This window comes from Klebsiella sp. 64, assembly GCF_018223915.1.
GTDB lineage: Bacteria > Pseudomonadota > Gammaproteobacteria > Enterobacterales > Enterobacteriaceae > Klebsiella > Klebsiella pneumoniae.
In genome coordinates this window covers 55658-111979 of sequence record NZ_JAGRQZ010000027.1, presented here as the reverse complement: position 1 = coordinate 111979, position 56322 = coordinate 55658, and the positions used below count along the sequence as shown (strand labels likewise).

The window sequence follows — 56322 nt, the reverse complement described above, 5'->3', positions numbered from 1 at the left end:
TGAAATACGCTTTCGCCATGGGTAACGCTGCCGACAGCATCAAGGCCATCGCCGGCTACGCTACCGACGATAATAACCATGACGGCGCGCTGAACGTTATCCAGGCCGTCCTCGATAACACCCCGCCCTTCAACGCCTGACCCTTCGCCGGGGCATCGCGCCCCGGTTTTCCATTTTGTGCGCCGCAGCAAGATTTTAAACTTGCATTAACTCCATTTTAACTTAAATTAACGTGTGTAAGATTTGATACTTTCGAATGAAAGATACAGCGAGGTTATTATGGCTGCTCTCCCGACCCACGAAACACTTCCCGCCGATCACAAAGCGGCGATTCGCCAGATGAAACAGGCCCTGCGGGCGCAAATTGGCGACGTCCAGGCGGTGTTCGATAAGCTCTCGGCGCGCATCAGCGAGCGGCTGCAGGAGATTGAGACACTGAAAGCCGCAGGCCAGGAGGTTTGGCCAACCGTTCCGTTCCGCGATATCGCCGAAGGAACAGTGAGCGATGAGCAGCGCGCGGCCATTAAGCGCCGGGGCTGCGCGGTGATTAAAGGCCACTTCCCACGCGAACAGGCGCTGGCGTGGGATACCGCGATGCTGGAATATCTGGATCGCAATCATTTCGATGATGTTTACAAAGGGCCTGGCGACAGCTTCTTCGGTTCGCTGGAGGCTTCGCGCCCGGAGATCTACCCGATCTACTGGTCGCCCTCGCAAATGCAGGCGCGGCAGAGCGATGAAATGGCGGCAGTGCAATCTTTCCTCAACCGCCTGTGGCGTTTTGAACAGAATGGCAAACGCTGGTTCGATCCGGACGTCAGCGTGATCTATCCCGACCGCATCCGCCGCCGCCCGCCGGGAACCACTTCGAAGGGGCTGGGGGCGCATACCGATTCCGGCGCGCTGGAGCGCTGGCTGCTTCCCGCCTATCAGCAGGTTTTCGCCAACGTTTTTAATGGCAATATCGACGCCTACGACCCGTGGGACGCCGCGCACCGTACCGAAGTGGAAGAGTATACCGTCGACAACACCACCAAATGCTCGGTGTTCCGCACCTTCCAGGGCTGGACCGCGCTGTCGGACATGATCCCGGGTCAGGGGCTGCTGCACGTGGTGCCAATCCCGGAGGCGATGGCTTATGTGCTACTGCGCCCCCTGCTCGACGATGTGCCGGAAGATGAGCTGTGCGGCGTCGCGCCGGGCAGAGTGCTGCCGATCTCTGAGCAGTGGCACCCGCTCTTGATTAAAGCGTTAAGCTCGATTCCAGCGCTGAATGCCGGGGACTCCGTCTGGTGGCACTGCGACATCATTCACTCGGTGGCGCCGGTGGAAAATCAGCAGGGCTGGGGAAATGTGATGTACATTCCGGCCGCGCCGATGTGCGAGAAGAACCTCGCCTACGCGCAGAAAGTGAAAATCGCCCTGGAAAAAGGCGCCTCGCCGGGGGATTTCCCGCGCGAGGACTATGAAGCCAGCTGGCAGGGGCGCTTCACCCTGGAGGATCTGAATATCCACGGCAAACGGGCGCTGGGTATGCCGGTCTAATCGTCATACAGCCCCTGCGGCTCGACGGCGGTATGGCCTTTGCCCGGCCGGATCCGCCGTACCGAATCGCGTACCACCAGCGTGCCATGCAGCAGTAGCGAGCCGTGCGGCGCCTCCGGGCGCAGCAGGCGCTGCTGCAGGAGATGCACCGCCTCGCTGCCCAGCTCATCCCGCGGCACATGCACCGCGGTTAGCGGCACCTCCTGAATCGCCGCCAGATTAAATCCGTCAATGCTCATCACCGAGACATCCTGCGGCACCCGCAGGCCACGCTTTTGCAATGCGCTGACGGTGCCGGCGGCCATAAAATCGCCGCCCACCAGGAAGGCGGTGGGCAACGGCCTGCCCTGTAAGCCGTCAAGCCAGGCGCCCACCTGCTCTTCCGTCTCTCTGGCGCTAAAGTTGGCGACGCTGATAAGATCCCGGCTGGCGGTAAAGCGCAGATTACGCGCGCGCCACGCCTCCTGAATCCCCCCCAGCCGCAGCTCCATGGTATAGCGGCGCAGGCACATCACGTTCATCACCGCCCGATGCCCCATATCAAACAGATAGCGGGCCGCGCACTGGCCGATCAGCCGATGATCGGGAGCGATGGACGGCAGCCGCATCCCTTCATCCCGACAGTTGATCAATACGCAGGGTTTGCCCAGATCCGCCGCCAGGCCATGAATATGCGGATCGTCGATCCCCAGCAGCACCGCGGCCTGGGTCTCAGGTTCATTCATGCGGGCAAGAAACAGGTTGGCGTCGCTGTCGTTCTCATCCAGCGCGCAGTAGCGCAGGCGCACTTCATGCGCCGCCAGCGCGTTATTGATACTCTGGATCACCCGGTAGTAGAAGATATCCGAACGCTCATCGAATGCGCGCTGCGGGGCAAACACCAGCAGATGATTGAGCAGCAGACGCCCGGCGGCCAACCCCTGCATGACACCCAGCTCGCGGGCGCAGTCCAGCACCGCCCGGCGCGCCTTGTCGCTGGTATTCGCTTTCCCGGCCAGGACGCGTGAAACGGTGCTGGGCGATAGCCCGGTGCGGGCGGCAATTTCGGCGACGCGCAGCTTTTTATCCATTTTGTGATCCAGCTCCGATTGAAAAATGAAAGAATTTTCATAATCGCCAAAGCACACGTTACAAGCAAATTCCGCTGTCAAATATGCGATCTCGCTCATTTCATGAAAAAACTTGCATAAATAGCGCTTTGCCAGACGATTTTTCTGCCCTAGCCTGAATTGGTCCAACATCTCCCATACTAGTTATACCAATGATGTTGAGATAAAAAATAGACTATTCAAATAGTTAATAAATCTACGTGACCACTCAGGGAGTGAGACCGTCACTTTCCCCTACAAACGTCTTGTGGAGTGTGCTATGAGTCAAGGCCTCAACAATGATATCGCCGTCAGCAAAACACGCCGGGTAGTGAAAAACCTGCGCTGGTGGGTGCTGGTCCTGTTTTTACTTGGCGTTACCGTCAACTACATCACACGCAACTCGCTGGGAATTATCGCGCCGGAACTGAAAGCGACCCTCGGCATTACTACCGAACAATACTCGTGGATCGTCGGCGCGTTTCAGCTGGCTTACACGATTTTCCAGCCGCTGTGCGGCTGGCTTATCGACGTCATCGGCCTGAAGCTCGGGTTTATGATTTGCGCCACCCTTTGGGCGCTGGCCTGTATCGCCCACGCCGGGGCCGGTAGCTGGCTGCACCTGGCTATGTTGCGCTTCTTTATGGGTGGGGCCGAGGCGGCCGCTACTCCGGCCAACGCCAAAACCATCGGCGAATGGTTTCCGAAATCTGAACGCCCGATTGCCGCCGGCTGGGCTGGCGTTGGGTTCTCCATCGGCGCGATGCTGGCCCCGCCGATCATCTACTTCGCCCACGCCTCCTTCGGCTGGCAAGGGGCGTTTATGTTTACCGGCGCGCTGGCGCTACTGTGGGTAGTACTATGGTGGGCCTTCTATCAGACCCCGGAAAAGCACCCCAATCTCAGCAAAAGCGAGCTGGAGTACATCAAACAGGATAACGAAGCCCCGCCGGTAAAACAGCCCTTCTTTACCGCGCTCAAAACCGTCTCGAAAAATAAACGTTTCTACGGGATCGCCATTCCCGCCTTTATGGCCGAGCCCGCCTGGGCGGTGCTGAGTTTCTGGGTGCCGCTGTACCTGGCGAAAGAGCACGGCATGGATTTGAAGCAGATCGCCATGTTCGCCTGGCTGCCGTTTCTCGCCGCCGATCTCGGCAGCGTGGTCAGCGGCTACCTCACCCGCCTGTATGTTCGCTGGTTCGGCTGTACGCGAGTGAACTCGGTGATCGCCAGCTCGGTAACCGGCGCGTTCCTGATGCTCTCCCTGGCCCTCGTCGCCATCACCCGCGATCCCTATATCACCATCATCCTGATCTCCATTGGCGGCTTCGGCCATCAGATCATCTCCTGCATGCTCAGCGCGCTGGTGGTGGAGTCTTTCGACAAAGGACAAATGGCGACGGTCAACGGTATGCGCGGCTCCGCAGCGTGGATCGCCAGCTTCTTGTTCTCGTTATTAATCGGGGTGACCGCCGACAAAATCGGCTTCAACCCGCTGTTTATCGCCATGGGTTTCTTTGACCTGATTGGCGCCGTTTTCCTGGTGGCATTTATTGCTGAACGTCGCGCCAAGCGCGCCTGAGAGTGGATGTAAGATATGAAGACGCTGAAACACTGGAGTTTGCATCAACAGCTGAAGCATCACGTTGAACTGACGGTCGATGGCCAGCACACCCTGTGCCTGTACGTACTGGAAGAGAATTTGTTCCGCGTCCTGCTAAAACGCCAGGGCCAGCTGGCGCTGGATCGCACCTGGAGCATCGCTCCGCAGCAGGATGTGCCGTGGGAAGGCCGCGCCCGGGATGACCTCAGCGGTTTTAGTCTCCCGGCCTGGCAGCTGACCCGGGAGGGCGATACGCTGACTATCGCCACACGCCAGCTGCGCGTCACCGTTCACCAGCCGCTGTGGCTGGAGTGGAGCTATCGCGACGAGGCCGGCGAATGGCAGCCGCTTGCCAATGACCGTCCGACCAGCGCCTACCTGGCGAATGCCCACGGCGACGGCGTCGCCCATTATCTGAGCCGCCGCAAAGACGAGCGTTTTTACGGCCTGGGCGAAAAGGCCGGCGACCTGCAGCGCACCGGTAAACGCTATGAGATGCGTAACCTCGATGCCATGGGCTACAACGCCGTCAGCACTGACCCGCTGTATAAACATATTCCGTTCACCATCACCCAGCGCAGCGATATCAGCTACGGCCTGTTCTATGACAACCTGAGCAGCTGCTGGCTGGATCTGGGGAACGAGATCGACAACTACCACACCGCCTATCGCCGCTGGCAGGCGGAAGCCGGCGACATCGATTATTACCTGTTTACCGGTAAGCAGGTGCTGGATGTGACCAAAGCCTTCGTTCGCCTGACCGGTAAAACGCTGTTTGGACCCAAATGGAGCCTCGGCTACAGCGGCTCCACCATGCACTATACCGACGCGCCGGATGCGCAAAATCAGCTGATGAACTTTATCCGCCTGTGCGAGCAGCACGCGATCCCCTGCGATTCGTTCCAGCTCTCTTCCGGCTATACCTCAATCAACGGCAAGCGCTACGTCTTTAACTGGAACTACGACAAGGTGCCGCAGCCCAAAGTGATGAGCCAGTCGTTTCACGATGCCGGGCTGAAGCTGGCCGCCAATATCAAACCGTGCCTGCTGCAGGATCACCCGCGTTACGGCGAGGTGGCGGAGCGCGGTCTCTTCATTCGCGATTCGCAAACTGACGCTCCGGAGCGTTCCAGCTTCTGGGATGATGAAGGGTCGCATCTCGATTTCACCAATCCGCAAACCGTGGCCTGGTGGCAGGAAGGCGTGACCACCCAGCTACTGGAGATGGGCATCGATTCGACCTGGAACGATAATAACGAATACGAAGTATGGGACGGCGAAGCCCGCTGCTACGGCTTTGGCCGCGAAATCGCCATCAAACATATTCGCCCGGTGATGCCGCTGTTGATGATGCGCGCCTCGCTGGAAGCCCAGCAGCGCTTTGCGCCGCAAAAGCGCCCATATCTGATCTCCCGCTCCGGCTGCGCCGGGATGCAGCGCTACGTCCAGACCTGGAGCGGCGACAACCGCACCAACTGGGATACGCTGCGCTATAACATCCGCATGGGCCTGGGGATGAGCCTTTCCGGGCTGTTTAATGTCGGCCACGACGTCGGCGGTTTCTCCGGCGATAAACCCGAGCCGGAACTGTTTGTGCGCTGGGTACAAAATGGCGTCATGCATCCGCGCTTTACTATTCACTCGTGGAATGACGACCAGACGGTAAACGAAGCATGGATGTATCCGGCCATCACTCCGGCGATCCGCTCAGCCATTGAGCTGCGCTACCGCCTGCTGCCCTATCTGTACACTCTGCTATGGCAGGCGCATGCTGATGATGAGCCGATGCTCCGCCCGACCTTCCTCGATCACCAGCACGATGCGCAGACCTTCGCCGAATGCGATGACTTCCTGCTGGGCCGCGACCTGCTGGTGGCCAGCGTGGTCGAGCCGGGCACCCGCCAGCGTGAAGTATGGCTGCCGGATAATCAGGCCGGTTGGTACGATTTCTACAGCCATCAGTGGTTCGCCGGCGGCCAGTGGGTGACGCTGGACGCGCCGCTGGAAAAACTACCGCTGTTGGTCCGCGCCGGCGCTGGTCTGCCGCTTAGTGAACGTATCAGCCATGTCGATGCGCAAAAAGACGATAGTCGCGAACTGCAGCTGTTCCCGCTGAAAGGTACCGGCTCAACCCGCGGTCTGCTGTTTGAAGACGACGGCGAAAGCTGGGGCTATAAACAGGGGGATGCGCTATGGCTGGAGTGGGAAATGACCTGCAGCGCCAGCAGCATAAACCTGGATATCAACGCCCGCGGCAACTATCGCCCGGCGTGGAAAGCGCTGAAGCTGTCATTACCGGTAGGAGAAAAGCGTAAGCTGCTGGTGAATGGCGTTGAAGGAACGGAGTGGAGGTTCTGACCATAGGCCGGTAGTTTCAGCCAGCGCGGTGAAGACATTAAAGGCAGGTCGCAAGAACCGTAGGTCGGGTAAGGCGTTAGCCGCCACCCGACAAAAAAACGGCACCGCGTGTCGCCCGGGTAAGGCGTAGCCGCTACCCGGGTAACGGACAGGGATTACTCGATACCTTTGCTGCGCAGGTAGTCTTCGTAGTTGCCGCTGAAGTCGATCACGCGGTCCGGAGTGATCTCCAGGACGCGGGTCGCCAGCGAGCTGACAAACTCACGGTCGTGGGAGACAAAGATCAGGGTGCCCTGATACATCTCCAGCGCCATGTTCAGCGATTCAATCGACTCCATATCCAGGTGGTTGGTCGGTTCGTCCATCACCAGGATGTTTGGCTTCTGCATCATCAGCTTACCGAACAGCATGCGCCCTTTCTCGCCACCGGAAAGCACCTTCGCCGGCTTTTTGATATCGTCCTGGCTAAACAGCAGACGGCCGAGGATGCTGCGTACTGCCTGCTCGTCGTCGCCTTCCTGCTTCCACTGGCTCATCCATTCGAAGACCGTCAGGTCGTTTTCGAACTCGTACTCATGGTCCTGCGCGTAGTAGCCGATTTGCGCGTTTTCAGACCATTTCACGCTGCCGTTGTCCGGCTGCAGTTCGCCTACCAGGGTTTTCAGCATGGTGGATTTACCCACGCCGTTGGCGCCCAGAATGGCGATCTTTTCGCCCACTTCCAGCAGCAGGTTGACGTTTTTGAACAGCGGACCTTCATCAAAGCCTTTGGTAAGGGCTTCCACTTCCAGCGCGTTACGGAACAGTTTCTTATCCTGCTCGAAGCGGATAAATGGGTTCTGACGGCTGGAGGCTTTAACCTCTTCCAGCTTGATTTTGTCAATCTGGCGCGCGCGCGAGGTGGCCTGACGCGATTTAGAGGCGTTGGCGCTGAAGCGGCTAACGAACGACTGCAGGTCCGCAATCTGCGCTTTTTTCTTGGCGTTGTCCGCCAGCAGACGTTCACGCGCCTGGGTGGCCGCGGTCATGTATTCGTCGTAGTTGCCCGGATACACGCGCAGCTCGCCGTAGTCGAGATCCGCCATGTGGGTGCAGACCATGTTCAGGAAGTGACGGTCGTGCGAAATGATAATCATGGTGCTGTCGCGATCGTTCAGCGTCTGCTCCAGCCAGCGAATGGTGTCGATGTCCAGGTTGTTGGTCGGTTCATCGAGCAGCAGGATATCCGGATTGGAAAACAGCGCCTGCGCCAGCAGGACGCGCAGCTTCCAGCCCGGCGCGACTTCGCTCATCGGGCCATAATGCTGTTCAACCGGAATGCCGACGCCGAGCAGCAGCTCGCCGGCGCGCGCTTCCGCCGAGTAGCCGTCCATTTCGCCATATTTGACTTCCAGGTCGGCCACTTTGTAGCCATCTTCTTCGCTCATCTCAGCGAGGGCGTAGATACGATCGCGCTCCTGCTTCACTTCCCACAGCTCGCCGTGGCCCATGATGACCGTATCCAGCACGGTGAACGCTTCAAAGGCGAACTGATCCTGACGCAGCTTACCGATGCGCTCGTTCGGGTCGAGAGAAACGTTGCCCAGCGTCGGTTCGAGATCGCCGCCGAGGATCTTCATAAAGGTCGATTTACCGCTGCCGTTGGCGCCGATCAGACCATAACGGTTGCCGCCGCCAAATTTAACGGAGATATTTTCGAACAGCGGCTTACTGCCAAACTGCATGGTAACGTTGCTGGATACTAGCACGGGGATATCCTGAAAAAAGAGTATGAGGGGTGTGATACAGCAGACATTATGCCAGCAAATGACACACTTTTCACGGCCTGCGGTAAATTCCACCGCGGCGCTTGTGCTAAGGTCTTTGTCAGATGAGCCGGAAACCCGCGCTCAAACGGTTATTCTGTACGTATTTATAAGGAGTCCCATGACCAGCAGCCTATCGCGACACCCGGCTTTTTTATCCCTGCAGGGCGGCATCAATTTTCGCGACCTGGGCGGCCAGCTTGCCGCCGACGGACGCCGCGTCCGCAGCGGCAAGCTATTGCGATCCGGCGCGCTAAACCGGTTAACGGCGGAGGATCTCAACCACCTCGATACTTTTCCGCTCAGCCGGGTGCTCGACTATCGCGACCCCGGAGAGGTAGCCCGTACTCCGGACAAGCTTAGCCCGCTTACCCATTATCTTAACGCGCCGGCCAATCCGCCGGTGAGCGAGGTAAATGCGAAGGTCACCGAGCTGAATGCCGCCACCCTTAACGCGCTGAACGGCGAGCAGTTTATGCTGCAACTCTACCGCCAGCTGCCGTTTAACAACCCGGCCTATCGCCAGCTCGCCGCCTGGCTGACCACGCCTTTTGAAGGCGCTTTACTGCAACACTGCGCGGTCGGCAAAGATCGCACCGGCGTCGGCTGCGCGTTAACGCTGTTCGCCGTCGGCTGCGACAGCGAAACGGTGATGGAGGAGTATCTCCTTACCCACGGCATGCTGACGCAGGTGGAGGCCTGGATGTTGGAGCTGCTCGGCAACGACCTCACTGCCCAGGGGCGCCAAAGCCTGGCGGATATTCTGACGGTAAAAGAGTCCTATCTCGCCGCCGCGCTGTCGGCTATTCACCAGCGCTATGGCACCGTCGACGCCTGGCTGGCGGCAGAGTACCAGCTTACGGCGCCGGTTCGCGCCGCGCTGCAGGCCCGGCTGCTGGAAGAGTAACCGCCCGTTACCCGCGCGGCGAGCGATGCTTCGGCCGCCTGCCGGACCGCGGCAGCCGAGGCGACAGGGAAAAAAATGTGATTTCGTACACATCTGATTTACCTGTTCAGCGGAATGCACATATAATGCGCTCCCATCTACTGTCTCAATCATTAACAAAGGCCTGTGTGGCGTTGATTTCGCACACGACATTAAAGACTATGAAATTATCTACACTCTTAGCGGCAGCCTTCGCCATCGTAGGCTTTTGCAATACAGCGTCTGCTGTCACCTATCCTTTGCCAACCGATGGCAGCCGTTTGGTTGGTCAGAATCAGGTCATTACCATTCCGGATGATAACAAACAGCCGCTGGAATACTTCGCGGCGAAATATCAGATGGGGCTTTCCAACATGCTGGAAGCCAACCCGGGGGTGGATACTTACCTGCCGAAGGGCGGTAGCGTCCTGAACATCCCTCAGCAGCTGATTCTGCCGGATACCGTGCATGAAGGGATCATTATCAACAGCGCGGAAATGCGTCTGTATTACTACCCGAAAGGCACCAATACCGTGATCGTTCTGCCGATCGGCATCGGCCAGTTAGGTAAAGATACGCCGATCAACTGGACCACCAAAGTCGAACGCAAGAAGGCCGGCCCGACCTGGACACCGACCGCCAAAATGCATGCTGAATACGCCGCCGCCGGCAACCCGCTGCCCGCCGTCGTACCGGCCGGTCCGGATAACCCGATGGGGCTGTACGCGCTGTATATCGGCCGTCTGTACGCCATCCACGGCACCAACGCTAACTTCGGTATCGGCCTGCGCGTGAGCCACGGCTGCGTGCGTCTGCGTAACGATGACATCAAATTCCTGTTTGAGAACGTGCCGGTCGGCACCCGCGTACAGTTTATCGATGAGCCGGTAAAAGCGACCACCGAGCCGGACGGCAGCCGTTACATCGAGGTGCACAACCCGCTGTCGACCACCGAAGCGCAGTTCCAGGGCGGCGAGATCGTGCCGATCACCCTGACTCAGCCGGTACAGGCAGTTACCAGCCAGTCTGATGTCGATCAGAACGTGGTTGAGCAGGCTATCCAGAACCGCTCCGGTATGCCGGTGCGTCTGAACTAAATTGTGCATGACAAGTAAAACGGCGGGCCTGATGCCCGCCGTTTTTTTATCGGCATTTTCCCTCGAGGCGGCTAACGCTCGCCCGGGCTACCAAACCCTACCACGCCGTAACCCCGCTATGCGCAGCCGCCAGCAGGAGCCCCGGCCTAGCCGTTATTCACCAGAATAATCCCGCCGTGATCGTAGCGATAATGGCAGTGGGCGTACTCCAGCGGCGTGCCATCCTCCAGATAGATAACCTGCTCCACCTCCAGCACCGGATCGGTCGGTTCGCAGTGAAGATGCTGTTTATCCAGTTCCCCGGGCTTCATCGCCCGCACCACGCGGTAAGATCCCATCAGCTTCAGCCCCAGCGTCTCCTGCACATAGCGAAACACGGAACCTTCCAGATGGCTTTTGGTTAACCCCGGCACCAGCCCCACCGGCATGACCGTCAGATCCAGCGATACCGGCTCGCCGTTGAGCAGCCGCAGGCGAACAAAGTCATACACCGGGGCATCGGCGTCGATAAGCAGCGAACTTTGCTCCTTGTCGCTGGGAAAGCGCACCGCAAAGCGCACCACTTCGCTTTGCACCTCGCCAAGATGCTCCCAGGTTTTGGTGGCGCCGAAATAGTCGCTGCCGGGCAGCTCCCACTGCGACAGCTGAAGGAAATTTTTCCGCACAAAGGTGCCCTGCCCTTTACGGGTATAGATCAGCCCTTCGACGATTAACTGGCGCATCGCCTGCTGGATGGTCATCCGGCTGGTGCTGAACTCCGCCGCCAGCGCAAACTGGTCGGGTAGCGGCGCGCTGGCAGGATACTGCTGGCTGATGATGCGTTTTTTTATTTCCCGCGCGATTTGCAGATACTTCGCCGTCATTTCCCGGTCCTTATCCATTCAGTGAGTGGCTGGCGGGCTGGATACACCATCTGACCGCCAGGGCAGCGTTACATCGCTTCGCCGTTGCTGCGGAACACCTGCTTCAACCATGCATAGCTCTTCTTCGGCACCCGCCGCAGGTCCTTGAGGTCATGGTTTTCGCGATTGACGTACACCACGCCGTAGCGCTTACGCATATCGCCCTGTGAGCTCAGGATATCGATTAATCCCCAGCCGAGATAGCCGATCACCTGCGCCCCATCCTCAAAGATGGCCGCTTTCATGGCGTTGATATGGTCGCGATGGTAAGCGATGCGGTAATCATCGGCAATGGGATGTTCGCCGTCCCAGGACTCAATCACCCCGATGCCGTTTTCAATCGGGAACACCGGCAGGCGCCAATCGTTATAGTAACGAGTGATGATCGTCCGGAAGCCCAGCGGATCAATCTGCCAGTTCCATTCCGTCGCTTTCAGGAACGGGTTATCCTGGTTGCCAAACAGCATATAGTTGTTGACCGCCGTTCCCGGCGGGATCGCGTCGCTGTTCAATGTGCGGCTGGCGTAATAGCTGAACGCCAGATAATCGACCTTCACCGTCGCCATCAGGGCGAGATCCTCCGGACGATAGATATCATCGAACCCTTCCGCGGCGACAAAATGCATCACCTCCGGGCTATAACCCTCACCCGCGTAGGCGCGCAGCAGGTTCTGGTTTAAGAACTCATCCAGCTGCTGGGCGCAGAGGATATCGCGTGGTTTGCAGGTAGCCGGATAGACCAGAGCGTGAGCCAGCATTCCGCCCATCAGACACTGCGGCTTCGTCTGGTGCAGATAGTGAGTCAGATGGACGTGCGCCATCATCACATGATGCTGGATCAGATACAGTTCGCGCAGGGTCTTCTCCCCCTGCAGATAGCCGGAAATCAGAAACGCTTCCGGCGAATGGTACAGATTCTGCTCATTAAAGGTGAGCCAGTATTTCACCTTGTCGCCATAGCAGGCGATCATCTTCTGGCCGTAGCGGATAAAAGCGTCCATCACCCGGCGGTCGGTAAAACCGTTGTAGCGCTCCGCCAGCGACAGCGGCATATCGAAGTGGTACAGGCAGATCATCGGCTCAATGCCGCGGGCGATCAGTTCATCTATAAATTGATGGTAGAAGGCAATCCCCTGTTCATTGAATTCGCCATCTCCGTCAGGGCACACCCGGCTCCAGGCGATCTGAAAACGGTAGCAGTTCATGCCCAGATCCTGCATCAAATCGAAATCTTCCCGATAACGATGATAAGAGTCGGTCGCCACCTTCCAGTCGGAGGCGAACTCCGCCGGTTGACGGATATCATACACCGACATCCCCTTGCCACCCTCGTTCCACGCCCCCTCCGTCTGCATGCTGGAGACGGAATTTCCCCATAAAAAATCTGCCGGTAGTCTGTTCTTCATGCTGCGCCTCGGTATATGACTAGTCATTTAAACGTAATGACTAGTCATATACAGGAAAGTGAAAAGGTAAGTAAAGGCCGGGATCGGTTTCTGTGAGCCGGGCAAAAAAAGATCGCCCCGAAAGGCGATCCTGGCGATCGAAGTGAATGATGGCGCGATTCTGTTGAGATCAGGCGCTGAGTTTGAAGAGCCAGTAGCCGCTGAGTGCCGCCCATAGCAGCATTGGAATGGAGTAGAGATGGAAGCGCCACCAGATGCGCCGATCGCTGGCCATACGCAGGGCGATAATATTGGCCAGCGAGCCCGGCAGCAGGCCAAAGCCGCCCACGTTAACCGCCCAGGCGAGCAGTATTGACGGCGGGACATAGTTGAGAAACAGAATAGTCGAGGGCACATTACTGATCACCTGCGACAGGCCAATAGCGGTCAGCCACAGTCCACCGCCGGAGAGGGTCCCCACCCCGCTCAGCACCTGGTGCAGCGCCGGAAGCTGGGTCAGCAGATGGACGTCAATAAACATCACCATAAACACCAGCAACAGCGACCAGTCGACATGGACGATCACCGCCCGGGCCAGCACCAGGAAGCCCAGCAGCACCAGCGCCAGCCCCCACAGGGCCTGATTCATCTCCAGCGCTGTCAGAAACACCACATACAGTCCCAGACAGCTCCAGACGAGCTTGGGTTGCCATGACGGCGCCCTGTCGCTGCTCTGGTAACTGAGCCGCTTCGCCGGAAAACAGAACCAGCACAGCGCCAGCAGGGTCAGCATCATCGCCGCTGCCAGAGGCAGCATCTGACCGATAAACCCGAAGAAAGAGAGGCCGGATCGTCCCCACAGCAAAATATTCTGCGGGTTGCCGATCGGCGTCAGCAGCGAACCGGCGTTCACCGCCAACGCTTCGAAAATAATCAGCCGGTTCACCGGGATGGCGCACCATTTTTTTAGCGTCAGCGTCAACGGCACCACAATAAACAGCGCAACGTCGTTGGTAAGAAAGGTAGACAACAGCGCCGCCGCCAGCACCATAAAGATGGCCAGCTGGCGCTCAGTCACAAAGCGGCGGGCCATTTTTCGGCCCAGCACGTCAAAATAGCCGCTCAGTTCGATCCCCTTAGTCAACAACATCAGGCCGCTAAGCGTGACGATGGTATGCCAGTCAATGGCCGCCGGCCAGCTTGCCGGGACAAACGGCACGATGGCGCTGAGCACGCAGGCGATAATCAGCAGCAAATGGAGAAAACGATCGCGCAGCAGCGACTGGACGAAGGGAAGAGTCATGCTTCCTGAGATCCCTGTGTTTGGGTAAATTTCAGGAACATCGCCAGCGTCTCTTCGCTCACGTGATGCTCCATCCCTTCCGCATCACGTCGGGCAATCTCCGCGCTGACGCCGATCGCCAGCAGGAAGTTCTCCACGATTTGATGGCGCTCGCGGCTCTCCTGGGCTAGCTTCTCACCTTCCGGGGTTAAGAAGATCCCGCGCCAGGGGATCTGTTCAATAAGACCGACGCTGGCCAGGCGTTTGAGCATTTTAGCGACCGTAGGTTGCGAAACGCCAAGACGCGCGGCCATATCCACCTGGCGCGCCTCGCCCACTTCGTTGATCAGATCGGAGATCAGCTCCACATAGTCATCGATCAGCTCGCGGCGATGCGCTTCCCGCACCTGGCGAAACCCTTCCACGTGCTCTTCAACATTCACTAACTGCGTCACTTTTTTTGTTATTGGCTTACCTGCGCGACGGTTCATTGTGCTTCCTCATTCGTGTGACGCGTCAAGCATCGTATAAAAAGATCCACATTGTAATGGATTGCGCCAAGAGCACAAAAAATTAACGTTTTAGCCATAGCTATAAAATATAGCCTGTGCTATATCTGTATATAATGCAAACATCCATCAGGGAATGACGGAGCGAACTGGCAGGAGGAGAGCAGATGAATGAATTCAAGAGGTGCATAAACGTGTTTAGCCATTCACCCTTTAAAGTACGATTAATGCTGATCGGTATGCTGTGCGAGATGATCAACGGTAAACCGCAGCAGGGCAAACCCAATTCCTAAGGCGGCGTCGCGGTACGCCGCTTCATTTTTCTGTCATTTTCTGCCGGTAAAATGACCGGTTCCCCCCGTTTCCCTGACCTTTTTTCAAGTTTTGTAAGCGCCCTCGCAAAACAATCTGTTATGTCTGGTTGACCTTACCATTTACAAGCCCTATCTTTGCACAGCCCTGCCACATTCGCGGCTCGCAGAGACCCTCTTCACGCACTGTCCAGCAGGTTTTACCCCTTGACGCCAGGGGATGCGCATGGCCTCTTTTTGATTGTTTACTATGAATGTCACCACCCTGAAAGATACGCTGGTCGCCCGCCGACTGGCACTGAACCCATGGACGGGATTCTACTTTTTACAGTCGCTGTTAATTAACCTGGCGCTGGGCTATGAATTTAGCCTGCTTTATACCGTGGCATTTACCTGCGTGTTACATCTGCTGTGGCGCGCCTTTCCGCGCGTCCAGAAAGCGGTGGTCGGCGCCTATTCCCTGCTGGCGGCTCTGTACTATCCCTTTGGCCAGGCCTACGGTGCCCCCAACTTCAACACTCTGCTGGCGCTGCACGCCACCAACGTGGAAGAGTCTACGGAAATCCTGACCATCTTCCCGTGGTACAACTATCTGCTGGCGGTCTTCATCTTCGCTCTCGGGGTCATTGCGGTTCGTCGTAGGATCGTTGAGCCATCACGCTGGGGAAAAATGGATACGCTGGGCCTGTTGTTCAGCATCGGGATCTTCTTTCTCCAGCCGGTGCAAAACCTTGCCTGGGGCGGTGTATTCAAGGTGATTGACACCGGTTATCCGGCCTTTCGTTTTGTCAAAGACGTGGTGGTGAATAACAACGAGGTGCTGGACGAACAGGCGCGGATGGCGCAGCTGGCTGGCATGAAAGACAGCTGGCACGTGCTGGCGGTAAAGCCAAAATACCATCTCTATGTGGTGGTGATCGGTGAAAGCGCGCGCCGCGATGCCCTCGGCGCTTTCGGTGGCCATTGGGACAACACGCCGTTTGCCAGCTCGGTAAACGGTTATCTGTTTAACAATTACATCGCCGCCAGCGGCTCAACGCAGAAATCGCTCGGCCTGACGCTTAACCGGGTGGTCGATGGCAAACCACAGTATCAGGATAACTTTGTCACCCTCGCCAACCGCGCCGGTTTCCAGACCTGGTGGTTCTCCAACCAGGGGCAAATTGGCGAGTACGACACCGCTATCGCCAGCATCGCCAAACGGGCGGATGAAGTACAGTTCCTGAAAAACGGCGATTTCGAAGCCAATAAAAACACCCAGGACGAGCAGTTGCTGAAGCTGACCGAGCAGGTGCTCTCAACCCAGCGTACCCAGCCGCAGCTGATTGTCCTGCACCTGATGGGCTCTCACCCACAGGCCTGCGATCGGACCAAGGGCAAATACACGGTTTTCGTTCAGTCGAAAGAGACCTCATGCTACCTCTACAGCATGACGCAGACCGATTCGCTGCTGGCTAAGCTTTATCATCAGTTGCAAAATTCCGGTGACACTTTTTCCCTGACCTATTTTTCCGATCATGGTCTGGCGTTCAAGGAGCGGGGCAAAGAGGTGCAGTATCTGGCGCATGACGATAAGTTCCAGCAGAACTTCCAAGTGCCGTTTATGGTGCTATCCAGCGATGACAAAGCGCATAAAGTGATTAAGGCGCAGCGTTCGGCGAATGATTTCCTCAGTTTCTTCTCCCAGTGGACCGGGATCCAGGCGGCGGAAATCACCCCACGCTATCGGTTTATCTCTGAGCAAAAGGCCGGTCCGGTGTACATCACCAACTTCCAGCTGCAAAAGGTGGACTACGCTCACCTCGGTACCGATGAGTTCACAGTCAATTAATCGCGCCGGCCCGGCCAGTCGCCCGGGCCGGCCGTCAGCAGGCAAAAAAAATCCGCCCCGAGAGGCGGATTTTTCATATCACCGGAGTGATTAGAAGCGGTAACCCACGCCAGCAATCCAGGTGCCGACGTCAACGTTACGAATACGAGACTGCTCGTAGGAGAAGTCCAGAGCAACGTTTTCGATCGGGTTGAACTGCAGACCAGCACCGTAAGAGAAACCGTAGTCGCTCATATCGGATTTATGAGGGTAGTTGTTGTTCTGGAATTTACCGTAACCAACACCCACTACGCCGTAGATGCTTGCCCAGTCGTTCAGACGGTAAGCCGGACCAGCGGTGATGCCGTAGTACTGACCTTTGTTGTAAGTACCGTTGCTGTTGTTATCCTTCTCGGTGTAGGTGAAGGAACCGATAACGCCCAGCGGGTTGTTATCTTGCTCGTAACGGTATTTCAGGTTGAAACCGCCAGCTTTGTTCGCTTTACCCTGCATGTCGCTCTGCGCGTAACCGCCGGTTACGGTAGAAGTTGCAGCAAATGCAGTGGTACCTACGGATGCAGCCAGAACAACGGCCAGTGCTGAAAGACGTGCAATTTTATTCATAACCACCTCAAATGTGTTTCTAATAAGTCCTAAGCCTTAAATATATCAAAAACTTTTGGGAAACTCTTTGGAGTTTACATTGTCTAACATACTTTTTCATGTAACCAAAAGTTTCCATATTTCTGTAACAATATGGAAAACAACAATTTTTGGCGTTAACTTACATCTTAACGCTCATTAAGAAATTCGCAAGCATCCAGATTAATCCTAACCGCCTGGTGAATTTCTCAGCAGTTTTCGCCATTGTACTGTTTTTGCCCCTGTTTTTTTCAACATTAGCTCAACCGCCGGCAGGTAATTCCAGTACACTGGAACTTTTACCCCTTTTGACAAAACCTGACAGGAGAAAGGATGCCCGGTCCATCCAGAAAAGCGGCGGCATGGTTGCCGATACTGGTGATTTTAGTCGCCATGACCTCGATTCAAAGCGGCGCATCGCTTGCTAAATCGCTGTTCCCGGTGGTCGGCGCCCCGGGCGTCACCGCCCTGCGTCTGGCGCTGGGAACGCTGATTCTGGTGGTGGTGTTCAAGCCATGGCGGCTACGTTTCTCCCCGGCGCAGCGCGTGCCGCTGCTACTGTACGGCCTGGCGCTCGGGGCGATGAACTATCTCTTTTATTTATCCCTGCAGCGCATTCCGCTCGGCGTGGCGGTGGCCCTGGAGTTTACCGGCCCGCTGGCGGTGGCGCTGTTTGGTTCGCGCCGCCCGCTGGATTTTGTCTGGGTGGCGCTGGCGATCCTCGGACTATGGTATCTTCTGCCGCTGGGGCAGAACGTGGCGCAGGTCGATTTAACCGGCGCGCTGTTCGCCCTCGGCGCCGGGGCGTGCTGGGCGGTCTATATTCTGACCGGACAGCGTGCCGGTGAAGAGCATGGTCCAGCCACGGTAGCGATGGGGTCGCTCATCGCCTCGCTGGTGTTTGTGCCGTTAGGCATGGCGCAGGCCACCGATACGCTGTGGCAGTGGTCGCTGCTGCCGCTGGGTTTGGGGATCGCGATTCTCTCTACCGCGCTGCCCTACTCCCTCGAGATGATGGCCCTGACGCGCTTGCCGACGCGCACCTTCGGCACGCTGATGAGCCTTGAGCCAGCGTTAGCTGCCCTCTCCGGTATGATCTTCCTCGGTGAAACGCTGAAGCTCTCCCAGACTCTGGCGCTCGGCGCGATCATTATCGCCTCGATGGGCGCCACGCTGACTATGCAACGGCAGAGTAAAGTCGAGCAGGTCGATATCAATTAACATTCTGTTACGGCGCCGGCCCGAGAGAAATCCGGGCCGTTCAACCAAATATAAATACCTGATATTTAAATACTTTTAAAATAACCACCCACTTTGCGCTATCGGAGTGATATAGCCTGCCGATGCCTCACTCTTGAAAACCCTTGCTATACTTATTTCCGAAGTCATTTGGGACAACGCTCCACATCATTCAGATCTGAAGTGTGATGAGCATCAATATCAAGAGGATATGAAACGATGAGTACCGCAAAACTGGTTAAATCAAAAGCGTCTAATCTGGTCTATACCCGCAACGATGTCGCTGACAGCGAAAAGAAAGCGACCATTGAGCTGTTGAATCGCCAGGTGATCCAGTTCATTGACCTGTCACTTATCACCAAGCAGGCACACTGGAATATGCGCGGTGCGAACTTTATCGCCGTGCACGAAATGCTGGATGGCTTCCGTACCGCGCTGACCGAACATCTGGACACCATGGCCGAGCGCGCGGTGCAGCTGGGCGGCGTCGCCCTGGGTACCACTCAGGTCATTAACAGCAAAACTCCGCTGCAGAGCTACCCGCTGGACATCCATCACGTTCAGGATCACCTGAAAGCCCTGGCTGACCGCTACGCGGTAGTGGCGAACGATGTGCGTAAGGCGATCGACGAAGCAAAAGACGAAGACACTGCAGATATCTTCACTGCGGCTTCCCGCGATCTGGATAAATTCCTGTGGTTCATTGAAGCCAACATCGAGTAAGGCTTTGCCGCCGGCCCAGCGCGGTCGGCGGCGCCTCAGCGTTTCTCCCTGCCCTATATTCCATCCTTTGCTTTTCATCCTCCACTGGCCTTGCACCGTTTCAGGGCACCAGATTGATGAAAATGCGCGCAAAAGTAAAAAGATTGTAATAATCACCTCACACAATCGTTACGTCGAGATTGTTTTCCCATCAGGGTTTGCGCTAAAAATGGGCTGGTAATTCAGCACCCTTATGACGCACCAAAATGACGCCCCACCATGGTGCAGTCACTGCCTGAAATGATCGTTCTTGTGCAACGACTTACGCTTCGTTTGTTGAAAAACAACAGCTTGTAAAAGTGGCACGATTTTTTCATTAGGCTAGTCGTTCTCGCAGGGGATCGTCCCGTGGATATAAAAGGAAATGCTATGAAGTCTGTATTTAAAGTTTCACTGGCTGCACTGACCCTGGCTTTTGCGGTTTCTTCCCATGCCGCCAATAAGACCCTGGTTGTCGCCACCGATACGGCGTTCGTCCCGTTCGAATTTAAGCAAGGCGATAAGTATGTGGGTTTTGACGTTGACCTGTGGGCGGCTATCGCCAAAGAGCTGAAGCTCGACTACACCCTGAAGCCAATGGACTTCAGCGGCATTATCCCGGCGCTGCAAACCAAAAATATCGATCTGGCGCTGGCGGGGATCACCATTACCGACGAGCGTAAAAAAGCGATCGACTTCTCCGACGGCTACTACAAAAGCGGCCTGCTGGTGATGGTCAACGCCAATAATAACGACATCAAAGATGTCAAAGATCTGAACGGTAAAGTGGTCGCGGTGAAGAGCGGCACCGGCTCCGTTGACTACGCGAAAGCCAATATCAAAACCAAAGATCTGCGTCAGTTCCCGAATATCGATAACGCCTATATGGAGCTGGGAACCGGTCGCGCGGATGCCGTGCTGCACGATACGCCGAATATTCTGTACTTCATCAAAACCGCGGGCAACGGTAAGTTCAAAGCGGTAGGCGAATCACTGGAAGCGCAAAACTACGGTATCGCCTTCCCGAAAGGCAGCGACGAGCTGCGTGAGAAAGTGAACGGTGCGCTGAAAACGCTGCGCGACAATGGTACCTATAACGAAATTTATAAAAAATGGTTCGGCACTGAACCCAAATAATAAAAACGTACTTCGCCGGACCGAGGTCCGGCGACACCACAACGGTCTTCCGGCACAGGCTCGGCGGGAGACGGTATTTTGGCGGAGGCTTTCCTCTGCTCTCGACACGGTAACAGGAACGTATTATGCAGTTTGACTGGAGTGCCATCTGGCCTGCCATTCCGATTTTGCTGGAAGGCGCCAAAATGACGCTGTGGATTTCCGTCCTCGGCCTGGCCGGCGGTCTGATAATTGGTCTGGTGGCCGGTTTCGCCCGCTGCTTCGGCGGCTGGATCGCCAACCACATCGCGCTGGTCTTTATTGAAATCATTCGCGGCACCCCGATTGTGGTGCAGGTTATGTTCATCTACTTTGCGCTGCCGATGGCCTTTAGCGATCTGCGCATCGACCCCTTCTCCGCGGCGGTAGTGACCATCATGATAAACTCGGGCGCCTATATCGCGGAAATCACCCGCGGCGCGGTGCTCTCCATACATAAAGGCTTCCGCGAAGCGGGCCTGGCGCTTGGCCTGTCGCGTCGCGAAACCATTCGCCACGTGATCCTGCCGCTGGCGCTGCGCCGCATGCTGCCGCCGCTGGGCAACCAGTGGATCATCAGCATCAAGGATACCTCGCTGTTCATCGTCATCGGCGTCGCCGAACTGACCCGTCAGGGACAGGAGATCATCGCGGGCAACTTCCGCGCGCTGGAAATCTGGAGCGCCGTAGCCGTGATCTACCTGATTATCACCCTGGTCCTGAGCTTTATTCTGCGTCGTCTTGAAAGAAGGATGAAAATCCTGTGATTGAATTTAAAAACGTCTCCAAGCACTTTGGTCCGACCCAGGTGCTACACGATATCTCTCTGAAAATTAATCAGGGTGAAGTGGTGGTCATTATCGGCCCTTCCGGTTCCGGTAAATCAACGATGCTGCGCTGCATCAATAAGCTGGAAGAGATCACCAGCGGCGATCTGATTGTCGATGGTCTGAAGGTCAACGACCCGAAGGTGGACGAACGTCTGATTCGTCAGGAAGCCGGGATGGTTTTCCAGCAGTTTTATCTGTTCCCGCACCTCACGGCGCTGGAAAACGTGATGTTTGGCCCGCTGCGGGTACGCGGCGCCAGCAAGCAGGCGGCAGAGAAGCAGGCGAAAGAGCTGCTGGCGAAAGTCGGTCTGGCTGAGCGCGCGCATCACTATCCGTCCGAACTCTCCGGCGGCCAGCAACAGCGTGTGGCCATCGCCCGCGCGCTGGCGGTGAAGCCGAAGATGATGCTGTTTGATGAACCGACCTCCGCGCTCGACCCGGAGCTGCGCCATGAAGTGCTCAAGGTGATGCAGGACCTGGCGGAAGAGGGCATGACGATGGTGATTGTGACCCACGAAATCGGCTTTGCCGAAAAAGTGGCCTCGCGACTAATCTTCATCGACAAAGGACGAATTGCTGAAGACGGCAATCCCCAGGAGCTGGTGAAGAACCCGCCCAGCCCGCGCCTGCGTGAATTCCTGCAACACGTCGCCTGACCCGCAACGGCTCTCTCTCCCACGATGAGAGCCGCTTTTCCAGAATCCTCTTCCCTCCCCTTCCGCCAGCGGCTTCTATACTTACCCGTTTACGTTGCAACGGAGGTGCCCATGCCGTGGATCCTGCTTTTGCTCGCTGCACTGTTTACTGCCCCGCTTTCCGCCGCCACCCTCCCCGGCGTGCCGACGGCTAACACTGATAAAAACAGCGCCAGCGAACCCGATGTGGAACAGAAAAGAGCGGCTTATGCCGCACTGGCCGATGTGCTGGCCAACGACTCCGCCCGTCAGGAGCTCATTGACCAGCTGCGTAAAGCAGCCGCCACGCCGCCGCCCGACAGCACCCCGACGCTGACGCCACCGGCGGTGAAAGAAGAGACCACGGTACTGGAGAACGTCACCCAGATAAGCCGGGAATATGGCGAACAGCTCTCATCACGCTTTTCCCAGCTGTGGCGCAATATCACCGGCTCACCGCATAAGCCCTTTAATCCGCAAACCTTTACCAGCGCGGCCTGGCATTTTTTACTCCTGGCCGGGCTGGTGTTTGCCTTCTGGTGGCTGGTACGCCTCGCGGCGCTGCCGCTGTATCGCAAAATGGGCGAATGGGGACGGCATAAAAACCGCGATCGCGGTAACTGGCTTCAGCTGCCCCTGACCATCGCCGGGGCGTTTATCATCGACCTGCTGCTGCTGGCGCTAACCCTGTTTGTCGGTCAGCTGCTAAGCGATCGCCTGAATGGGAATAACCCTACCATCGCCTTCCAGCAGAGCCTTTTCCTCAACGCCTTCGCGCTGATCGAGTTTTTTAAAGCTATTCTGCGGCTCATTTTCTGCCCGCGCATTCCTGCCCTGCGGCCCTTTAACCTCAGCGACGAGGCTGCGTCATACTGGAGCCTGCGCCTGAGCGCGCTCAGCAGCCTGATTGGTTACGGTCTGATCGTCGCGGTGCCGATTATTTCCAATCAGGTGAATGTTCAGGTTGGCGCGCTGGCTAACGTCGTCATCATGCTGTGCATTACGCTGTGGGCGCTGTACCTGATTTTTCATAACAAAGCGGTGATTACTCAAGGGTTGATCCACCTGGCCGACCACTCACTCGCTTTCTTTAGCCTGTTTATCCGCGCCTTCGCGCTGGTCTGGCACTGGCTGGCCTGCGCCTACTTTGTGGTGCTTTTTTTCTTTTCCCTGTTCGACCCGGGCAACAGCCTGAAATTCATGATGGGCGCCACCCTGCAAAGCCTGGCGATTATCGGCGGCGCGGCGCTGGTGTCTGGCATCCTGTCGCGCTGGATAGCCAAAACCATCACCCTGTCGCCCGCCACTCAGCGCAACTACCCTGAACTGCAAAAGCGGCTAAATGGCTGGATCTCCGCCTCGCTGAAGGCGGCGCGCATTCTCACCGTCTGTGTCGCCATTATGCTGCTGTTGAGCGCCTGGGGCCTGTTTGACTTCCGGGAATGGCTGCACAACGATGCCGGGCAAAAAACGGTGGATGTGCTGATCCGCATCGCCCTGATCCTCTTCTTCTCCGCCATTGGCTGGACGGTTCTGGCCAGCCTGATTGAAAACCGGCTGGCATCGGATATTCATGGCCGTCCGCTGCCCAGCGCGCGGGCCCGGACGCTGCTGACGCTGTTTCGCAACGCGCTGGCGGTGGTGATCAGCACCATCACGGTGATGATCCTGCTCTCGGAAATTGGGGTAAACATTGCGCCGCTGCTGGCGGGCGCCGGGGCGTTAGGGCTGGCCATTTCGTTTGGTGCGCAAACCCTGGTCAAAGACATTATCACTGGCATATTTATCCAGTTTGAGAACGGGATGAACACCGGCGACCTGGTCACCATCGGCCCTTTGACCGGCACCGTGGAACGAATGTCGATTCGCTCCGTGGGGGTACGTCAGGATACCGGCGCCTATCACATTATTCCCTGGTCCTCGATCACCACCTTTGCCAACTTCGTGCGCGGCATTGGCTCGGTTGTGGCTAACTATGACGTTGACCGCCATGAGGATCTGGATAAAGCCAGCCAGGCGCTGAAGGCGGCGGTGGACGATCTGCTGGCCCAGGAGGAGATCCGCGGTCTGATCATTGGCGAACCGTCGTTCGCCGGGCTGGTGGGGCTGAGCAATACCGCCTTTACGCTACGCGTCAGCTTCACTACCCTGCCGCTGAAGCAGTGGACGGTGCGTTTTGCCCTCGACACCCAGGTGAAAAAGCACTTCGATCGCGCCGGGGTTCGCGCGCCGGTACAGACCTGGCAGCAGCTGCCGATGCCGGGCGCCGACAGCCCGGCCGCCGAGTAGCGTTACAATGGACGACGGCGTTTGGCGTCGTCCATAAAGCTCCAGGCGATAAAGCGACTTTGCTTTTGCCCCTGGGCCATCTCCTTTTTCACCACTTTCACTGCGCCGACCTCGGTCAGCAGGCGGTAGAGCGGCGGCAGATTATCGCCGCGCGACACCAGCGAGGTAAACCATTTCACCTGGCGGGCGAAGGCCTGGCTTTCGCGGATCATCTGCGAGATAAAGGCTACTTCGCCCCCTTCGCACCACAGCTCCTGCTGTTGACCGCCAAAATTGAGGCCACTTTCGGCGCCGAGTCCGAGGTTGCGGCGCTTGCGCTCGCCCCCCGCCCGGGCGCTCTCGGCGGAGTCATGGAACGGCGGATTACACAGCGTGGCGTCGTAGGTCTCGTTTTTATGGATCACGCCGTGAAAGATAGCCTGGCTCTCTTTTTGCCGGCGCAGGCGGATCTGCCGGGTCAAGCCCGGGTTGCCATTGATAATCGCCTGCGCGCTGGCGAACGCCTGCGGGTTGATTTCACTGCCGGTAAAGCGCCAGCCATACTCGTGAGCGCCGATCAGGGGATAGATGAGGTTGGCGCCGGTGCCAATATCAAGGATCGTGGCATCCTTCGGCACCTCGCCGCTATCCCCGGCCAGCAGATCCGCCAGATGATGAATATAGTCGGCCCGCCCAGGCACCGGCGGACAGAGAAAGCCGTCAGGAATGTCCCAGTATTTGACCGCGTAGAAATGCGCCAGCAGCGCTTTATTCAACGCCTTCACCGCCTGCGGATTGGCAAAATCAATGGTCTGCTCACCCAGCGGATTGAGCGTAATGTAGCCCTGCAGGTCAGGATGGGCCTGGCAGAGCGCGGGCAGGTCGTAGCGTTGATGGTGGCGGTTACGCGGGTGTAACCCCGGTTTCTGGGCTTTCATGACAATCTCCTTTGAACAGCCGCGTAAGATACCCGTTGACGGCGGCGCGGTAAATAAGGGAGTCTGGATATCTCCATTATCCGTGACAGGTGCAGCATGTACTTTTATCAACCTTCGCAGGGCCACGGCCTGCCGCATGACCCGCTGAACGCGATAATCGGGCCTCGCCCGATAGGCTGGATCGCCTCCCAGGACGCTGAGGGCCAGCGTAATCTGGCGCCATACAGCTTTTTTAACTGCTTTAACTATCGGCCGCCGATCATTGGTTTCGCCAGCAGCGGCTGGAAAGACAGCGTGCGAAATATCGTCGAAACAAAGGAGTTCGTCTGGAACCTGGCGACGCGACCGCTGGCCATGGCGATGAATGAAACGTCAGCCTCGATTCCGCACCATGAGGACGAATTCGTGCGCGCCGGCCTCACCGCCGCCGCCAGCCGCCTGGTCAGCGCTCCCCGGGTCGCGGAGAGTCCGGTGAACTTTGAGTGCCGTCTGTCGCAGTGTATTCAACTCACCACCGCCGACGGCAACCCTGTCGATACGTGGCTGGTGCTCGGTGAAGTGGTCGCCGTGCATATCGATGAATCACTGCTGGACAACGGTATCTATCAAACCGCCCGGGCCCAGCCGATCCTGCGAGCCGGTGGCCCGAGCGCCTATTACGGTATTGATGACAGCCTGCGCTTTGACATGATCCGCCCTGACGCCCGCTAAATAATCTACCGGCCAGAGTAGCGCTCCCCTGCGCCGGTAGCATGCAAAACGCACTGTTTTGCATTAAACATTCCCTGTCGCGCGGTCTGGAAAGACCTACACTTAAGCTATGTCCCATGCGGTTTATGAGGATATGCTGATGAAATTCGTCTCGCTGCTGTTCGCCGCGGCGCTCACCGCTCATGCCACCGCGGCCTCTCCCCTGCCACCGCCACCCGTACTGCCCTATAACGGGCCGCTCCGCCCTGTCGGCACCGTCTCCGCCTTCGGCGCCAGCACCCTGGACGACCTGGCGGCCGCCCTCGCGGATAAGGCCCACCGTCATGGGGCGATAGCCTGGCGGATCAATGCCGCCAGCAGCGGTAACCGGCTGTACGGTTCAGCTATAATTTATCAATAACCTTTTACAGGAGGCAGACGATGGCATCAGGTTGGGCAGGCGATGGGGCCGTTCAGGATCAGATCGACAGTACTATTGACGATGCGGTGGCTCGCGCCCGCCGCGAGCTTCCACGTGGCGAAAGCAACAAATTTTGTGATGAATGCGGAGAGCCGATTCCGGAGGCCCGGCGACAGGCCATCCCAGGGGTCAGATACTGCGTGAAGTGCCAGCAGGAGAAAGATTTACATAACAATACATTTTCAGGATATAATCGTCGCGGTTCCAAGGATAGCCAGCTACGCTGACTTTCCTTTACCGTTTATGACAGCCTTTCGCATTATCTTTTCGCGCACATTTTTTGGCGGAAAAAGTCGCAATATGTGCCCTTAAACGCGTCGGTCTTCCTCGCTACGCTTCGTGACGAAAAGAATGAGAAATAATTTATTAATAATCAGTAAATTATTAATCATTCAAAAAATTCGATGAAGACTGTGAATTTCCTTCGATTTTATCTCCCGCAAAAAAGCGTGATACTTATCACATCGACGGAACATCGTCCCCTGAACAGAACAACCTGCGAGAGATTAACTATGAAAAACATCAAATATGCTGCCGCTGCCATCGCTCTGACCGCTCTTTCCTTCGGCGCCTTTGCCGCCGAACCGGTTACCCCCGCTCAGGCTGAAAGCATGAATAAGATCGGCGTGGTGTCTGCGCAAGGCGCAACCACTTTAGATGGTCTGGAAGCAAAACTGGCTGCTAAAGCCGAAGCCGCTGGCGCGACCGGCTACAGCATTACTTCCGCTAACACCAACAACAAACTGAGCGGTACTGCGGTTATCTATAAATAATCGCTGCACCCATCTGTAAGCCACTGAATTAACCCTGAAAAGACCTTTAATACCCTTGCCTTGCCCGTCCGAGCCACCGGACGGGCTTTTTTTTATCCTGCAGATCCGATCACCAACAGTCGTTGACGCGGCTGAGGCCCTGCTCCAGCGAGGTGACTTCCCCGCAGGCCAGCAGACAGCAGGCAAGCTGGATCTTCAACGAGGTGGGCACCGGTTCGACGCCAGCGACGCAGCGTTCAATCCAGCGCGCGGTGACCTCAGGGTCTTTCGAGGTCGGCAGGACCACCGCCTCCGCTGCCATCTCAGTCTGGCGTTCGTACAGCACCCGCACGCCCTGCTCATCAATCAGGCTGATCTGCGGACAGCGCTGCGGGTTGGCGTACACTTCGCCCTCGGTACCATGCATCAGCAGCGCGCGGCCACCGGTCTCGCGAAAGAAGTTCGCCACCCGGGGAACATATTCCGGATGCGACACGCTGGAGAGGCGCAATGCCTCCCCTTCGCCAAACGGCGTGGCCAGCTTGGCCAGGGTATGGGCGCTGTTGCGTACGCCCATCCGCCAGCGCATCGCCAGCTGTTTCTCCAGCGGCGGACAGAAGGCCCCCACCGGGATATACACCGGTTCATGGCCCTCCAGCTGCGCCTGAGCCTGTCCGGCGTGCAGGGTGGCCGGAATGTCCAGCAGGGTAAAAATGGTTTCGGTCAGCACCCGGGTGGGATCGTGACTGACGCCGTGAACCACCACCGGAAATCCCAGCTTGTGCAGGAGCATCGCCAGCAGCGGCGTGAGGTTCGCCTGCTTGCGCGCGCCGTTGTAGCTGGGGATAACGATCGGCATCGGCTTGCCGGCCGGCGGGGTCAGGCGCAGCGTATGCTGCTGCATCGCGGCGTAAAAACCTTTCATCTCCGCTTCGCCTTCGCCTTTAATGCGCAGGGCGATTAATATTCCCCCCAGCTCCAGCTCCGGCACCTCGCCGTTCAGCATCCGCGCGTAGAGCGCACGAGCGGTCTCTTCATCGAGATCGCGGGCATGATTCTTACCGCGACCCACCTCTTTTATAATTTTGCTGTACTCCATGGCTCCCCCTGGTGCATCACGCGCCGGCGTCAGCGACGTTTGCGGCCCGTCTGTTTTGCTGTCTGTTTTGCTTTCCGTTTTACTATAACCTCCGGAACGCCCGGCTGCTCTATGGGAAAAACAGGTAACGCGTTCAGTAGACGCGCGCCGTAGTTTTTGGTCAACAGACGCTTATCGTAAATCACCACCTCTCCCCAGCAGTTATGGCTACGGATCAAACGCCCCACCTGCTGAATAAGATTAAAGGAGGCGCTGGGCAAACTCTGTACCTCGAAGGGATAACGATTGAGGCTTTTCAGCCATTCGCCTTCGGTGATCACTACCGGGCTGTCGATGGGCGGAAAAGCGATTTTATGGATATGCACCTGGCTCAGCAGATCGCCTTTTAAATCGAGACCTTCGGCAAAGGACTGCAGACCCACCAGCACGCTGCGCTCGCCGCTTTCCACCCGTTTGCGATGCAGCTCCACCAGCCGGTAGCGCGGCTGGTCGCCCTGCACCAACAGCATCAGGCGCAGATCGGTCACATGCTCGAGGAAGCGGTTCATCGCCCGCCCGCTGGCAAACAGCACCAGCATCCCGAGATGTTTTTTGCTCTCCACCTGCTGGCGAAAATAGGCCGCCATCTCGGCAATGTGCTGCTCTTCGTTATCCATCAGCGGTTCATAACGCATTTGAGGAATAATAATTTTCCCCTGCTCCACGTGGTTGAACGGCGAATCCAGCGCCACGAAGCGGTCCCCCGCTTTCTCCTTCAGACCGCTCATCTCCTGCAGGCGCGAGAAGCTGTTTAGCGAGCGCAGCGTCGCTGACGTCACCACGATATGCGGCACGCTGCGCCACAGCAGCCGTTCAAGCTGATCGCTGACGCGGATCCCGACGCAGTGGAACCAGACGTGGATCTGGCCGTCGCGCACCACCCGCGTCGCCCATTTGGTTACCGGCGCGCCTGAGGACTGCGCCAGCGACGCCAGGCGCCACAGCTTGCTTTGGCTTTCAAACATGCCAAGGGCGCGGTTCATCTGCAGCAGCACCCGATGCAGGCGCACCACGTCATGGCTGCCGGTCTTTTCGCTGAGATCGTTCAGGAACAGCTCCGCCAGGCCGCGCAGCAACTCGGTGAGCTTCGCCAGCCGCTGGCAGATCTCCATCACCTCCTGCGGCAGTTCGCCCATCGGGAAGCGATGCTCCGCTTCCTGACCGGCGGGCATATAGAGATTGAGAATATTATTCAACGAAGCAATCAGCTCGAAAAGCTCTTCGCAATGAGCGGTGAGCCGCTCCGGATTGGCCAGCGGCGGCGTGGTTTTCGGACGAAACTGCTCCATGCAGGTAGCCACCAGCTTGCAGAATAGATCCAGCTGCAGGCGAAACCAGGGGGCGGTGATCTCGGCGCTCATCTCCAGCGCGTCGCGGGCGACGTCCGGCAGATGATGGCCTTCATCGAGGACCAGCAGCAGGTTTTTCGGCTCCGGCAGCACCGCTTCGCTCTCCATCGCCGCCATCACCAGCGCATGGTTGGCCACCACCACTTCCGCCTCCTGAATTTCCCGCCGCGCCACAAAGAACGGGCACTCGCGATAGTAGTGGCAGTTGCGGTTCAGGCAGCTGGCCTTATCGGTGCTCAGCCGGCTCCATAGCCCATTGTCGATGGCTTTGTCGGTATGGTCGCGCAGGCCGTCCCAGCGGTAGCTGTCGAGATCCTGCTTCAGGGTCGCGCACAGCTTCTGCTCCGCCTGATTATTCGGGGTGAGATCGTCATCGAGAAAGGCCAGCAGATCCTGCTGCGACGGCTCGGTGCTGGCCAGCGCCGTCAGGTTGCGCGGACAGACGTAGCGTCCGCGGCCAAAGGCGGCGGTAAAGCGCAGGTCGGGAATGATTTTACGCAGCAGCGGCAGGTCCTTACTGTAGATTTGATCCTGCAGGGCGACGTTGGCGGTGCTGACCACCAGCGTTTTTTGTTCCTCGCGGGCGATGGCGATGCCCGGGATCAGATATGACAGCGTTTTGCCGACACCGGTCGGCGCTTCGATAGCCAGATGCCTGCCCTCTTCCCCGGCAAGGGTTTTCGCCACATCGGCGATCATCTGCCGCTGCGGGGGACGCGGAATAAAGTCCGGGATCTGTTCCTGAAGCGCCTTATACCAGGCGGCGATTTGCGCTTTCAGCGCAGCGGTCAAAGCCATGAGAAAACCTGAATACTGTATAAACAGCCACTATTGTGCCATTTTTGCCCGCCCGGAGGTATTGCTTTCTGCGGAGTGTGGAAGCCTGCTCGACAAATAGTGTAATGGAAAGAAAAAGGCCCGCCGCCGCGTAGCGGACAGACGGGCCTGAGCCGGGGCGCGTTATCGCGGCCCGGACATCAGCGTGTTATTCGCCAGCCGGTTTACGCGGGCGACGGCGGCGCGGCGGTTTGCCGTCCTGAGTGCGCGCTTTCGGCGCCTCGCCGTCCTGACGGCGCGGGGCATTATTCTGGCTGCGCGGCTGTCCGCTGCGTCCCTGACCTTGCCCGCGACCGCCGCCGCGCTGCTGGCGACCGTTCTGGATAGGTTCGGCTTTAATGGACGGATCCGGCTCATAGCCGGCAATCGCGATGCGCGGGATCTCTTTTTTCAGCAGGCGCTCGATATCGCGCAGCAGCTTATGCTCATCCACGCACACCAGCGATAAGGCTTCGCCGGTGGCCGCCGCGCGACCGGTACGGCCGATACGGTGGACGTAATCTTCCGGTACGTTCGGCAGCTCGTAGTTCACCACGTGCGGCAGCTCTTCGATATCCAGACCGCGGGCGGCGATATCGGTCGCCACCAGCACGCGAATGCCGCCGGATTTAAAGTCGGCCAGCGCGCGGGTACGCGCTCCCTGGCTCTTGTTGCCATGGATCGCCGCACTGCGGATGCCGTCTTTGTTGAGCTGTTCCGCGAGGTGGTTGGCGCCATGCTTGGTACGGGTAAACACCAGCACCTGCTGCCAGTTGCCTTCGCCGATAAGCTGCGACAGCAGTTCACGCTTGCGGTTCTTGTCAACAAAATGGACGTGCTGGGTGATCTGCTCGGACGCGGTGTTACGACGCGCCACTTCCACTTCCAGCGGGTTGTGCAGCAGTTTCTCGGCCAGGCCCTTGATCTCGTCGGAGAAGGTCGCCGAGAACAGCAGATTCTGTCGACGCGCCGGCAGTTTGGCCAGTACGCGACGGATGTCATGGATAAAGCCCATATCCAGCATGCGGTCCGCTTCGTCCAGCACGAGGATTTCTACTTTATCAAGACTGACGGCGTTCTGATGTTCAAGATCCAGCAGACGGCCCGGGGTGGCGACGAGGATGTCGACGCCGCCGCGCAGCTTCATCATCTGCGGGTTGATGCTCACCCCGCCAAAGACCACCAGCGAGCGAATATTCAGGTATTTACTGTAATCGCGGACGTTCTCGCCCACCTGCGCCGCCAGCTCACGGGTCGGGGTCAGGATCAGCGCGCGCACCGGACGACGGCCCTTTGCGTGCGGCTCATTCTGGATCAGGCGCTGCAGCAGCGGCAGGGTAAAGCCCGCCGTTTTACCGGTGCCGGTCTGGGCGCTGGCCATCAGGTCACGGCCCTGCAGTACCGCCGGGATCGCCTGCTGCTGGATAGGGGTCGGCTCAACGTAGCCCTGCTCAGCGACAGCGCGCAGGATATCGGGATTCAGGCCTAGGGAATCAAAAGACATAACAACTCCGAACCGCCCCGGCCCGGTGAAGGGCGTAGTTTTCAGGGAGATTATTGCGATAAGAGATGGCAAAAACCACAATGCCATGAAGGGGCGCAGTCTAGCAGATTTTGTGACAGGCCGCATAAAATCTGCAAAAGAATGCCGCGCCTGGCTGGCGGGCATGAGAAGGCCGCTGAGCGCGCTCAGCGGCCAGTGGGCCATAGCAGCGCGGTTAACGCAGACGATACTTAATTTTTTCGACAATCTTCGCGGTGGAGATGCCGTAGCGATCGTGGAGGGTCGGCAGGGCGCCGGCTAACAGGAACGCGTCGGGCAGCCCCACGCTATCCAGCTCACAGCGTACGCCCTTACGCATCAGCAGCGCGGCCACCGCTTCCCCCAGGCCGCCGACCGCGGTGTGGTTCTCCGCAGTTACCACCAGGCGGCCCGGCTTCGACGCCTGTTCAATAATCGCTTTCTCATCCAGCGGTTTGATGGTCGGCACGTGCAGGACCGCCACGCCGATATTATCGGCCCGCAGCTTTTCAACCGCCTCCAGCGCGCGCATGGTCATCAGCCCGGAGGAGATAATCAGCACATCGTTGCCGTCCTCCAGCAGCTTAGCCTTACCCAGTTCGAACTGATAGTCATATTTATCCAGCACCAGCGGCACCTTACCGCGCAGCAGACGCATATACACCGGCCCCTGGTGATCGGCAATGGCCGGTACCGCCTGCTCTATCTCCAGCGCATCGCAAGGATCGACGATAACCATCCCGGGGATACCGCGCATGATCGCCAGATCTTCGGTGGCCTGATGGCTGGGGCCATAGCCGGTCGTCAGGCCCGGCAGCGCCGCGCAGATCTTCACGTTCAGATGCTCTTCGGCGATGACCTGGTGAATAAAATCATAGGCGCGACGGGTTGCAAAGGCGGCATAGGTGGTGGCGAAAGGAATAAATCCCTCCTTCGCCATCCCCCCTGCCGCCGCCATCAGCAGCTGTTCGGCCATGCCCATCTGGAAAAAGCGATCCGGGAAGGCCTGGGCGAAAATATGCAGGTCGGTATATTTTGACAGATCCGCAGTCATGCCGACGATGTCCGGGCGCTGCGCCGCCAGTTTTGACAGCGCGACGCCGAAGGGCGCAGGGACGGTCGCCTGGCCTTCATCAGCAATCGAGGCGATCATCGCCGACGTTTTTAAACGGGGTTGACTCTGGCTCATTAAAGCACTCCTTCCGGTTTGTTAGCGTCCAGCACCGCGATCGCTTTTTGCCATTCGTCGGCATCGACGCGAATAAAATGGTTTTTATCGCGGGTTTCGAGGAACGGCACCCCTTTGCCCATCAGCGTGTCGCATAAAATGACCCGCGGCTGATTGCCGGAATAACTTTTCGCGTTGTCAAAGGCGGCCATCACCGCCGGCAGATCGTTACCGTCCACGCGCTGTACGTACCAGCCGAAGGCGGCCCATTTATCCTGCAGCGGCTCAAAGCCGAGGATTTTGCGTGAATCGCCGTCAGCCTGCTGTTTGTTGACATCGACAAGGTTAATCAGGTTGCTCAGGCCATAGTGAGCCGCCGACATCGCCGCCTCCCAGGTCGACCCTTCGTCCAGCTCCCCATCGGACATGGAGTTGTAGACCCAGGCCTTGCTCTGTTTCTGCCGCAGCCCAAGCGCCATGCCGACGGCAATGGACAGTCCCTGCCCCAGCGAGCCGCCGGACATCTCCATCCCCGGGGTGTAGGTCGCCATGCCGGACATCGGCAGGCGGCTGTCGTCGGAGCCGTAGGTTTCCAGTTCGGCTTCCGGGATAATGCCCGCCTCCAGCAGCGCGGCATAATAAGCGATAGCGTAATGGCCATGAGAGAGCAGGAAGCGATCGCGCCCCTCCCACTCGGGATCTTCCGGGCGATAGGTCATGGCATGGCTGAAGGCGGTGGCGAGCACATCGGCATAGCCCAGCGCCTGGCCGATATAGCCCTGCCCCTGCACTTCCCCCATTTGCAGGGCGTAACGGCGAATACGCCACGCCGCCGCGGCGACTTTTTGTGATTCGGTCATCTTCATCTGTTTGCCTCGCTTAGTGAATTAACATGCCGCCGTTAACGTCCAGGGTGATGCCGGTGGAGTAGGAGGAAAGATCGCTGCCGAGGAACAGCGCGGCGCGCGCGATGTCTATCGCGTCGCCAAGGCGGTTCATCGGAATGCCGGCAAGAATGTTGGCCGTCATGTCATCAGTCAGCTTGCCGGCGGTAATATCGGTCTGAATCAGCCCCGGGGTGATGCAGTTAACGCGGACGTTATCCGGGCCAAGCTCGCGCGCCATCGCCCGCGCCAGACCCAGCACCCCGGCTTTTGCCGCGCTGTAGTGCGGTCCGCCAAAGATACCGCCGCCGCGCTGGGCGGAGACGGACGAGATGCAGACGATGCTGCCGGATTTTTGCGCCCGCATGGTGGGAATAACCGCCTGCGACATCAGCAGCGTGCCGCGCAGGCTAACATCAAGCACCGCGTCATAGTTGGCGCGCTTGATATCCATCAGCTTCAGCGGCTGGGTAATCCCGGCGTTATTGACCAGTACATCAACCCGACCGTATTTCGCCAGGATCTGTTCGATGGCCGCCTGCACCTGCACTTCATCAGCGACGTTGGCCGCCAGGCCGAGATGGCCTTCGCCTAATGCCGCCGCGGCGGTTTTACTGGCTTCGCCATTGAGGTCGATAATGACCACTTTCGCGCCGTTTTCGGCGAATAATTTCGCAGTCGCGAAGCCCAAACCGCGTGCGGAGGCCGCGCCAGTAATAATGGCGACTTTATCTTTTAATAACATAGTTTCACTCCATGACATTACGTCATATTAATTAACAGGATATATTTCCGTTATTGTGGTTCATCGAGGAAAAGAATCACCACCAAACCAATGGCGGCGCAGATACCAAAATAGGTAAATACAGAATTAAAACTCCCGGTTTTATCAAGCAAGAAACCAGCCGCCATCGGCGCGACAAATCCACCGAGGTTGCCGCCGCTATTAATTATGGAAGAGGCGATTGGATAGGTTTTGCTATCCGAAACGGCCATACCGTACGCGGTAAAGGCTGGCCAGCCGATATTTAAACAAAAGCCGACAAAGAATAATCCAATACAAACTGCCAGGGTGCTGGCCGGGATATTCAGCATAATTAGCATCATGACCACCGTTGACACCGCAGTGAACATCATGGTGGGTTTACGCCGGCGGCCTAATAGCTTATCCGAAATCCATCCGCCGCCGATCGCGCCAATAAAGCCGCCGATGCACGGCATACTGGCCACGAAGCCCATACTCATTACATCAAAGCCACGCTCTTTGACTAAATACAGGGGGATCCAGGTTAATAATCCGTACAGCACGCTAACCATCATAAAATACGCCAGGCAGTCACCGAGAATATTTTTTGAGGTGAATAAGCCTTTCGCCGTATCAATTGGCGCCATTTTCTTTACCCGAATGATTTTATCCAGCCAGGTGAATCTTTCGGCAATTAAGATATTTTCGCGTACGCTATTATTATGACTTTCACGCCCGGCATTAATCTCTGCCAGTTCGCTTTGGGAAACAAATCCGCTCTCAGCAGGCTTGGATTTGACCAGCAGATACCACGCGATGGCCGCCACAATTCCGGGTATCGCGAAGGAAAAAAAGACCCACCGCCAGCCCCAGGTCACCGCAATCCACACCGCCAGCGGCGGCACAATAATCGGCGCAAACATGGTCGCCGCGATGTAAACGCCGGTTGCTGTGGCTTTCTCTTTTGGTGGAAACCAGTTATTTATGGTGGAAGCCAGCCCCACCGGGCAAGGCCCTTCGCTCAGCCCCAGTCCCAGCCGCACCAGCTTCAGGCCAAACACGGAGCTCACCGTGCCCATCAGCCAGGTAAAGGCGGAGAAGCCGAAAATGGAGAGCGATACCAGCCCCCGGGTACCGCGTTTGGCGATGAAAAAGCCGGCCGGGATCTGGCTTACCGCATAGCCGAGGAAAAACATACTGGCGATGGCTCCGGCTTCAAAATTATTGATATGAAACTCATCAATGATGAAAGGCAGTACCGCGCCAATATTCGTTCGGTCGGCGTAATTGATGGCATACACCAGAAAAATCATCGTCAAAACCACGAAACGATATTTCGTTTTCCTGGCGTCAGTACAGACCAGCGTATCTATACGTGACATAGGGTTTCCTCGTTTTATACCTCATCCACTTCGCTGTAAGCTGCCGCTTCGGATCACCGCGTTTTACTATCCATACAGGAGCAAGAGAGAAATGCTTTTCGCCAGCGAAACAGGTGGTTAGGTGTTTTATAATTGCGATGCAAGCACATCGCAGTTTGTTATCAGGCCTGTGAGAGGAATATAACAACCCCAAAATGAAACGGTATTCAAAAAAACTCAATTATGATTGAGAAAAATTGAGTTAGTGACTTCCCGCAAATTTTTAGCGTTTACTGACCTGCGCGCTTTTAACAAGATAAATTGTTAAGCCCATCACAAATTAACGTTTTTTTTCGCTTTTCACTATGCTGTACATCCCGGCTGCGCCACGCTGTTCGCTATTTTCTTTTATTCGCGCCCCGCGCAGGATGCCGCCATGAGCCAACCGCTACCCAATAAAAATCTGCCGATGCCCTCTTTACGCAATATCCAGGCTTTTATTGAAGTCGCCGCTACCGGCAGCCTTAATCTGGCCGCAGAGAATCTCAATATCACCGCCTCGGCGGTCAGCCATCAGATAGCCAGCCTGGAGCACTTTCTGGGGAAAAAACTGTTCTCCCGCAGCAGCAAAGGCGTCACGTTAACGGCGGTGGGAGAAAAATATCTCAAAGAGGTCTCCGGGGCGCTGAATATGATTGGCCAGGCCACCAGCCAGGTGATCAACGATATCCATCAGGATTATTTACGCATTCATTCGGCGCCGAGCTTCGGCCTGCTATGGCTGATGCCCCGTCTGGATAAATTCCGCCAGGCGTGGCCGGCGTTAAAAATCAGCCTGACCTGTTCATACGAAAGCATCCAGTTCTCCCGGGATAATATTGATATCGATATTCGTCACGGGCTGTCACAGTGGCCGACGCTGCTGGTCAGAACCATTAAAAATGAGCGCGTCCTGCCCTACAGCGCAGCGTCTTATTTAGCCAGCCATCCTGTGCAGGCTGTGGAAGATCTGCTGGCCTGCGATCTGATCCACTCCGACAGCACCTTGATTAACTGGAGCAACTGGCTGTCGTGGCACAAGGTCCGCGGCTGGCATAAAAACTTCATTTTTAATTTCGACCGGTCATATATGAGCATCGAGGCGGCCAGAATGGGAATGGGCGTGATCCTCGAGAGCAATCTGCTGGCCGGCGGACACGTGCGCCAGGGACAGCTGACGCCGGTATTTGCCGACGAGTGGAGCATGCCGGTCGGCGCGCACCACTTCGTCCTCCCCCACGCTAATGAACAGAAGGAGAAGGTCCAGCGCTTCTTCGCCTGGGTCGCCGGAGAGCTGAAAGAGGAAGGGTTCCATATTTGATCCCGGCTGGTGGACAAACCGCCAGTCGGCGCCTAAAGTTAATCAATCGATTGATTAACTTTTACCGAGCGCGATGACCAGTAAAGGCGAACAGGCAAAAAATCAGCTTATCGCGGCCGCTATCGCCCAGTTTGGCGAGTACGGCCAGCACGCCACCACCCGCGATATCGCCGCCCAGGCCGGGCAGAATATCGCCGCTATCACCTATTATTTTGGCTCGAAAGACGATCTGTATCTTGCCTGCGCCCAGTGGATCGCCGATTTTATCGGCGACAATTTTCGCCCGCAGGCCGAAGCGGCGGAGCACCTGCTTGCCGGGGAAGCGCCGGATCGCCAGGCGATCCGCGACCTCATCCTTAGCGCCTGCCACAACATGATCCTGCTGCTCACCCAGGACGATACGGTTAACTTAAGCAAATTCATTTCCCGTGAGCAGCTGGCGCCGACCGCCGCCTACCATCTGATCCACCAGCAGGTGATTGCCCCCCTGCACCATTATCTCACCCGGCTGATTGCCGCCTGGACCGGCTGCGAAGCCAGTGATACGCAAATGATCCTCCATACCCACGCCCTGCTGGGCGAGGTGCTCGCTTTCCGTCTCGGGCGTGAAACTATCCTGCTGCGCACCGGCTGGACGCAGTTTGACGCGCAAAAAACGGAACAGATTTTCGAAGTCATTACCTGTCATATCGATTTCATCCTGCATGGGTTATCGCAAAGGAGTTTGGGCTGATGAAAAAACCCGTCGTCGTCATTCTGCTGATCGTGATTCTTCTCGCCGCGCTGGGCGGCGGCTGGTGGTGGTACCAGAGCAGCCGGCAGCAGCCGCTGACCCTGTATGGCAATGTCGATATCCGCACCGTCAACATGAGCTTCCGCGTTGGCGGTAGGCTGGCCTCGCTGACCGTCGACGAAGGCGACAGCATCCGCGCCGGGCAAACTCTCGGCGAGCTTGACCGCGCGCCGTATGAAAACGCCCTGCTGCAGGCCCAGGCCAACGTCTCCACCGCCCAGGCGCAGTATGACCTGATGATGGCCGGCTACCGCGCGGAAGAGATTGCCCAGGCCGCGGCGGCGGTGAAACAGGCGCAGGCCGCTTACGACTATGCGCAAAACTTTTATCAGCGCCAGCTCGGGCTGCGCGCCAGCAGCGCCATTTCCGCCAACGATCTGGAGAATGCCCGCTCCTCGCGCGATCAGGCGCAGGCAACGCTCAAATCGGCGCAGGATAAGCTGCGTCAGTATCGCGCCGGTAACCGCCCGCAGGAGATTGCCCAGGCCAAAGCCAGTCTGGAACAGGCGCAGGCGGCGCTGGCCCAGGCCAAACTGGACCTGCACGATACCGTGCTCACCGCCCCTTCTGACGGTACGCTGATGACCCGCGCCGTCGAGCCCGGCACTATGCTCAACGCCGGCGGTACCGTACTGACGCTGTCGTTAACGCATCCGGTGTGGGTCCGCGCCTATGTTGACGAGAAAAACCTCGGCCAGGCGCAGCCGGGACAAGAAGTGCTGCTCTATACCGACAGCCGGCCGGATAAGCCCTATCACGGCAAAATCGGTTTTGTCTCGCCGAGCGCTGAATTCACGCCGAAGACCGTCGAGACCCCGGATCTGCGCACCGATCTGGTCTACCGTCTGCGCATTGTGGTGACTGATGCCGACGTCGCGCTGCGCCAGGGAATGCCGGTGACCATCTCCTTTAGCCACGGGAACGGACATGAGTGAGACCGTCATCGCCTTAAATGGCCTGAGCCGCCGTTTTCCCGGTATGGACAGGCCAGCGGTAGCGCCGCTCACCTGCACGATCCGCGCCGGCTACGTCACCGGGCTGGTGGGGCCCGACGGCGCGGGGAAAACCACCCTGATGCGAATGCTCGCCGGATTGCTCAAGCCTGATGAGGGCCGCGCCAGCGTGATAGGCTTCGACCCGCTAAAAGACGACAGCGCCCTGCACGCGGTGCTCGGCTATATGCCGCAGAAGTTCGGCCTGTATGAAGATCTGACGGTGATGGAAAACCTGACCCTGTACGCCGACCTGCGCAGCGTCACCGGCGAGGCGCGGAAGAAAATTTTCGACCGCCTGCTGGAGTTCACCTCCCTTGGTCCATTCACCGAACGGCTGGCAGGCAAGCTTTCCGGCGGGATGAAGCAAAAGCTGGGCCTCGCCTGTACCCTGGTGGGCGATCCGAAAGTACTGCTGCTCGATGAGCCCGGCGTCGGCGTCGACCCTATCTCGCGCCGCGAGCTATGGCAGATGGTGCACGAGCTGGCCGGCGACGGCATGCTGATCCTGTGGAGCACCTCCTATCTCGATGAAGCGGAACAATGCCGCGACGTGCTGCTGATGAACGAAGGCAAACTGCTCTACCAGGGTGAGCCGACGGCGCTGACGCAAACCATGGCCGGGCGCAGCTTTCTGGTTTCCAGCCCGCAGGAGAACAACCGCCGCCTGCTGCAGCGGGCGCTGAAGCTGCCGCAGGTTAGCGACGGGGTGATCCAGGGCAAATCGGTGCGTCTGATCCTGAAAAAGGACGCGCGCATTGAGGAAGTCCAGCAGCATGGCGACATGCCGCCCCTGCAGGTGGCCGACACCGCGCCGCGCTTTGAAGATGCGTTTATCGACCTGCTCGGCGGCGCCGGGACCGCTGAATCGCCGTTGGGGGCGATTATCCATCGCGTTGACGGCAGCAAAGAGGAAACGGTCATTGAAGCCCAGTCGTTAACGAAAAAGTTTGGTGATTTCGCCGCTACCGACCATGTCGATTTCCAGGTCAAGCGCGGTGAAATTTTCGGCCTGCTCGGCCCCAACGGCGCCGGGAAATCCACCACCTTCAAAATGATGTGCGGCCTGCTGGTGCCCACCTCCGGCAAAGCGCTGGTGCTGGGAATGGATCTCAAGGTCAGCTCTGGCAAGGCGCGCCAGCATCTGGGCTATATGGCGCAAAAATTTTCGCTGTACGGCAACCTCAGCGTCGAGCAAAACCTGCGCTTTTTCTCCGGCGTCTATGGCCTGCGCGGCCGGGCGCAAAATGAAAAAATCGCCCGGATGAGCGATGCCTTTGGCCTGAAAAGTATCGCCCGCCACGCCGCCGACGAGCTGCCGCTCGGCTACAAGCAGCGGCTGGCGCTGGCCTGCTCCCTGATGCATGAACCCGATATTCTGTTTCTCGATGAACCCACCTCCGGCGTCGATCCCCTTACCCGCCGCGAGTTCTGGCTACATATTAATAGCATGGTTGATAAAGGCGTGACGGTAATGGTCACCACCCACTTCATGGATGAGGCGGAATACTGCGACCGCATCGGGCTGGTCTATCACGGCAAACTTATCGCCAGCGGGACCCCGGACGAGCTGAAGGCCCAGGCGGCGGACGACAGCCAGACGGACCCGACCATGGAGCAGGCGTTTATTACCCTGATTAACCGCTGGGACAAGGAGAATAGCCATGGGCAATAGCATTCTCTCCTGGCGGCGGGTCCGCGCCCTGTGCGTCAAAGAGACCCGGCAGATTGTGCGCGATCCCAGCAGTTGGCTGATCGCGGTGGTGATCCCCCTGCTGCTGCTGTTTATCTTCGGCTACGGCATTAACCTCGACTCCAGCAGGCTGCGGGTCGGCGTATTGCTTGAGCAGCAGAGCGAAGAGGCGCTGGATTTCGTCCATACCATGACCGGCTCGCCCTATATCGACGCCACCGTCAGCGACAGCCGCAGGCAGCTGATTGAGATGATGCAGGCCGGGCGCATCCGCGCCATGGTGGTCATTCCGGTGGATTTCGACCGCCAGATGGCCCGCCCCGGCGCCGACGCACCGCTGCAGCTCATCACCGACGGCAGCGAGCCCAATACCGCCAACTTCGCTCAGGGCTATGTGGAAGGTATTTGGCAAATCTGGCAGCAGCAGCGGGCGGAAGACCGCGGCGAAACCTTTGAACCGCTGATCGACGTGCAGATGCGCTACTGGTTTAACCCGGCGGCTATTAGCCAGCACTTTATTATCCCCGGGGCGATCACCATCATCATGACCGTGGTCGGCGCCATACTGACCTCGCTGGTGGTGGCCCGCGAATGGGAGCGCGGCACCATGGAGGCGCTGCTGTCGACGGAGATCACCCGCGCCGAACTGCTGCTGTGCAAGCTCATTCCCTACTATTTCCTCGGCATGCTGGCGATGCTGCTGTGTATGCTGGTGTCGGTATTTATTCTCGGCGTGCCCTATCGCGGCTCGCTGCCGATCCTGTTTGTCATTACCAGTCTGTTTTTGCTCAGCACCCTGGGGATGGGGCTGCTGATCTCAACCATTACCCGCAACCAGTTTAACGCCGCGCAGGTGGCGCTGAACGCCGCCTTTTTACCGTCGATTATGCTGTCCGGGTTTATTTTCCAGATAGACAGTATGCCGGCGGTGATCCGCGCGGTGACCTATGTGATCCCGGCGCGCTATTTCGTTAGTACTCTGCAAAGCCTGTTTCTGGCGGGCAATATTCCGGTGGTGCTGCTGGTCAACGTGCTGTTTTTGATTGCGTCGGCGGTGATGTTTATCGGTCTGACGTGGCTGAAAACCAAACGGCGTCTGGATTAGGTTTTGTCCGGTGGCGCTGCGCCGACCGGGCCTACGGTTTAACCAACATCGATTATACGGTTCGCCGATCCCGTAGGCCGGGCAAACGCAGTGCCGCCCGGCGTGGTTGAATGGGCCAAAGGAGCTATTATGTTTCACCGTTTATGGACATTAATCCGCAAAGAGCTGCAGTCGCTGCTGCGCGAGCCGCAGACGCGGGCGATTTTAATCATGCCGGTGCTGATTCAGGTGCTGCTGTTTCCCTTTGCCGCGACGCTGGAGGTGACCAACGCCACCATCGCTATCTACAACGAGGACAGCGGTCGCCACGCGGTGGAACTCACTCAGCGCTTTGCCCGCGCCAAAGCCTTTACCCACGTCCTGCTGCTGCAAAGCCCGCAGGCGATCCAGCCGACCATCGATGAACAAAAAGCTCTGCTGGTGGTGCGCTTCCCGGCCGATTTCTCGCGCAATCTGGATAACTATCAAACCGCCCCGCTGCAGCTTCTGCTCGACGGACGCAACTCCAACAGCGCGCAAATCGCCGCCAACTATCTGCAACAGATTGTGAAAAACTATCAGCAGGAGCTGCTGGAGGGTAAAGCGAAGCCGAACAACAGCGAGCTGGTGGTGCGCAACTGGTACAACCCGAATCTCGACTATAAATGGTTCGTGGTGCCGTCGCTTATCGCCATGATCACTACCATCGGGGTGATGATCGTCACCTCGCTGTCGGTGGCTCGCGAGCGCGAGCAGGGCACCCTTGACCAGCTGCTGGTCTCCCCCCTCGCCACCTGGCAAATTTTCGTCGGCAAGGCGGTGCCGGCGCTGATCGTCGCCACCCTGCAGGCAACTATCGTGCTGGCGATTGGTATCTGGGCCTATCAGATCCCGTTTGCCGGCTCGCTGCTGCTGTTCTATTTCACCATGGTGATTTACGGTCTATCGCTGGTGGGCTTTGGCTTATTGATTTCGTCGCTGTGCGCCACCCAGCAGCAGGCGTTTATCGGCGTGTTCGTCTTTATGATGCCGGCTATTCTCCTGTCGGGGTACGTCTCACCAGTGGAAAACATGCCGCAGTGGCTGCAGGATCTGACCTGGATAAATCCCATCCGCCACTTTACCGATATCACCAAGCAAATTTATCTGAAGGATGCGAGTCTGGAGATTGTGTGGGGAAGTTTGTGGCCGCTACTGGTCATAGCGGCCACCACCGGCTCAGCGGCGTATGCGATGTTCCGAAGGAAGATTGCGTAATACCCGTCATCGTTCAAACTACAACGGCGTTGGCTTTCCTTACTCACCCCAGTCGCATAGTTATCTATGCTTCTGGGGATTCGCTGCGTTGCCGCCTTGTTGTAGCCCGAACGCTTTAGGGTAACGGCTCTTATCTTTCGCCAGCAGCGAGACCACCGCCGGGCCTGCCAGTATCACCAGCCCGGCGAGGGCCAGCAGCAGGTTGTTGTGCAGCACGCGCGACAGCAGCCACAGCGCTATCATGGCCGCGCCGAAGTACCAGGTCGTGGTGAGCTCCTCAAGGAAGTCTCCCACATCGCGCCAGCGCGCCTCATGGTGACGCTGTAAAAACAGCATCGCCAGCAGCGTGACGCTGTAGAGGACGCACAGTCCCAATCCGACGCGCACCAGCGCGCCGCTCATCCAACCCATCACCAGTACTGCCACGACCAGTAGATGCAACATAATCTGCCAGCAACTAAGACCCGTTGCGACGCGTACACGTTGTTGCCACTTCATGGCTTCTCTCCTGAAGGATTTTTCTCTGCTACTCAGAGTACCGCACTTTACGGAAAATTCCGTAACACCGCATCTTTTTGTGACGTCTACTACACTATTTTATTCAGGAAAGTGACATTTACTGGAGAATTATGGCTGAGCCAACGGCGGGATTTTCGTTGAACGTGCTGACAATTAACACCCATAAAGGCTTTACGGCGTTTAATCGGCGTTTTATTTTGCCCGAACTGCGCGACGCCGTGCGCAGCGTTAGCGCGGATATTGTTTGCCTGCAGGAGGTGATGGGCGCTCATGAGGTACATCCGCTGCACATCGAAAACTGGCCGGATACGACCCATTATGAATTTCTCGCCGACACCATGTGGAGCGACTACGCCTACGGGCGCAATGCGGTTTATCCGGAAGGCCACCACGGCAACGCCGTGCTGTCGCGCTTTCCCATTGAATACTACGAAAATCGCGATATCTCGGTCGGCAACGGGGAGAAGCGCGGCCTGCTGTACTGCCGCATCGTGCCGCCGCGGAGCGGGATAACTATTCACGTGATTTGCGTCCATCTCGGTCTACGCGCCGACCAACGGCAGGCGCAGTTGACCATGCTGGCGGAGTGGGTCAATACCCTGCCCGCGGGCGAGCCGGTGGTGGTGGCTGGCGATTTTAACGACTGGCGTCAGCAGGCTAACCAGCCGTTAAAAGCCCAGGCCGGGCTGGAAGAGATCTTTACCCGCGCCCGCGGACGGCCGGCGCGCACCTTTCCGGTCAGTTTTCCGCTGCTGCGCCTCGACCGCATTTACGTCAAGAACGCCCACGCCAGTCGCCCGAAGGCGCTGGCCCTTAAACAATGGCGGCATCTGTCCGATCATGCACCCCTTAGCGTGGAGATACATTTGTGAAATGTCGTTGGCAGGAAGGCAACCGCATTACGCTACTGGAGAATGGCGACCAGTACTATCCGGCGCTGTTTGCGGCCATCGGTCGCGCCAGCCGGCGGGTGATCCTCGAATCCTTTATCTGGTTTGAAGATGAGGTGGGCCGGCGGCTGCACGCGGTCCTGCTCGAGGCTGCCCGCCGCGGCATCCAGGTGGAGGTGCTCCTCGACGGCTATGGTTCCCCGGATCTCAGCGATGAATTTGTCGGCGAGCTCACCGCCGCTGGCGTGATTTTCCGCTACTACGATCCGCGTCCTAAGCTGATGGGGATGCGCACCAATCTGTTCCGTCGCATGCACCGTAAAATCGTGGTAATCGACGACACCACCGCCTTTGTCGGCGGTATTAACTACTCCGCCGAACATATGAGCGACTACGGTCCGGAGGCGAAGCAGGATTATGCGGTGCAGGTCGAAGGGCCGGTGGTGCTCGACATCCTGCAGTTCGAGCTGGAAAACCTGCCCAACAGCGAAACCGCCCGCCGCTGGTGGCGACGTCGTCGCCACCAGCCGGAGATTAACCAGACCCCCGGCGAAGCGCAGGCGCTGTTCGTCTGGCGCGACAACCAGGATCACCGCGACGATATTGAACGCCACTACCTGAAGATGCTGACCAGCGCCCGCCGGGAAGTGATTATCGCTAACGCCTATTTTTTCCCCGGCTACCGCCTGCTGCATGCGATGCGCAATGCCGCGCGGCGCGGAGTACGGGTTAAGCTGATCGTGCAGGGCGAACCGGATATTCCCATTGTGAAGTTTGGCGCCCACCTGCTCTATCACTATCTCGTTAAGGGTGGGGTGCAGATTTACGAATATCGCCGTCGCCCGCTGCATGGCAAGGTCGCTCTGGCAGACGACCACTGGGCCACCGTTGGGTCAAGCAACCTGGATCCGCTTAGCCTGTCGCTGAATCTGGAAGCCAATCTGATCATCCACGATCGGGTGTTTAACCAGACGCTGCGCGATAATCTCAACGGGCTTATCGCCCGGGATTGCCAGCGGATCGATAAAACGATGCTGCCGAAACGCAACTGGTGGCGGCTGGGCGTCAGCGTGATGGCTTTCCACTTTCTGCGCCACTTCCCGGCATGGGTCGGCTGGCTACCGGCTCATACCCCGCGGCTGGCCAGAGTCAGCCCGCCGGTCCAGCCGGAAATTGAAACTCAGGACCGCGTCGAGTCTCCAGCCAGGGATAATCCACTATGAGCAAATCACATCCCCGCTGGCGGATGGCGAAAAGAGTGCTGACCGTGCTCTTTTTTATCGCCGTCATCGTCCTGTTGGTGATCTACGCGCAAAAAGTCGACTGGCAGGACGTGTGGAAGGTGATCCGCGGCTACGATCGGCTGGCCTTGTTTAGCGCCATTGCGCTGGTTATCGTCAGCTACCTCATTTACGGCTGCTACGATCTGCTCGGTCGGGCCTATTGCGGGCACAAGCTGGCGAAACGCCAGGTCATGCTGGTGTCGTTTATCTGCTACGCCTTCAACCTGACCCTCAGCACCTGGGTCGGCGGGATCGGTATGCGCTACCGGCTGTACTCGCGGCTGGGGCTGAACGGCAGCACCATCACCCGTATTTTTTCCTTAAGCATTACCACCAACTGGTTGGGCTATATTCTGCTGGGCGGGGTGATATTCACGGCAGATCTGGTGAAGCTGCCGCCGCACTGGTACATCAGCCAGACCACTCTGCGCATTATCGGCGGGGTGATGCTGATCCTTACGCTTTGCTATCTGTTCGGCTGCGCGTTCGCCAAACGCCGTCACCTGACGATTAAAGGCCAGCGGCTGGTGCTGCCCTCCTGGCGCTTCGCGCTGCTGCAGATGGGGCTCTCGGCGGCGAACTGGATGGCGATGGGGGCGATAATCTGGCTGCTGTTGGGCAGCGAGATTAACTATTTTCTGGTATTAGGGGTGCTGCTGGTGAGCAGTATCGCCGGGGTGATTATCCATATTCCGGCTGGGATCGGAGTGCTGGAGGCGGTGTTTATCGCCATGCTCTCCGGGGAAGATATTTCGAAGGGCGCGATCATTGCCGCCCTGCTCGCCTGGCGCGCGCTCTATTATTTCCTGCCATTGCTGCTGGCGACGGTGGCCTATCTGCTGCTGGAGAGCCGGGCGAAAAAGCTGCGGCAAAAGAACCAGCGCAAGCTGGCCCGCGAATGAAACGGCCAGGTCGCGCTGCGCTTGCCGGGCTTGCGGGGTGTGAGCCTGTGAGAGGAGCCTGTAGGCCGGGTAAGGCGCAGCCGCCACCCGGCAATACCACGGGTACCGTACCTGATATCTCGCCCGGCGGCGCTGCGCTTGCCGGGCGTTCGGAGATGCAACCCCTTGATATAAAGAGGTTAGCGGCGGTTGCCCATAATACGCAGCAGCATCAGGAACAGGTTGATGAAGTCCAGATACAGCGTTAAGGCGCCGAGGATCGAGTATTTACGCAGCGTGGCGCTGTCGCGGGTATCAATCTGCTCGCCGATGTTTTTCAGCTTCTGGGTGTCATACGCCGTCAGGCCGACAAACAGCACCACCCCAATGTAGGTCACGGCCCACATCAGCGCCTCGCTCTTCAGCCACAGGTTGACCAGCGACGCCAGCACGATGCCAATCAGCCCCATAAACAGCATGCTGCCGAAGCCGCTCAGATCGCGCTTCGTGGTGTAACCATACAGGCTCATCACCCCAAACATCCCGCCGGTGACCACAAAGGTGCTGGCGATCGATGAATAGGTATAGGCGATAAAAATGCTCGATAGCGTCAGTCCAGTCAGCGCCGAATAGAGCATAAACAGCGTGGTGGCCATCCCGGCGCTCAGCCGCTGCACCATTCCCGACAGCACAAACACCAGCGCCAGCTGGGCAATAATCAGCCCGAAGAAAGTGATTTTGCTCGAAAAGACGAACATCATCACCGCCGGAGTATTCGCTGCAAACCACGCGATAAACGCCGTCAGCAGCAGGCCGACCGTCATCCAGCCGTACACCTGCGCCATGTAAGTCTGCAGGCCGGTACGGCCCTGCACTATTGAATCGGAACGCGGATATCTGTCCATGACTCTCTCCTGATTAACAAAGTTTCACCCTGTAAGCGTATCACACTACCAGCGCTCTGCCGCCTGGCGATCGCTGTCGCGGGCGTCGACCCAGCGTTCGCCATCCGGCGTCGCTTCACGCTTCCAGAACGGCGCGCGGGTTTTCAGGTAATCCATAATAAACTCGCCGGCGGCGAAGGCGCTGCCGCGGTGAGCGCTGGTGACGCCGACAAACACAATCTCTTCCCCCGGCCACATTTCGCCGATGCGATGGATAACCGTCACCCGGCCCAGCGGCCAGCGCTCGCGCGCCAGCTCGACAATTTCCGCCAGCGATTTTTCAGTCATCCCCGGATAGTGCTCGAGGGTCAGCGCCTTCACGCTGTCGCCGAGGTTGTGGTTACGCACTTTACCGGTGAAGGTGACCACCGCGCCGTCTTCATCGCGTTCCGCCAGCCAGGGATATTCCTCACTGACGCTAAAGCGCGCCGGGCTGACCACGATACGGGTTTGCGTCATGTCAGCCCCCCGTTACCGGTGGGAAGAACGCCACTTCGTCGCCGCTGGCCACTGGATGTTCGAAAGAGGTTAGCGTCTGGTTAACCGCCGCCAGCAGCTTGCCCTCCTCCAGGGCCAGCGCCCAGCGATCGCCGCGGGCGGCAAGCTGCTGACGAACCGCTTCGACAGTCGCCAGTTCGCTGGCATCAAGGGTCAGCGAATCGGTACCGACCAGCTCGCGCACCTGGGCAAAAAACAGAACCTTAATCATGGCATTCACCCACCTTAAAATCGCCGGACTTGCCGCCGCTTTTCGCCAGCAGGCGCACCGGGCCAATCACCATATCCTTCTGCACCGCTTTGCACATATCGTAAATGGTCAGCGCGGCAACCGAGGCGGCGGTCAATGCTTCCATCTCAACGCCGGTTTTCCCGGTGAGTCGGCAGAGCGATTCAATGCGCACCCGGTTATGTTCCGGCTGCGCCTGCAGATTGACTTCCACTTTGCTGAGCATCAGCGGATGACACAGCGGGATCAGCTCCCAGGTGCGTTTGGCCGCCTGGATCCCGGCGATACGCGCGGTGGCGAACACGTCGCCTTTATGGTGGCTGCCGTCGATAATCATCGCCAGGGTCGTCGCCTGCATTTCGACATAAGCCTCGGCGCGCGCTTCGCGCACCGTTTCCGCTTTGCCGGAGACATCGACCATATGGGCTTCGCCCGCGGCGTTAATATGGGTCAGTTGTGACATAGATTATTTCTTCAGGTGTGGAATGAAGTTACAGGGACGGGTGCGGGCATCAAGCTGCGGGGCGATGATGTTGTCCCACGCCGTACGGCAGGCTTTGGTTGAGCCCGGCATGGCGAAAATCAGCGTGCGGTTGGCGACGCCGGCCACGGCCCGGGACTGCAGCGTCGAGGTGCCGATCTCTTCGAAGGACAGCATGCGGAACACTTCGCCAAAGCCTTCGACCTCACGGTCAAACAACGGCAGCAGCGCTTCCGGCGCCTGATCGCCGTCGGTAAAACCGGTGCCGCCGGTGATCAGCACCACCTGCACGTTATCGCTGGCTATCCACGCCGATACCTGAGCGCGGATGGCGTAGCGATTCTCTTTGACGATCGCCTTCTCGACGACTTGGTGCCCCGCCTCCTGCGCCGCCTCGCGCAGCCAGTGACCGGAAGTGTCGTCCTCTTCGCCGCGACGGCTGGAAACGGTAAGAATAGCAATACGGGTCGGAATAAACTCAGCGCTAGCCTGGCTCATCTGAATGCTCCTTTCGAAAACGATTAACCGCCAATATAGGACAGGTTCTGCGTAATACCGGTGTTGCCCTGATGCAGGAAATGGGTCTGCTTTTTATGGGTTAAGGCTTCGGCGATCCGCGCCTCCAGCGCGGCCTGCTGCTGGTCTTCGGCCATCAGGTCACGCAGGTCGACGCCGCCTTCGCCAAACAGGCACAGGTGCAGTTTGCCAACGGACGAGACGCGCAGCCGATTGCAGGTGGCGCAGAAGTCTTTTTCATACGGCATGATGAGACCGATCTCGCCGGCGTAGTCCGGGTGACAAAAGACCTGCGCCGGGCCATCGCTGCGCTGGCGGATCTGATGGATCCAGCCGCGGCGCAGCAGTTCATCGCGCAGCACCATGCCGGAGAGATGGTGACGGCGGAACAGGTCGCTGCCTTCACCGGTTTCCATCAGCTCAATAAAGCGCAGCTGGATACGGCGGGGTTGGATCCACGCGAGGAAGGTATCGAGCTGGTGATGGTTAACATCACGCATCAGCACGGTATTCACCTTTACCTTGTCAAAGCCGGCGGCGAAGGCGGCGTCAATGCCGTCCATCACCTGGTGGAACTTATCCTGGCCGGTGATGGCATGGAACTGGCGGGCGTCGAGGCTATCAACGCTGACGTTAATCGCCGTCAGGCCGGCATCGCGCCAGCGTTCGACATCGCGCGCCAGGCGGTAACCGTTGGTAGTGACCGCAATCTGACGGATCGCCGGGTTTTCACGCACGGCGGCAATGATCTCGGTGAAGTCGCGGCGCAGGGAGGGTTCCCCACCGGTGAGGCGAACTTTTTCGGTGCCCAGCGCGGAGAAAGCGCGCGTAACCCGGCGTACTTCGTCTACGCTGAGAAAGCCATTGTTATTGACGGCGCCGGGCTTATAACCGTTCGGCAGGCAGTAGGTGCAACGGAAGTTGCACACATCGGTAATCGACAGACGCAGGTAATAAAACTTACGCGCGAATGCATCGGTAAGCTGTGAGGCCATATACACCTTTCCAAATACGGGAGACGCGGTCATTTCTTTCCACGCCCTGGCGACAACCGGCGGCGTCGCGGCCAAATCGCCATATCTTTTGACACAGGCGAAGAGGCTAGAGTGTTAACAGGTTATGTCGATAGTAGCGCGTTACAGGCAGTTTCGCCATTGGCGATTTCGCTATATAATCTTATACATATCGCTATCTTCGTGCATTTTCGCTACAGAATAGCCATAAATCATTTTTTTGCCTTGATGTCGGTCAGTTTGTCGGGCTCCTCCCATCGTCTTTTAGGGGTAGATCGGGTAGTGTGTGGCCGTTTATGTGAAATAAGGAATTTCTATGCGCAATCGTACATTCGCTGACCTCGATCGGGTGGTAGCGCTCGGCGGCGGGCATGGTTTGGGCCGGGTGATGTCCTCCCTCTCCTCGCTCGGCTCACGGCTGACCGGCATTGTCACCACCACCGATAACGGGGGTTCCACCGGGCGGATCCGTCGTTCGGAAGGTGGCATTGCCTGGGGCGATATGCGCAATTGCATCAATCAGTTAATTGCCGAGCCGAGCGTAGCGTCGGCGATGTTTGAGTATCGTTTTGGCGGTAACGGCGAGCTTTCCGGGCATAACCTCGGAAATTTGATGTTAAAGGCGCTGGATCACCTGAGCGTGCGGCCGTTAGAGGCGATCAATTTGATCAGAAACCTGTTGAAAGTGGACGCTTTCCTGATCCCGATGTCAGAACAACCGGTGGATTTGATGGCGCTAGATCATGAAGGCCATGAAGTTTATGGCGAAGTGAATATTGATCAGCTTGATAATGTGCCGCAGGAGCTGATGCTCACCCCGCCGGTACCGGCCACCCGCGAGGCGGTGGAGGCTATTGCCGAAGCCGATTTGATCCTCATTGGGCCGGGCAGTTTTTACACCAGCCTGCTGCCGATCCTGTTGCTCGACGAGATGGCCCAGGCGTTGCGCCGCACCCCGGCGCCGATGGTTTTTATCGATAACCTCGGCAAAGAGCATAGCCCGGCCGCGAGGCTGTCGCTGGCGGAGCGCATCGCGATTATGGAGCGCTATGTAGGCAAGCGGGTGGTGGATGCGGTGATCGCCGGTCCAAAAGCCGATATCAGCGGCATCGACGACCGGTTGGTGATCCAGACGCCGCTGGAGGCCAGCGACGTTCCCTATCGTCATGACCGGGCGCTGCTCCGCGGGGCGCTGGAGAAAGCGATCCAGCTGCCGGGCTGATCCTGCGCGCCGGAAGCGGCCCACTTCGGCGCACCTTAAAATCTTAAGGTTGTCTTAAAATAGGGCTGGCACTATACCCTCATCTTTTTCTGTGGGTGTGCATTATGTCGTTATTGCCTCTGCGTCGGCCGGTGGTCAGCCGCACGACTTATCTGATTCTCTTTGCTTGCTATATCGGTATCTGTCTCAACCTGGCTTTTTATCGCCAGGTTTTCCCGTTACTGCCGGTAAATAGCCTGCATAACTGGCTGGTATTTCTCAGTATGCCGATCGTGGCCATTAGCGTGATGAATATCCTCACCACTCTCGCCTCGTTCCTGAAGCTGGACCGGCTGGTGATTAGCCTGTTCATTCTGCTCAGCGCCTCGGCGCAATACTTCATCTGGAACTTTGGCGTGGTGATCGACCGCAGCATGATCACCAATATCCTCGACACCACTCCGGCGGAAAGCTTTGCTCTACTCTCCGGCGAAATGATTGCCGTCCTCGGCCTTTCCGGGGTTTTGGCGGTATTCATCGCCTGGTGGGTGAAAATCCGTAAGCCCGCCACGCGGTGGCGCGGCGCGGCGATGCGCCTGCTCAATATCGCCGTTTCGGCGCTGCTGATTATTCTGGTGGCCGCGCTGTTCTACAAAGATTACGCCTCGGTGTTCCGTAACAACAAAGAGCTGGTGAAATCCCTGAGCCCTTCCAACAGCATTGTGGCCGTGAACTCCTGGTATGCTCATCATCGGATGGACAACCTGCCGCTGGTGAAGATTGGCGAAGATGCCACGCAGAAAGCGGTGATGCATAACGCTCCCCGTAAGAACCTGACGATCGTCGTGCTCGGCGAGACTTCGCGAGCGGATAACTTCTCACTGGGCGGCTATTTGCGCGACACCAACCCGCTGATGCGGCAGGACGGCGTGATCTATTTTCCGCATACCACTTCCTGCGGCACGGCAACCGCAGTTTCCGTGCCGTGCATGTTCTCCAATATGCCGCGCGCGCATTATGACGAAGAGCTGGCGCACCATCAGGAAGGCGTCCTGGATATTCTACAACGCGCAGGGATCCAGGTGCTGTGGAACGATAATGACGGCGGCTGCAAAGGCGCCTGCGACCGGGTACCACACCAGAACGTCACCGACCTGAAGCTCACCGGGCAGTGCATCGATGGCGAGTGCTACGATGACGTCCTGTTCCATAATCTCGACAGCTATATCGATAACCTGCAACAGGATGGCATTATTGTGCTGCATACCATCGGCAGCCACGGTCCGACGTACTACAATCGCTATCCAGCGGCGTTTCGCAAATTCACGCCGACCTGCGACACCAATGAGATCCAGGGCTGCACCCGGGAGCAGTTGACCAATACCTATGACAACACCATCCTTTATGTCGACTATGTCGTTGATAAAGCGATAAAACTACTGCAATCTAAACAGGATAAATTTACCACTAGCCTGGTTTATTTGTCCGACCACGGCGAATCGCTGGGAGAAGATGGCGTCTATTTGCATGGTCTGCCGTATTCCATCGCGCCGGAAACGCAGAAACATGTGCCGATGGCGCTGTGGCTCTCCGCCGACTACCAGCAGCGCTACGGTATTTCCGCGCACTGTCTGCAGCAGCGGGCGCAAAAAGAGAATTACTCGCAGGATAATCTGTTCTCCACCCTGCTCGGCCTGCTCGGCGTCAGCACCCGCGAGTACCAGGCGGCAGATGATATCTTAACGCCATGTAGAGAGGCTGGTTGATGAAAATCTTAGTCATTGAAGACGATGCGCTGCTGTTGCAGGGGTTAATTCTGGCGATGCAAAGTGAAGGATACGTGTGCGACGGCGTCTCCACCGCGCACGAAGCCGCGCTATCGCTGGCCAGCAATCATTACAGCCTGATCGTGCTGGATCTCGGCCTGCCGGATGAAGACGGGCTGCATTTTCTCTCCCGCATGCGGCGGGAGAAAATGACCCAGCCGGTGCTGATCCTCACCGCCCGCGATACGCTTGAGGATCGCATTAGCGGTCTCGATACCGGGGCGGATGACTACCTGGTAAAACCCTTTGCCCTGGAGGAACTCAATGCGCGCATTCGCGCCCTGCTCCGCCGGCATAACAACCAGGGCGATAATGAAATCAGCGTCGGCAATCTGCGCCTTAACGTCACTCGCCGCCTGGTGTGGCTGGGTGAAACGGCGCTGGATCTTACGCCGAAAGAGTATGCCCTGCTGTCGCGGCTGATGATGAAAGCCGGTAGCCCGGTGCATCGCGAGATCCTCTACAACGACATTTACAGCTGGGACAACGAGCCGGCGACCAATACCCTGGAAGTGCATATTCACAACCTACGCGAAAAGATTGGCAAATCGCGGATCCGCACCGTCCGGGGCTTTGGCTATATGCTGGCTAACAACATCGACACGGAATAGACCATGGCTCTGTTTGCAACTGAAACCTGGACCATGCGCCACCGGCTGCTGCTGACCATCGGCGCCATCCTGGTGGTCTGCCAGCTGATAAGCGTCTTCTGGCTATGGCATGAGAGCAAAGAGCAGATCCAGCTGCTGGTGGCCAGCGCTATCGAAGGGCACAACAACCAGAAACATGTGGAGCATGAGGTACGGGAAGCGGTTGCCAGCCTGCTGGTGCCGAGCCTGCTGATCGTTGGCCTGGCGCTGTATATCAGCATGCTGGCGGTGCGCAAGATCACCCGCCCGCTTTCACGACTGCAAAGCGAACTGGAGAACCGCACGCCGGACAACCTCACTCCTATCGTACTCAGCGAATCGGTGCCCGAAGTCACGGCGGTGACCACCGCCCTGAATCAGTTGGTTTCCCGCCTCAATCTGACCCTCGACCGCGAGCGGCTGTTTACCGCCGACGTGGCGCATGAGCTACGCACCCCGCTGGCCGGGCTGCGGCTGCACCTTGAGCTGCTGGCGAAAGTGCATGGCATGGGCGTCGACCCGCTGATCCAGCGTCTCGATCAGATGACCACCAGCATTTCCCAGCTGCTGCAGCTGGCGCGCGTCGGCCAGTCCTTCTCCGCCGGCAGCTACCAGCAGGTGCTGTTGCTGGATGACGTGGTAAAACCCCTGCAGGACGAACTGGAGGCTATGCTGGCGCAGCGTCAGCAGCGGCTGCTGCTGATGGATATCGAAAACGAGGCCGTCGTCTCTGGCGATGCGACGTTAATCCGCGTGATCCTGCGCAATCTGGTGGAGAATGCTCACCGCTACAGCCCTGAAGGGTCGACGATCCGCGTGTCGGTGAAAGCGGGCCTGATGCCGGTGATGGCGGTGGAAGATGAAGGGCCGGGGATCGATGAGGCGAAAAGCGGCGAACTCAGTAAAGCCTTCGTGCGCATGGACAGTCGCTACGGCGGCATTGGCCTCGGACTGAGCATCGTCACGCGCATCGCTCAGCTGCATGACGCCCAGTTTTTTTTGCATAACCGACAGCCAGGGCCAGGGGTCCGCGCGTGGGTGCTATTCCCGCAGCGCGGGGGTCAGAACGTCAGCACCCATTGATGGAAGAAGGCAACAATAATGACCAGGGCGGTGGCGACCGCCAGATATTCACGGAAGTTAATTTTTTGCATGGGCGCTATCCTCATCAGGTTGAAGATAGTGTCGCCTGGCGAGATTAAGCAAACATTAAGAAGGCCGCAACGCGGCCTTTTTTCTTCTCAAATGTTTGTTATCTGGCAAGCAGGACGATAAGAGAAGCGCGCCTTCACTATATCCCGCACGTCCACTCCGCCAGTCTGCGCCCAGAATCAGGAGGCGGCGATAAACAGCTCGCGCAGCTGATGCAGCTGGTCGCGTATTTGCGCCGCCTCCTCAAACTCGAGGTTCTGCGCGTGCTGCATCATCTGCCCTTCCAGCTCGTGGATTTTCTGCTGCAGCGCTTTTGGCGTCATATCCACAGCGCTAAGCCCGGCAGGCTCAACGGCCTTCGCTTTACCGCGCCCTTTGGCTTTGGTTTTCGCCAGGCCCTGGCCCAGCTGCAGGATATCCACCACTTTCTTATTGAGCCCCTGCGGCACGATGCCGTGCTCTTCGTTGTAGCGCTGCTGTTTCTCCCGTCGACGCTCGGTCTCGCCAATGGCTTTGGCCATGGAGGGGGTGATCTTATCGCCGTAGAGGATGGCCTTGCCGTTGATGTTGCGCGCCGCGCGGCCGATGGTCTGGATCAGCGAGCGTTCAGAACGCAGGAAGCCCTCTTTATCCGCATCCAGGATCGCCACTAACGACACCTCAGGCATATCCAGCCCCTCACGCAGCAGGTTGATCCCCACCAGCACGTCAAACTCGCCAAGACGCAGGTCGCGGATGATTTCCATGCGCTCGACGGTGTCGATATCCGAGTGCAGATAGCGCACGCGCTCGCCGTGCTCCTCAAGGTACTCGGTTAAGTCCTCCGCCATCCGCTTGGTGAGAGTGGTGACCAGCACGCGCTCGTTGATGGCCGTGCGCAGGCGGATCTCTGACAGCAGATCGTCGACCTGGGTCGCCACCGGGCGCACTTCGATGATTGGGTCAAGCAGACCGGTCGGCCGCACCACCTGATCCACTACCTCGCCGCCGGATTTATCCAGCTCATAGGCGCCCGGGGTCGCCGACACATAGATGGTTTGCGGTGCCAGCGCTTCGAATTCTTCAAAC

General features: G+C 57.9%; 53 protein-coding genes, 2 pseudogenes and 1 riboswitch (2 of these 56 only partly in view). Of the genes and pseudogenes, 31 read left to right on the top strand and 24 right to left on the bottom strand.

Features of this window, described 5'->3' with window-relative positions; all coding sequences use genetic code 11:
* Positions 1–140 carry the 3' end of a Cof-type HAD-IIB family hydrolase gene (locus KHQ23_RS19265; RefSeq protein ID WP_009485557.1) on the top strand. 676 nt of this gene lie to the left of the window's left edge, so 140 of the gene's 816 nt are visible here — the last part of the coding sequence; the start codon falls outside the window, past its left edge; it ends in the stop codon at positions 138–140.
* A gap of 139 nt (positions 141–279) precedes the next feature.
* A complete protein-coding gene (locus tag KHQ23_RS19260) occupies positions 280–1545 on the top strand; it encodes a DUF1479 domain-containing protein (RefSeq protein WP_004176744.1) in 1266 nt (421 codons plus the stop codon).
* Here the strand turns inward: KHQ23_RS19260 and KHQ23_RS19255 are convergent.
* Complete coding sequence (locus KHQ23_RS19255; RefSeq protein WP_004219745.1) at positions 1542–2672, bottom strand: LacI family DNA-binding transcriptional regulator; 1131 nt, start codon at positions 2670–2672, stop codon at positions 1542–1544. The two genes, KHQ23_RS19260 and KHQ23_RS19255, sit on opposite strands and share 4 nt — an antisense overlap.
* 241 nt (positions 2673–2913) lie before the next feature.
* Here KHQ23_RS19255 and KHQ23_RS19250 point away from each other — a divergent pair, with 241 nt between their 5' ends.
* Together KHQ23_RS19250 and KHQ23_RS19245 are read left to right on the top strand one after the other, a co-directional pair.
* A complete protein-coding gene (locus KHQ23_RS19250) occupies positions 2914–4215 on the top strand; it encodes an MFS transporter (protein WP_002895884.1) in 1302 nt (433 codons plus the stop codon).
* Positions 4216–4230: 15 nt separating this feature from the next.
* Entirely contained in the window at positions 4231–6594 is a 2364-nt protein-coding gene (locus KHQ23_RS19245; RefSeq protein WP_047694518.1) for a glycoside hydrolase family 31 protein, read from the top strand.
* Between the two features lie 155 nt (positions 6595–6749).
* Here KHQ23_RS19245 and KHQ23_RS19240 read toward each other — a convergent pair whose 3' ends face one another.
* Complete coding sequence (locus KHQ23_RS19240; RefSeq protein ID WP_002895876.1) at positions 6750–8342, bottom strand: ABC-F family ATPase; 1593 nt, start codon at positions 8340–8342, stop codon at positions 6750–6752.
* Positions 8343–8390: 48 nt separating this feature from the next.
* Here KHQ23_RS19240 and KHQ23_RS19235 point away from each other — a divergent pair.
* Positions 8391–9306 (top strand): annotated as a pseudogene (locus KHQ23_RS19235) (tyrosine-protein phosphatase).
* 200 nt (positions 9307–9506) lie between these two features.
* On the top strand, positions 9507–10421 hold the full coding sequence (ldtB, locus tag KHQ23_RS19230; protein WP_002895871.1) for a L,D-transpeptidase: 915 nt from the start codon (positions 9507–9509) through the stop codon (positions 10419–10421).
* A 146-nt stretch (positions 10422–10567) separates the two neighbouring features.
* Here the strand turns inward: ldtB and KHQ23_RS19225 are convergent, their stop codons facing one another.
* The 4 genes from KHQ23_RS19225 to mntR form a co-directional block, all read right to left on the bottom strand.
* A complete protein-coding gene (locus tag KHQ23_RS19225) occupies positions 10568–11284 on the bottom strand; it encodes a GntR family transcriptional regulator (protein WP_004151705.1) in 717 nt (238 codons plus the stop codon).
* Between the two features lie 68 nt (positions 11285–11352).
* Entirely contained in the window at positions 11353–12729 is a 1377-nt protein-coding gene (locus tag KHQ23_RS19220; RefSeq protein ID WP_004176762.1) for a glycoside hydrolase family 1 protein, read from the bottom strand.
* A 169-nt stretch (positions 12730–12898) separates the two neighbouring features.
* On the bottom strand, positions 12899–14011 hold the full coding sequence (locus tag KHQ23_RS19215) for an anion transporter (protein ID WP_032421137.1): 1113 nt from the start codon (positions 14009–14011) through the stop codon (positions 12899–12901).
* Positions 14008–14481 carry a manganese-binding transcriptional regulator MntR gene (gene mntR / locus KHQ23_RS19210; RefSeq protein WP_004183487.1) on the bottom strand — a complete coding sequence of 158 codons (474 nt, stop codon included), beginning with the start codon at positions 14479–14481 and terminating at the stop codon, positions 14008–14010. Before mntR ends, KHQ23_RS19215 begins: the two co-directional genes overlap by 4 nt.
* A gap of 185 nt (positions 14482–14666) precedes the next feature.
* Between mntR and mntS the strand changes: the two genes are divergently transcribed.
* Entirely contained in the window at positions 14667–14792 is a 126-nt protein-coding gene (mntS, locus tag KHQ23_RS19205) for a manganase accumulation protein MntS (RefSeq protein ID WP_002895851.1), read from the top strand.
* 268 nt (positions 14793–15060) lie between these two features.
* On the top strand, positions 15061–16641 hold the full coding sequence (locus KHQ23_RS19200) for a phosphoethanolamine transferase (RefSeq protein ID WP_002895847.1): 1581 nt from the start codon (positions 15061–15063) through the stop codon (positions 16639–16641).
* Positions 16642–16731: 90 nt separating this feature from the next.
* On the opposite strand, the gene ompX is transcribed toward KHQ23_RS19200, so the two are convergent.
* Entirely contained in the window at positions 16732–17244 is a 513-nt protein-coding gene (gene ompX, locus KHQ23_RS19195; protein ID WP_002895845.1) for an outer membrane protein OmpX, read from the bottom strand.
* Between the two features lie 351 nt (positions 17245–17595).
* On the opposite strand from ompX, the gene rhtA reads away from it, so the two are divergent.
* From rhtA to ybiO, 6 genes are all read left to right on the top strand, one after another.
* Positions 17596–18483 carry a threonine/homoserine exporter RhtA gene (gene rhtA / locus KHQ23_RS19190; RefSeq protein WP_002895842.1) on the top strand — a complete coding sequence of 296 codons (888 nt, stop codon included), beginning with the start codon at positions 17596–17598 and terminating at the stop codon, positions 18481–18483.
* Positions 18484–18720: 237 nt separating this feature from the next.
* Positions 18721–19224 carry a DNA starvation/stationary phase protection protein Dps gene (gene dps / locus KHQ23_RS19185; protein WP_002895841.1) on the top strand — a complete coding sequence of 168 codons (504 nt, stop codon included), beginning with the start codon at positions 18721–18723 and terminating at the stop codon, positions 19222–19224.
* A 408-nt stretch (positions 19225–19632) separates the two neighbouring features.
* Positions 19633–20379 (top strand): glutamine ABC transporter substrate-binding protein GlnH, encoded by a 747-nt coding sequence (gene glnH, locus KHQ23_RS19180; protein ID WP_002895839.1) that lies wholly within the window; start codon positions 19633–19635, stop codon positions 20377–20379.
* Between the two features lie 125 nt (positions 20380–20504).
* Positions 20505–21164 carry a glutamine ABC transporter permease GlnP gene (glnP, locus tag KHQ23_RS19175; protein WP_002895837.1) on the top strand — a complete coding sequence of 220 codons (660 nt, stop codon included), beginning with the start codon at positions 20505–20507 and terminating at the stop codon, positions 21162–21164.
* On the top strand, positions 21161–21883 hold the full coding sequence (gene glnQ, locus KHQ23_RS19170; protein ID WP_004142040.1) for a glutamine ABC transporter ATP-binding protein GlnQ: 723 nt from the start codon (positions 21161–21163) through the stop codon (positions 21881–21883). Before glnP ends, glnQ begins: the two co-directional genes overlap by 4 nt.
* Before the next feature lie 111 nt (positions 21884–21994).
* Positions 21995–24190, top strand: a complete 2196-nt coding sequence (ybiO, locus tag KHQ23_RS19165; RefSeq protein WP_004142041.1) for a mechanosensitive channel protein — start codon at positions 21995–21997, stop codon at positions 24188–24190.
* 2 nt (positions 24191–24192) lie between these two features.
* Here the strand turns inward: ybiO and rlmF are convergent, their stop codons facing one another.
* Positions 24193–25107: a 23S rRNA (adenine(1618)-N(6))-methyltransferase RlmF gene (gene rlmF, locus KHQ23_RS19160; RefSeq protein WP_032421133.1), complete on the bottom strand. Its 915-nt coding sequence runs from the start codon at positions 25105–25107 to the stop codon at positions 24193–24195.
* 96 nt (positions 25108–25203) lie between these two features.
* Between rlmF and KHQ23_RS19155 the strand changes: the two genes are divergently transcribed.
* From KHQ23_RS19155 to ybiJ, 4 genes are all read left to right on the top strand, one after another.
* Positions 25204–25818 carry a flavin reductase family protein gene (locus tag KHQ23_RS19155; protein ID WP_002895828.1) on the top strand — a complete coding sequence of 205 codons (615 nt, stop codon included), beginning with the start codon at positions 25204–25206 and terminating at the stop codon, positions 25816–25818.
* A gap of 139 nt (positions 25819–25957) precedes the next feature.
* Positions 25958–26218, top strand: coding sequence for a YdgH/BhsA/McbA-like domain containing protein (locus KHQ23_RS19150; protein WP_004183485.1), 261 nt, complete (start codon positions 25958–25960; stop codon positions 26216–26218).
* A 20-nt stretch (positions 26219–26238) separates the two neighbouring features.
* Positions 26239–26505, top strand: a complete 267-nt coding sequence (locus KHQ23_RS19145; protein ID WP_002895824.1) for a DksA/TraR family C4-type zinc finger protein — start codon at positions 26239–26241, stop codon at positions 26503–26505.
* 285 nt (positions 26506–26790) lie between these two features.
* Positions 26791–27051 (top strand): DUF1471 family protein YbiJ, encoded by a 261-nt coding sequence (gene ybiJ / locus KHQ23_RS19140; RefSeq protein ID WP_004176772.1) that lies wholly within the window; start codon positions 26791–26793, stop codon positions 27049–27051.
* Positions 27052–27160: 109 nt separating this feature from the next.
* On the opposite strand, the gene ybiB is transcribed toward ybiJ, so the two are convergent.
* From ybiB to KHQ23_RS19100, 8 genes and pseudogenes are all read right to left on the bottom strand, one after another.
* Entirely contained in the window at positions 27161–28129 is a 969-nt protein-coding gene (ybiB, locus tag KHQ23_RS19135) for a DNA-binding protein YbiB (protein WP_004893276.1), read from the bottom strand.
* 29 nt (positions 28130–28158) lie between these two features.
* Positions 28159–30315, bottom strand: coding sequence for an ATP-dependent DNA helicase DinG (gene dinG / locus KHQ23_RS19130; protein WP_073553399.1), 2157 nt, complete (start codon positions 30313–30315; stop codon positions 28159–28161).
* 187 nt (positions 30316–30502) lie between these two features.
* Positions 30503–31837 (bottom strand): ATP-dependent RNA helicase RhlE, encoded by a 1335-nt coding sequence (gene rhlE / locus KHQ23_RS19125; protein ID WP_016947488.1) that lies wholly within the window; start codon positions 31835–31837, stop codon positions 30503–30505.
* A gap of 214 nt (positions 31838–32051) precedes the next feature.
* Positions 32052–33044 (bottom strand): transketolase family protein, encoded by a 993-nt coding sequence (locus KHQ23_RS19120; RefSeq protein ID WP_023282318.1) that lies wholly within the window; start codon positions 33042–33044, stop codon positions 32052–32054.
* The gene (locus KHQ23_RS19115) at positions 33044–33889 is read right to left on the bottom strand and encodes a transketolase (RefSeq protein ID WP_002895753.1); all 846 of its coding nucleotides are present in this window, start codon (positions 33887–33889) and stop codon (positions 33044–33046) included. Before KHQ23_RS19115 ends, KHQ23_RS19120 begins: the two co-directional genes overlap by 1 nt.
* A gap of 13 nt (positions 33890–33902) precedes the next feature.
* Positions 33903–34652, bottom strand: a complete 750-nt coding sequence (locus KHQ23_RS19110) for an SDR family NAD(P)-dependent oxidoreductase (RefSeq protein WP_002895750.1) — start codon at positions 34650–34652, stop codon at positions 33903–33905.
* A 50-nt stretch (positions 34653–34702) separates the two neighbouring features.
* Positions 34703–36034, bottom strand: coding sequence for an MFS transporter (locus tag KHQ23_RS19105; protein WP_019705008.1), 1332 nt, complete (start codon positions 36032–36034; stop codon positions 34703–34705).
* A 287-nt stretch (positions 36035–36321) separates the two neighbouring features.
* Positions 36322–36458, bottom strand: a pseudogene (locus KHQ23_RS19100) (hypothetical protein).
* On the opposite strand from KHQ23_RS19100, the gene KHQ23_RS19095 reads away from it, so the two are divergent.
* The 6 genes from KHQ23_RS19095 to KHQ23_RS19070 all read left to right on the top strand — a co-directional run bounded on the left by KHQ23_RS19095 (position 36450) and on the right by KHQ23_RS19070 (position 43192).
* Positions 36450–37373 carry a LysR substrate-binding domain-containing protein gene (locus KHQ23_RS19095; RefSeq protein ID WP_032421132.1) on the top strand — a complete coding sequence of 308 codons (924 nt, stop codon included), beginning with the start codon at positions 36450–36452 and terminating at the stop codon, positions 37371–37373. The pseudogene KHQ23_RS19100 and the gene KHQ23_RS19095 overlap by 9 nt on opposite strands.
* Before the next feature lie 73 nt (positions 37374–37446).
* Complete coding sequence (gene cecR, locus KHQ23_RS19090) at positions 37447–38106, top strand: transcriptional regulator CecR (protein WP_002895746.1); 660 nt, start codon at positions 37447–37449, stop codon at positions 38104–38106.
* Entirely contained in the window at positions 38106–39101 is a 996-nt protein-coding gene (gene hlyD, locus KHQ23_RS19085; RefSeq protein WP_032421131.1) for a secretion protein HlyD, read from the top strand. Before cecR ends, hlyD begins: the two co-directional genes overlap by 1 nt.
* Entirely contained in the window at positions 39094–40833 is a 1740-nt protein-coding gene (locus tag KHQ23_RS19080; RefSeq protein ID WP_012737689.1) for an ATP-binding cassette domain-containing protein, read from the top strand. The genes hlyD and KHQ23_RS19080 overlap by 8 nt, the downstream gene beginning before the upstream one ends.
* Positions 40823–41956, top strand: coding sequence for an ABC transporter permease (locus KHQ23_RS19075; RefSeq protein WP_002895739.1), 1134 nt, complete (start codon positions 40823–40825; stop codon positions 41954–41956). The genes KHQ23_RS19080 and KHQ23_RS19075 overlap by 11 nt, the downstream gene beginning before the upstream one ends.
* Positions 41957–42085: 129 nt before the next feature.
* Positions 42086–43192 (top strand): ABC transporter permease, encoded by a 1107-nt coding sequence (locus tag KHQ23_RS19070; RefSeq protein WP_004142068.1) that lies wholly within the window; start codon positions 42086–42088, stop codon positions 43190–43192.
* Positions 43193–43252: 60 nt separating this feature from the next.
* On the opposite strand, the gene KHQ23_RS19065 is transcribed toward KHQ23_RS19070, so the two are convergent.
* On the bottom strand, positions 43253–43690 hold the full coding sequence (locus KHQ23_RS19065) for a YbhQ family protein (RefSeq protein ID WP_004176793.1): 438 nt from the start codon (positions 43688–43690) through the stop codon (positions 43253–43255).
* A gap of 131 nt (positions 43691–43821) precedes the next feature.
* Between KHQ23_RS19065 and KHQ23_RS19060 the strand changes: the two genes are divergently transcribed.
* Genes KHQ23_RS19060 through KHQ23_RS19050 form a run of 3 tightly spaced genes read left to right on the top strand, consistent with a single transcriptional unit; the run spans position 43822 to position 46786 of the window.
* Positions 43822–44583 carry an endonuclease/exonuclease/phosphatase family protein gene (locus tag KHQ23_RS19060; RefSeq protein ID WP_004179098.1) on the top strand — a complete coding sequence of 254 codons (762 nt, stop codon included), beginning with the start codon at positions 43822–43824 and terminating at the stop codon, positions 44581–44583.
* Entirely contained in the window at positions 44580–45824 is a 1245-nt protein-coding gene (gene clsB / locus KHQ23_RS19055) for a cardiolipin synthase ClsB (protein WP_002895730.1), read from the top strand. The genes KHQ23_RS19060 and clsB overlap by 4 nt, the downstream gene beginning before the upstream one ends.
* Entirely contained in the window at positions 45821–46786 is a 966-nt protein-coding gene (locus tag KHQ23_RS19050) for a lysylphosphatidylglycerol synthase domain-containing protein (protein WP_002895728.1), read from the top strand. The genes clsB and KHQ23_RS19050 overlap by 4 nt, the downstream gene beginning before the upstream one ends.
* A gap of 179 nt (positions 46787–46965) precedes the next feature.
* Here the strand turns inward: KHQ23_RS19050 and KHQ23_RS19045 are convergent, their stop codons facing one another.
* The 6 genes from KHQ23_RS19045 to moaA form a co-directional block, all read right to left on the bottom strand.
* Positions 46966–47670, bottom strand: coding sequence for a Bax inhibitor-1/YccA family protein (locus KHQ23_RS19045; protein ID WP_032421130.1), 705 nt, complete (start codon positions 47668–47670; stop codon positions 46966–46968).
* A 45-nt stretch (positions 47671–47715) separates the two neighbouring features.
* A complete protein-coding gene (gene moaE, locus KHQ23_RS19040) occupies positions 47716–48168 on the bottom strand; it encodes a molybdopterin synthase catalytic subunit MoaE (protein WP_002895674.1) in 453 nt (150 codons plus the stop codon).
* Between the two features lies 1 nt (position 48169).
* Positions 48170–48418 carry a molybdopterin synthase sulfur carrier subunit gene (gene moaD / locus KHQ23_RS19035; protein ID WP_002895672.1) on the bottom strand — a complete coding sequence of 83 codons (249 nt, stop codon included), beginning with the start codon at positions 48416–48418 and terminating at the stop codon, positions 48170–48172.
* Complete coding sequence (gene moaC, locus KHQ23_RS19030) at positions 48411–48899, bottom strand: cyclic pyranopterin monophosphate synthase MoaC (RefSeq protein WP_002895670.1); 489 nt, start codon at positions 48897–48899, stop codon at positions 48411–48413. Before moaC ends, moaD begins: the two co-directional genes overlap by 8 nt.
* 3 nt (positions 48900–48902) lie before the next feature.
* Positions 48903–49415: a molybdenum cofactor biosynthesis protein B gene (gene moaB, locus KHQ23_RS19025; protein WP_002895668.1), complete on the bottom strand. Its 513-nt coding sequence runs from the start codon at positions 49413–49415 to the stop codon at positions 48903–48905.
* A gap of 23 nt (positions 49416–49438) precedes the next feature.
* The gene (gene moaA, locus KHQ23_RS19020) at positions 49439–50428 is read right to left on the bottom strand and encodes a GTP 3',8-cyclase MoaA (RefSeq protein WP_002895665.1); all 990 of its coding nucleotides are present in this window, start codon (positions 50426–50428) and stop codon (positions 49439–49441) included.
* Positions 50416–50554: riboswitch (molybdenum cofactor riboswitch) on the bottom strand. It overlaps the preceding gene by 13 nt.
* Positions 50555–50762: 208 nt before the next feature.
* Here moaA and yvcK point away from each other — a divergent pair.
* From yvcK to pmrB, 4 genes are all read left to right on the top strand, one after another.
* Positions 50763–51668 carry a uridine diphosphate-N-acetylglucosamine-binding protein YvcK gene (yvcK, locus tag KHQ23_RS19015; RefSeq protein ID WP_004142092.1) on the top strand — a complete coding sequence of 302 codons (906 nt, stop codon included), beginning with the start codon at positions 50763–50765 and terminating at the stop codon, positions 51666–51668.
* A 104-nt stretch (positions 51669–51772) separates the two neighbouring features.
* A complete protein-coding gene (eptA, locus tag KHQ23_RS19010; RefSeq protein WP_032421129.1) occupies positions 51773–53413 on the top strand; it encodes a phosphoethanolamine transferase EptA in 1641 nt (546 codons plus the stop codon).
* Entirely contained in the window at positions 53413–54084 is a 672-nt protein-coding gene (gene pmrA, locus KHQ23_RS19005) for a two-component system response regulator PmrA (RefSeq protein ID WP_002895659.1), read from the top strand. The genes eptA and pmrA overlap by 1 nt, the downstream gene beginning before the upstream one ends.
* A gap of 3 nt (positions 54085–54087) precedes the next feature.
* On the top strand, positions 54088–55185 hold the full coding sequence (gene pmrB / locus KHQ23_RS19000) for a two-component system sensor histidine kinase PmrB (protein ID WP_023282312.1): 1098 nt from the start codon (positions 54088–54090) through the stop codon (positions 55183–55185).
* A 248-nt stretch (positions 55186–55433) separates the two neighbouring features.
* Here pmrB and uvrB read toward each other — a convergent pair whose 3' ends face one another.
* Positions 55434–56322: the end of an excinuclease ABC subunit UvrB gene (gene uvrB, locus KHQ23_RS18995; RefSeq protein ID WP_023282311.1), read on the bottom strand. Its footprint extends 1133 nt past the window's final position; 889 of the gene's 2022 nt are visible here — the last part of the coding sequence; its start codon lies beyond the right edge, outside the window; the stop codon is at positions 55434–55436.

Excerpts from the sequence above, each read along its gene's own strand:
- KHQ23_RS19260 (WP_004176744.1), top strand. The coding sequence starts at position 280 with ATGGCTGCTCTCCCGACCCACGAAACACTTCCCGCCGATCACAAAGCG.
- KHQ23_RS19250 (WP_002895884.1), top strand. The coding sequence starts at position 2,914 with ATGAGTCAAGGCCTCAACAATGATATCGCCGTCAGCAAAACACGCCGG.
- KHQ23_RS19245 (WP_047694518.1), top strand. The coding sequence starts at position 4,231 with ATGAAGACGCTGAAACACTGGAGTTTGCATCAACAGCTGAAGCATCAC.
- ldtB (WP_002895871.1), top strand. The coding sequence starts at position 9,507 with ATGAAATTATCTACACTCTTAGCGGCAGCCTTCGCCATCGTAGGCTTT.
- KHQ23_RS19225 (WP_004151705.1), bottom strand. The coding sequence starts at position 11,284 with ATGACGGCGAAGTATCTGCAAATCGCGCGGGAAATAAAAAAACGCATC.
- KHQ23_RS19220 (WP_004176762.1), bottom strand. The coding sequence starts at position 12,729 with ATGAAGAACAGACTACCGGCAGATTTTTTATGGGGAAATTCCGTCTCC.
- KHQ23_RS19215 (WP_032421137.1), bottom strand. The coding sequence starts at position 14,011 with ATGACTCTTCCCTTCGTCCAGTCGCTGCTGCGCGATCGTTTTCTCCAT.
- mntR (WP_004183487.1), bottom strand. The coding sequence starts at position 14,481 with ATGAACCGTCGCGCAGGTAAGCCAATAACAAAAAAAGTGACGCAGTTA.
- mntS (WP_002895851.1), top strand. The coding sequence starts at position 14,667 with ATGAATGAATTCAAGAGGTGCATAAACGTGTTTAGCCATTCACCCTTT.
- KHQ23_RS19200 (WP_002895847.1), top strand. The coding sequence starts at position 15,061 with ATGAATGTCACCACCCTGAAAGATACGCTGGTCGCCCGCCGACTGGCA.
- ompX (WP_002895845.1), bottom strand. The coding sequence starts at position 17,244 with ATGAATAAAATTGCACGTCTTTCAGCACTGGCCGTTGTTCTGGCTGCA.
- rhtA (WP_002895842.1), top strand. The coding sequence starts at position 17,596 with ATGCCCGGTCCATCCAGAAAAGCGGCGGCATGGTTGCCGATACTGGTG.
- dps (WP_002895841.1), top strand. The coding sequence starts at position 18,721 with ATGAGTACCGCAAAACTGGTTAAATCAAAAGCGTCTAATCTGGTCTAT.
- glnH (WP_002895839.1), top strand. The coding sequence starts at position 19,633 with ATGAAGTCTGTATTTAAAGTTTCACTGGCTGCACTGACCCTGGCTTTT.
- glnP (WP_002895837.1), top strand. The coding sequence starts at position 20,505 with ATGCAGTTTGACTGGAGTGCCATCTGGCCTGCCATTCCGATTTTGCTG.
- ybiO (WP_004142041.1), top strand. The coding sequence starts at position 21,995 with ATGCCGTGGATCCTGCTTTTGCTCGCTGCACTGTTTACTGCCCCGCTT.
- rlmF (WP_032421133.1), bottom strand. The coding sequence starts at position 25,107 with ATGAAAGCCCAGAAACCGGGGTTACACCCGCGTAACCGCCACCATCAA.
- KHQ23_RS19155 (WP_002895828.1), top strand. The coding sequence starts at position 25,204 with ATGTACTTTTATCAACCTTCGCAGGGCCACGGCCTGCCGCATGACCCG.
- KHQ23_RS19150 (WP_004183485.1), top strand. The coding sequence starts at position 25,958 with ATGAAATTCGTCTCGCTGCTGTTCGCCGCGGCGCTCACCGCTCATGCC.
- KHQ23_RS19145 (WP_002895824.1), top strand. The coding sequence starts at position 26,239 with ATGGCATCAGGTTGGGCAGGCGATGGGGCCGTTCAGGATCAGATCGAC.
- ybiJ (WP_004176772.1), top strand. The coding sequence starts at position 26,791 with ATGAAAAACATCAAATATGCTGCCGCTGCCATCGCTCTGACCGCTCTT.
- ybiB (WP_004893276.1), bottom strand. The coding sequence starts at position 28,129 with ATGGAGTACAGCAAAATTATAAAAGAGGTGGGTCGCGGTAAGAATCAT.
- dinG (WP_073553399.1), bottom strand. The coding sequence starts at position 30,315 with ATGGCTTTGACCGCTGCGCTGAAAGCGCAAATCGCCGCCTGGTATAAG.
- rhlE (WP_016947488.1), bottom strand. The coding sequence starts at position 31,837 with ATGTCTTTTGATTCCCTAGGCCTGAATCCCGATATCCTGCGCGCTGTC.
- KHQ23_RS19120 (WP_023282318.1), bottom strand. The coding sequence starts at position 33,044 with ATGAGCCAGAGTCAACCCCGTTTAAAAACGTCGGCGATGATCGCCTCG.
- KHQ23_RS19115 (WP_002895753.1), bottom strand. The coding sequence starts at position 33,889 with ATGAAGATGACCGAATCACAAAAAGTCGCCGCGGCGGCGTGGCGTATT.
- KHQ23_RS19110 (WP_002895750.1), bottom strand. The coding sequence starts at position 34,652 with ATGTTATTAAAAGATAAAGTCGCCATTATTACTGGCGCGGCCTCCGCA.
- KHQ23_RS19105 (WP_019705008.1), bottom strand. The coding sequence starts at position 36,034 with ATGTCACGTATAGATACGCTGGTCTGTACTGACGCCAGGAAAACGAAA.
- KHQ23_RS19095 (WP_032421132.1), top strand. The coding sequence starts at position 36,450 with ATGAGCCAACCGCTACCCAATAAAAATCTGCCGATGCCCTCTTTACGC.
- cecR (WP_002895746.1), top strand. The coding sequence starts at position 37,447 with ATGACCAGTAAAGGCGAACAGGCAAAAAATCAGCTTATCGCGGCCGCT.
- hlyD (WP_032421131.1), top strand. The coding sequence starts at position 38,106 with ATGAAAAAACCCGTCGTCGTCATTCTGCTGATCGTGATTCTTCTCGCC.
- KHQ23_RS19080 (WP_012737689.1), top strand. The coding sequence starts at position 39,094 with ATGAGTGAGACCGTCATCGCCTTAAATGGCCTGAGCCGCCGTTTTCCC.
- KHQ23_RS19075 (WP_002895739.1), top strand. The coding sequence starts at position 40,823 with ATGGGCAATAGCATTCTCTCCTGGCGGCGGGTCCGCGCCCTGTGCGTC.
- KHQ23_RS19070 (WP_004142068.1), top strand. The coding sequence starts at position 42,086 with ATGTTTCACCGTTTATGGACATTAATCCGCAAAGAGCTGCAGTCGCTG.
- KHQ23_RS19065 (WP_004176793.1), bottom strand. The coding sequence starts at position 43,690 with ATGAAGTGGCAACAACGTGTACGCGTCGCAACGGGTCTTAGTTGCTGG.
- KHQ23_RS19060 (WP_004179098.1), top strand. The coding sequence starts at position 43,822 with ATGGCTGAGCCAACGGCGGGATTTTCGTTGAACGTGCTGACAATTAAC.
- KHQ23_RS19050 (WP_002895728.1), top strand. The coding sequence starts at position 45,821 with ATGAGCAAATCACATCCCCGCTGGCGGATGGCGAAAAGAGTGCTGACC.
- KHQ23_RS19045 (WP_032421130.1), bottom strand. The coding sequence starts at position 47,670 with ATGGACAGATATCCGCGTTCCGATTCAATAGTGCAGGGCCGTACCGGC.
- moaE (WP_002895674.1), bottom strand. The coding sequence starts at position 48,168 with ATGACGCAAACCCGTATCGTGGTCAGCCCGGCGCGCTTTAGCGTCAGT.
- moaD (WP_002895672.1), bottom strand. The coding sequence starts at position 48,418 with ATGATTAAGGTTCTGTTTTTTGCCCAGGTGCGCGAGCTGGTCGGTACC.
- moaC (WP_002895670.1), bottom strand. The coding sequence starts at position 48,899 with ATGTCACAACTGACCCATATTAACGCCGCGGGCGAAGCCCATATGGTC.
- moaB (WP_002895668.1), bottom strand. The coding sequence starts at position 49,415 with ATGAGCCAGGCTAGCGCTGAGTTTATTCCGACCCGTATTGCTATTCTT.
- moaA (WP_002895665.1), bottom strand. The coding sequence starts at position 50,428 with ATGGCCTCACAGCTTACCGATGCATTCGCGCGTAAGTTTTATTACCTG.
- yvcK (WP_004142092.1), top strand. The coding sequence starts at position 50,763 with ATGCGCAATCGTACATTCGCTGACCTCGATCGGGTGGTAGCGCTCGGC.
- eptA (WP_032421129.1), top strand. The coding sequence starts at position 51,773 with ATGTCGTTATTGCCTCTGCGTCGGCCGGTGGTCAGCCGCACGACTTAT.
- pmrA (WP_002895659.1), top strand. The coding sequence starts at position 53,413 with ATGAAAATCTTAGTCATTGAAGACGATGCGCTGCTGTTGCAGGGGTTA.
- pmrB (WP_023282312.1), top strand. The coding sequence starts at position 54,088 with ATGGCTCTGTTTGCAACTGAAACCTGGACCATGCGCCACCGGCTGCTG.